The sequence below is a fragment of the Streptomyces sp. NPDC051243 genome (assembly GCF_044455405.1).
Lineage (GTDB): Bacteria > Actinomycetota > Actinomycetes > Streptomycetales > Streptomycetaceae > Streptomyces.
In genome coordinates, this window is the sequence record NZ_JBITES010000010.1 from 348,044 (window position 1) to 403,530 (window position 55,487).

Genomic DNA, 55,487 nt, shown 5'->3' on the forward strand with positions numbered 1-55,487 from the left:
CGATGCCGTCAGCGGCGGGCATATTCACGGAAGCCGCGGCCCGTCTTGCGGCCGAGGCAGCCCGCGGCCACCAGGTGCTCCAGGAGCGGCGCGGGAGCGAGGCCCGGGTCGCGGAACTCGCGGTGCAGGACCTTCTCGATCGCGAGGGAGACGTCGAGTCCGACGACGTCGAGCAGTTCGAACGGGCCCATCGGGTAGCCGCCGCCCAGCTTCATCGCCGCGTCGATGTCGTCGAGCGACGCGTAGTGCTCCTGCACCATCTTGATCGCGTTGTTCAGGTACGGGAACAGCAGCGCGTTGACGATGAATCCGGCCCGGTCACCGCAGTCCACGGCGTGCTTCTTGATCTTGCCGCAGACCTCGCGGACGGTCGCGTGGACGTCGTCGGCCGTCAGCACCGTACGGACGACCTCGACCAGCTTCATCGCCGGGGCCGGGTTGAAGAAGTGCATGCCGATCACGTCCTGCGGACGCGAGGTGGCGCGGGCACAGGCGACGACGGGCAGTGAGGAGGTGGTGGTGGCCAGGACCGCGCCCGGCTTGCAGACCTTGTCCAGCGTCGTGAACAGCTGCCGCTTGATCTCCAGGTCCTCGGCGACGGCCTCGACGGCCAGGTCGACGTCGGCGAACGCGTCGTAGGAACCCGCCGCGGTGATCAGGTCCAGGGTCCGCGCGGCCGCCTCGGCGGTCATCCGCCCCTTGTCGACGGAGCGGGAAAGCGACTTGCCGATACGGGCCTTCGCGGCCTGCGCCTTCTCCTCGCTGCGGGCGGCCAGCACGACCTCGTACCCGGCCTTCGCGAAGACCTCGGCGATGCCGGAGGCCATGGTGCCGGAGCCCGCGACACCGACGGAGCGCACCGTACGGCCGGGGACGGGCGCGGCACCCTCCAGCGGCGTCAGCGCGTCCCGCACCACGGTGGCGCTGCCCGGCGCCTCGTAGGTGTAGAAGCCACGGCCCGACTTACGGCCCGTCAGACCCGCCTCGCTGAGCTGCTTCAGGATCGGCGCGGGGGCGTGCAGCCGGTCACGGGACTCGGCGTACATGGCCTCCAGGACCGTGCGCGCGGTGTCGATGCCGATCAGGTCGAGCAGCGCCAGCGGCCCCATCGGGAGCCCGCAGCCCAGCCGCATCGCGGCGTCGATGTCCTCGCGGGAGGCGTACTTCGCCTCGTACATCGCGGCCGCCTGGTTGAGGTAGCCGAACAGCAGGCCGTCGGCGACGAACCCGGGCCGGTCGCCGACCGCGACGGGCTCCTTGCCGAGGTCCAGGGCGAGGTTGGTGACCGCGGAGACGGCCGTCGGCGCGGTCAGCACGGAGGAGACGACCTCGACCAGCCGCATGGCCGGCGCCGGGTTGAAGAAGTGCAGACCGAGAACGCGCTCGGGCCGGGCGGAGTCGGCGGCCAGGCGCGTGACCGACAGGGCGTTGGTGCCGGTCGCGAGGATGGTCTCGGGGCGCACGATCCCGTCCAGTTCCCGGAAGATCTGGTGCTTGATCTCGTACGACTCCGGAGCCACCTCGATGACCAGGTCCGCGTCGGCCGCGGCCCGCAGGTCGGTGGAGGTGCGGACCCGGGCCAGGGCCTCGGCGCGGTCCTCCTCGGTGAGCCGGCCGCGCTCCACGGCGCGGGCGGTCGAGGCCTCCAGGGCGGCGACGGACCGGGCGGTCGCGGCCTCGCTGATGTCGATGCCGATGACCTCGCGCCCGGCCTTGGCCAGGACCTCGGCGATACCGGTGCCCATGGTGCCGAGGCCGACCACGGCAACGGTCTTGAGCGGGGACAGAGGGGTGTCGGACAGGGGAGTGGCCATCGCGGGACTCCAGGAATGAGGGTGACGACTGGGAACACGCCCAGGTGCGCCGAAGGGGGCCCGACCGGAGTCGAAGCCGAACCATGAGCGCACCGGGTGCGGTGGAAAATGCGGGTGTTGCCGGGCTGCGAGCGCACACGCCCGGTGCCGTCGCTACGGACGTGCACACGTCCGAGGAGCGGTGATGACCGACCGGCCCTGTCCCGTGGCCGAGTCGTACTGCGGTACTCGATGTACCGAACCGACTGCTTCTCGCGGCGGCTGCGTCACCAGGCCGCCGTGAGCAGTTCGCGAGTGGGTGACTCGCTCGTATGAGCTTAACCAGTGGGTAACGAGCGCGCTAGTCCCCGAGTTTGTGATGTAGGTCCCGCTCGCCGACGGACCCCTCTACGCTCGCCCTCATGGACGAAGAGTTGCGATCACTCACGGAGCGCTTACGGCAGGAGTCCGGAGCGCCGGCCGCGTACGACCGCCTCGTCGCGACCGAGGACCCCGACGAACTGGCGGACCTGCTCACCGCTCCCGGGCAGCCACTGTGGGCCAGGGAACTGGCCGCGTTCCGGCTGGGCCTGGCCGGGGACCGCCGGGCCTTCGAGTCCCTCGTCCTGCTGCTGAACCACCGCGACCCGCAGCGCTGTGCCTCCGCCGCCCACGCCCTCGCCCGCCTCGGCGACCCGCGCACGGCCCGCGCGGCCGCCGCCCTCGCCACCAACGAACTCCGCGTCGCCTACGCCCTGCATCCGGTCCGCCTCCTCGTCGAGCTGCGCGCCCCCGAGGCCGTGCCCGCCCTGATCACCACCCTGGAACGCAGGCTCCGCCCGCACGACCCCTACCGCCGCGTGGCCCTCGCCTGTGTGGAGGGCCTCGGCGCGCTCGGTGACACCCGGGCCAGGCGTGTCCTGAACGAGGCGCTGGCCCACCCGGCCCTCGCGGAGGCGGCGGTGCGGGCGCTGGCGCGGATTCCTAGGCCTCGTTGAGCGTGCGTACGTACCGCACCTCGGGAACCGGGACGCCGTCCACCTCGAACGGCTCCTCGGCGCCGTTGGCCTCGAAGCCCGCCCGTTCGTAGAAGCGGCGGGCACGAGCGTTGCCCTCGACGACCCACAGGTACATGCGTTCGTGGCCGCGGGCCGTGCGGTTCCACAGGGCTTCCAGCAGCAGCTTGTGCCCGATGCCGGTGCCGTACCGCCGTGGGTCCACGTAGAGGGCGTACAACTCGGCTTCGTCGGTAAGGAATTCACCGTCCCGGTACGGCCCGTGACAAGCCCAGCCCGCGACCTCGCCGTCCCATTCCGCGACCAGGTTCACGACGCTGCCGTCTCCCTGTGCGAAGCGGGCGCGATGCCGCTCGGCGTCCCGCGCCACGCTCATCGCGTTGAGGTACGACTGCGGAATCAGACCCTGGTAGGCGCTCTGCCAGCCGCGCACACGGATCTCGGCCACGCGTTCGCAGTCTGCGAGGGTCATGGGGCGGATGAGAAGGCGATCGTCGTCCATGGTGGCACCCTAGGCACCGCCCGCCCACACAGCCTCCGAATTATCCGCCGACCACCGCGAACGCCTCCACCTCCATCAGGAACTCCGGCCGCACCAGCCCGGCGACCTGCACCGCCGACGCGGCCGGCAGCCGGTCGTCGGGTATGTGCTCGGCGCGGGCCGCGCGGACGGCGGGCAGGTGTGCCATGTCCGTGACGAAGTAGGTGAGTTTGACGACGTCGTCGAAGGTGGCCCCCGCCGCGGCCAGGCAGCGCCTCAGGTTCTCGAAGACCTGGCGGGCCTGGGCCGCCGGGTCGCCCTCGCCGACGAGCCCGCCGTCCTCGTCCAGAGCGAGCTGGCCCGACACGGCGACGAAACGGCCGGTGCCGAGCACGACATGCGTGTACTGGGCGGCGGGGGCGACGCCGTCGGGGGCGGGGATCCTGGTCAGCTCACTCATGGGTCCATGGTGGACCATGGGTCTGACAACGCCCCCGACGGACCGTCAGCAGGCTGCGGCCGGGTGGCCGGGTGGCCAGGTGGTCGGTGCTCAGGCGGTCAGGGCCGGAAGCCCAGGAGCTCGTGCAGCTCGGCGCCCCGCGACGACATCGATGTGACCTTGGACTTCAGCGGTTTCGGATCGGGCAGCGCCTCGCACACCGCGTCGACCTCGCCCGCGCCGCGCGGCACCGTGCCGTCGGCCAGGTAGGCCGCGAGGTGCTTGTCCAGGCAGCCGTTCCCGCCCAGCGTGATGGCGTGGTTGCCGCCGCCGCGCTCGACCACCAGGCTGGACCGGGCCAGCTTCCGGTGCACCGTGACGCCTCCCTCGTACGGGGTGGCCGCGTCGTCGGTCGCCTGGAACAGCAGCATCGGCGGCACCCTGCCGTTGTCGATGCTCACCGACGGGAGCGAGGCCGTCGGCCAGAAGGCGCACGGCGCGTTGTACCAGGCGTTGCTCCAGGTCATGAAGGGTGCCTTCGCGTGCACGGCCCAGTTGTCCGCCCGCCACCGCCGCCAGTCGCGCGACCAGGCGGCGTCCCGGCACTGCACCGAGGTGTAGACGCTGTAGCCGTTGTCGTCGGACGCTCCGGTGGCGGCGAACCTCTCGTACGCCTCGACCAGCGGATCGGCGTCCTTGTCTTTCGCGTACGCCGCGAACGCCTCGGCGAGGTAGGGCCAGTAGCCGTTGTAGTAGCCGCCGGGGATGAACGTGTCCTCCAGTTCGGCGGCGCCCACCTTCCCGCCGGCCGGCTTCTTGGCCAGGGCCGTCCGCATCGCGTACCACTTGGCCTCGACCTTCGACGGATCGGTACCGAGCTCGTACGTGCCGTCGTACCGCGCGACCCACGCCATGAAGGCGCGGTGGCGGTCGTTGAAGGCGTGGTCCTGCGCGAGGTTGACCTCGTACCAGACGCCGGTCGGGTCGACGACCGAGTCCAGGGCCGCGCGCCGCACGCGCTGCGGGAAGAGCTTGGCATAGACCGCGCCGAGGTAGGTGCCGTATGAGTAACCGAAGTAGGTGATCTGCTTCGCCCCGAGTGCCGCGCGGATCCGGTCCATGTCGCGCGCGGCGCTGATCGTGTTGATGTGCGGCAGCACGTCCGCGTATTTCTCGCCGCAGGCCCGCGCGAAGGACTTGGCGCGTTCGAGGTTGGCCCGCTCGATCCGGGATGTCGTCGGCACCGAGTCCGGGCGCACCGCGTCGAAGTGGCCGGGCCTGCAGTCGAGGGCGGGACTGCTCTTGCCCACGCCGCGCGGGTCGAAGCCGATGACGTCGTACTGTGCCGCCACCGCCTTGGGCAGCCCCGAGGCGACGAAACCGGCGAGGGTCAGGCCGCTGCCGCCGGGCCCGCCGGGGTTGACCAGCAGGGGGCCCTGGTACTTCTTCGCGGTGTGCGGGACGCGGGACAGCGCGAGTGTGATCTGCCGACCGTTCGGGCGGGCGTGGTCGAGCGGCACCTCGAGGGACGCGCACTGGAGCGTCGGGTAGTTCTTCGTGCCGCACTTCTTCCAGCTGAGCGGCGCGGCGTGAGCGGCTGCGGCGGTGTGCGGCGGGCGTGCCTCGGCGGGGACGGCCGTCACGGTCCCGGCCACGAGGGTGGCGGCCCCGCACAGCACGGCTGCGCGTCTTCGCATGGGGTCCTCCCAGGACGGCGGGTCGCGGACCGCGAGTCTCACGGTCCTGGCCGCATCGTCCCGGCGTGGGCATCCGGAAGAACCCGTTCTGTAAAGACTTGACCCGATTGGGTCGAGAGATGCGCTCGAATGCTCTCAGATGAGCGTAAGTTGGGTCGGTTCGGTCGCTGCGTGCCCCGTCGTCGCGTGCCCGGTCGGCTCGGGCTCGCGGATTCGCCGGGGCATGCCCGCGCGCGTGGGGCCGATGCCGTACTCCTGCGCCAAGTCGTGTACCTGACGGGTGATCCGGCGCTGGTACCACTTCGGCGCGTAGGCGCCGTCCGCGTACAGCCGCTCGTAACGGCGCACCAGCTGCGGGTGACTGCGGCCGAGCCAGGCCATGAACCACTCACGGGCCCCGGGCCGCAGATGCAGCACCAGCGGAGTGACCGAGGTCGCCCCGGAGGCGGCGATCGCCCGCACGGTGGCCCGCAGTTGGGCCGGGTGGTCGCTGAGGAACGGAATCACCGGCGCCATCAGCACCCCGCACCCGAGTCCGTGCTCGGTGAGGGTCCGTACGACGTCCAGGCGCCGCTCGGGCGCTGGGGTGCCCGGTTCCACGGTGCGCCACAGCTCGGCGTCGACGAAGCCGACCGAGACCGAGATGCCGACGTCCGTCACCTCGGACGACTGCTTCAGCAGATCGAGGTCGCGCAGGATCAGCGTGCCCTTGGTCAGGATCGAGTAGGGGTTGGCATGGTCGCGCAGGGCGGCGAGGATGCCCGGCATCAGGCGGTAGCGGCCCTCGGCGCGCTGGTAGCAGTCGACGTTCGTGCCCATCGCTATGTGATCGCCCAGCCAGCGGCGTGAGGACAGCTGGCGGCGCAGCAGTTCCGGCGCGTTCACCTTGACCACGATCTGGGAGTCGAAGCCTAGGCCCGTGTCGAGGTCCAGATAGCTGTGGGTCTTGCGGGCGAAGCAGTAGACGCACGCGTGCGTGCAGCCCCGATAGGGGTTGACCGTCCACTCGAAGGGCATGCGCGAGGCGCCCGGCACCCGGTTGATGATCGAGCGGGCCCGGATCTCGTGGAAGGTGATCCCGGCGAACTCCGGTGTGTCGAAGGTCCGGGTGACCACGGCGTCCGCGCCGAACAGCGCGGCGTCGGCCCGGCTGTGGTCGGACTCAAGGGTGAGGTTCTCCCAGCGCATGGTGCCTCCTCGGTAGCACTGCCCTCAGAATAGAACACATGTTCCCTTGATCGTGCGACCTCTCTCCCCCTTCCGATTTCGATCACTGTGCGATCGCTTCGGGAAGCTGATCGGGACCCCGATTTGGGTGGTCCGGGAGCGGGGTGGTTGGCTTGCTCCAACCCCCGAGCAATCAGGTCCTGGAGGAAGTCAATGGCGCAGGTCGAGGCCACTACGGAGCGGGTCGTCGCGGCGGACGCGGAGAAGGTGTTCGACGCCCTCGCCGACTACAGCGGCACCCGGCACAAGCTGCTGCCCGAGCACTTCAGCGAGTACGAGGTGCGCGAGGGCGGCGACGGCGAGGGCACCCTCGTGCACTGGAAGCTCCAGGCCACCAGCAAGCGCGTCCGCGACTGCCTCCTGGAGGTCAGCGAGCCCACCGACGGCGAGCTCGTCGAGAAGGACCGCAACTCCTCCATGGTCACCACCTGGCGGGTCACCCCGGCCGGCGAGGGCAAGTCCCGGGTCGTCGTCACCACCACCTGGCAGGGCGCCGGCGGCATCGGCGGCTTCTTCGAGAAGACCTTCGCGCCCAAGGGCCTCGGCCGGATCTACGACGCGCTGCTCGAGAAGCTCGCAGCCGAGGTCGAGAGTTAAGTCCCCGGTGTGCGGGGGCCCTTGGCCTCCTCACCGGATCGAGTGGATCCCCGTCGTGTCCGGGATGGTGCCGTAACTTGCCGTGCTTGCTCGTAGTTGTCGCCTAATGCGGGAATTGTGAGCAGGTGCGGTGAGGGGAGCGGTACGTGGGCGGCACGACTCTGGTGCAGGACGAGACCGTCACCGCACCTCCTCCACCGGTTCCACCCCAAGGCGCCGAGGCCCGACTGAGCCCGCGCCGGGTGCGGCTGGTCTTCTTCGCCCTGATGCTCGCGCTGCTGCTGGCCGCGCTGGAGCAGATGATCGTCGCCACCGCGCTGCCGAAGATCGTCGGTGAGCTGCACGGCCTGGACAGGATGTCCTGGGCGATCACCGCCTACCTGCTCACCGCCACCGTCGGCCTGCCGATCTACGGCAAGCTCGGCGATCTCCTCGGCCGCAAGGGCGTCTTCCAGTTCGCGATCGTCGTCTTCGTCGCCGGCTCCGCACTCGCCGGACGGGCCGAGACCATGGACCAGCTGATCGCCTACCGCGCCATCCAGGGCGTCGGCGCGGGCGGACTCATGATCGGCGTCCAGGCGATCATCGCCGACATCGTGCCGGCCCGGGAGCGCGGCCGCTTCATGGGCCTGATCGGCGCCGCGTTCGGCCTCGCCTCGGTCGCCGGACCCCTGCTGGGCGGCTACTTCACGGACCACCTGTCCTGGCGCTGGTGCTTCTACATCAACATCCCCTTCGGCCTCGTCACCCTGGCCGTCGTGGCCGTCGCACTGAAGCTGCCCAAGCCGCGGGGCAGGCGCCGGCTCGACATCCTCGGCTCCCTGCTGCTCGCCGCCGCCTCCACCTGCCTGGTCCTGCTGACCAGTTGGGGCGGCACCGAGCACGCCTGGAACTCGCGGGTCATCCTCGGCCTCGGCGCGGGAGCCGTGGTCTCCACCGTGCTGTTCCTCGTCGTCGAGCACTTCGCCGTCGAACCCCTCATCCCGCTGCGGCTGTTCAGGGACTCCGTCTTCAACATCACCGGCCTGGTCGGCCTCGTGATCGGCGTCGCCTTGTTCGGCGCGGCCAGCTATCTGCCGACCTTCCTGCAGATGGTCGACGGCGCCACGGCCACCGAGTCGGGGCTGCTCATGCTGCCGATGATGGGCGGCATCGTCGGCGCCTCGATCATCTCCGGCCAGCTCATCAGCCGCACCGGCCGCTACAAGCTCCACCCCGTGCTCGGCAGCGCCCTCTCGGTCGCCGGCATGTGGCTGCTGTCCCGCCTCGAAGCGGACACGCCCCGGCTGCACTACAGCGTCTGGACGGCCGTGCTCGGCGCCGGCATCGGCATGGTGATGCCGGTCCTGATCCTCGCCGTACAGAACTCCGTGCGCCCCGCCGACCTCGGCACCGCCACCAGCGCCAACAACTACTTCCGGCAGATCGGCGGCAGCGTCGGCGCCGCGGTCTTCGGCACCCTCTTCGCCGACCGGCTCGCCGACGCCCTCGCCGAACACCTGCCCACGCGCGCGGGCGCCGGGCTGCCCGACCCCGAGTCCATCACCCCGCAGCTCGTCCACGCCATGCCGCCGGACCTGCGCGACGGCTACATCCGGGCCTACGCCGAGGCCATGCCGCGCATCTTCCTCTACCTGGTGCCGGTGCTCGTCCTCGGCCTGCTGATCGCCCTCTTCCTCAAGGAGAAACCCCTGGTGTCCCATGACGTCCCGGCCCTGGAGACGGAACCGGCGCCGGTCAACCCCACGATCCCCCCGAGCCTCCCCCACCCTTCGGGCGGAAGGACCCCCATCTCGCTTCGCTCGCCGCGCACCGCCGACGTTCCCGTGCGCGGCACCGTGCAGCACCCCGACGGCACCGTCGTACCCCGCGCGGCGATCACACTCATCGACATCGCCGGGCAGCAGATCGGACGCGGCGCGACGGGCGAGAACGGACGGTACGCGCTGGTGACGCCGGGCCCGGGGGCGTACGTGCTGATCGCCGCCGCGGGCGGCCACCAGCCGCAGGCCGTCTCCGTGACCGTCGGCGAGCGCCCCGTCGACCTGGACATCGTCCTCGGCGGCGCCGGACGCCTCGCCGGACGGGTGCTCACCCCGGACGGCACGCCCGTGGACGCCACCGTGACACTCACCGACGTCCACGGCGAGGTCGTCGCCACCACCCGCAGCGACCGTGAGGGCGGCTACGTCATCACCGAGTTGGTCGCCGGCGAGTACACCCTCGCCGCCAGCTCGCCCGCCTTCCGTCCGGCCGCCGTTCCCGCCATTGTGAAGGCGGCCCGCGAGACCCGCCAGGACATCGAGCTCGCCGGCGGCGCCCTGCTGCGCGGCACCGTGCGGGCGGGCGGCGGGCGGCCCGTGGAGGACGCGCGCGTGACGCTGCTCGACGCGGCCGGCAACGTCATGGACACCCTCACCACCGGCCCGGACGGCACCTTCCGGTTCGTCGACCTCGCCACCGGCGAGTACACCGTCATCGCCACCGGTTACCCGCCGGTCGCCACCGTGCTCCAGGTCGTCGGCGGAGGCCGCACGGAACGCGACCTTCAGCTCGGACACGACGACTGAGCCGGGGACCGGGAGCCCGCGGCTGTCCTGTGAGGACGCGGAGCGCACCGCGTCCCCGCGTGCCCGCGCGCTCCCGGCTCACCAATTCCCGTATTGCCGCACATCGCCTCCGCCCGGAGCCGTACGGTGGAGTAGGCGGCAGATCTTGCGGAGCCGTGGGGAGAGAGGTCTGGGCCATGGACCGTGGCACCGAGAGGGACGGCGCGGTGACGGAGCACGCCGCGGCCGGCCGCATCCCGCTGGCCGTGGTCGTGGTCGACCGCGAGGGCCTCGTGTCCCACTGGAGCTCCGGCGCACGCCGTCTGTTCGGGGCCGACAAGGAAGAGGCGATCGGACGCCCGGCCGTCGATCTGCTGCCCGTCTCCGGAGCGCTGCCCGAGGACGAGGACATCTCGCCGTACGGGGCGTACTCGACGTACGACGGACTCGGCCACGACCTCGAATCGTCCCTCGACGGGCGGCTGTTCTACCCGGCCGCGGGCCGCGCCCGCCTCACCGTGCCCGAGCGGGGCGACACGGTGGCAGCCCCGCCCGAAGGACGGGGGAGCGAGCGCGTCGACGTCCTGTGGTGGGCGTACCCGCTCGTGGGCCCCGGACCGGAGCGGCTCCTCGTGCTCGGCGCGGACGTGGGCCGGCTCCAGCAGGACGACGGCGACGACGACCCCGGCTTCGACCGCGTCGCACCCGGCTTCGCCCTGCACACCGACTTCCCCGGAGCCGAGGAACTCGCCCGCCGCCTCCCCGAGATCCTGCCCAGCATGAGCGTCCAGGAAGGCGCCCGCATCGTCGGCCAGATTCTCGAACTCGGCTATCCCGTCCTGGAGTTCAGCCAGAACGACCGGGTGCCCGTCACCCCCGACTGGGGCGTGCCCCGGCGCGTGGAGCGCAAGGCCCGCCGTGAGCGCGCCGCCCGGGCCGCCGCCGAGGGCCTGCCGTTATCGCAGGAGCACGCCGACGACGGCGAGGACCTCGAATACGCCGCCGTACGCGAACGCCTGGAGTTCCTCAACGAGGTCAGCGGCCGCATCGGCACCTCCCTCGACCTGTCGCGGACCATCATCGAGGTCAGCAAGGCCGTCGTCCCGCGCTTCACCGACGTCGCCGGCACCTATCTGCGCGAGCAGGTCGTCGCGGGTGAGGGATTCCCCGACGGCGTGCCCGACACGACCACCATGTGGCACCGGGTCGCCGTCGAGCACACCGACGAACCCGGCCGCTGGGACGACGTCGTTCCGGTCGGCGAGGCCATGCCCTTTCCGGCGCACACGCCGTTCTTCCAGTGCATGACCAGCGGCGAGCCCGTCCTCGTGCCGCGCATCAGCGAGCAGATGGGCCACGCCATCGCCTCGCAGTTCGAGAAGCGTGACATCCGGCCACTGATCACCAACCGGTCGATGCTGGTCGTACCGCTGAAGGCGCGCAACGTCGTCCTCGGCTTCATGATCCTGCTGCGCCACCCCGAGCGGCCCGTCTTCAACGACATGGACCGCGTCACGGGCGCCGAACTCGCCGCCCGTGCGGGCCTCGTGCTCGACAACGCGCGCATGTACACCTACCAGGAGAGCGTCGCCGAGACCCTCCAGGACAGCATGCTGCCGCACATCCCGCCGCGCATGGCGGGCTGCGACATCGCCACCCGCTATCTGCCGGGTACCTTGCTGGGGCGCGTCGGCGGTGACTGGTTCGACTCGGTGAAACTGCCCGGCGCCCGCACCGCCCTCGTCGTCGGCGACGTCATGGGGCACGGCCTCAACTCCGCGGCCATGATGGGCCAGTTGCGTACGGCCGTACAGACCATGGCCGCCCTCGACCTGCCGCCCGCCCAACTGCTGCGCAACCTGGACGACCTCGCCCAGCGCCTCGGCGACACCTACCTCGCGACCTGCCTGTACGCCGTCTACGACCCCATCGCGAGCGAACTGCACATCGCCAACGCCGGTCACATCCCGCCCGTCCTGGTCCGCGCCGACGACGGACGCAGCGAGCTGCTCGACCTGCCCACGGGCGCGCCGATCGGCGTCGGCGGGGTGCCCTTCGAGGCGGTGCGCGTGCGCGTGGAGCCCGGCGACCGGATCGTGATGTGCACCGACGGACTGGTCGAGGTACGCGGCGAGGACATCGGTGTCGGCCTCGCGACCCTCTGCGAGTCCGCCGCCCACCCGGCCGCCTCCATGGACGACGCCTGCGACACCGTCATCCGCGCACTCAACACCCGTGGCGGCCGCAAGGACGACGTGGCTCTGCTGATGGCCCGCCTCAACGGCATCGAACCCGAGGACGTCGCCGAGTGGCGGATCGGCCTCGACCCGGTGGAGGTCGGCCGGGCCCGCGCCGTGGTCCGTGAGCAGCTCCACGACTGGGGCCTGCCACGCCTCGCCCACACCGCCGAGCTGCTGGTCAGCGAGCTCGTCACCAACGCCGTACGGCACTCCCACGGCCGCCCGGTCGAACTGCGCCTGGTGCGCGGCGACACGCTGCTGTGCGAGGTCGACGACGACGATCACGACCTGCCGACGCTGCTCAACGCCGGTTCCTTGGACGAGTCCGGGCGTGGGCTGCGCGTCGTGAGCACCCTGGCCCGAGAGTGGGGCACCAGCCGTACGAGCGCCGGAAAGACCGTCTGGTTCGAACTCACGCTCCCGCGCCGCTGATCCCTTCAGGCCCGCAGGGCGTACGACGGCGTATCGGCCTCGAATGCGGGGTGAAGGTATGCGCCACGAGCTTGTGGCCGAAACCAGGCCGCGATAAACCGTACTCGCCCGTCACTTCACGACGTGGCGTCGTCGCACCCTGGGGAGTCGGTCATGAGCGTGACGAGTCGGTACCGGGAGGCCTGGGAGGGCTTCTGGCGGGAAGCCCCCGAGGAACCGGGGGCGGTGTTCTGGGACGCGGAGCCGGCCCTGACCGCCGGACGCCATCTGGCCCTGTTCGAGGCTCACCTGGCCGATCCCGGCCTGCCGATGGTGGACCTGGGCTGCGGCAACGGCACCCAGACCCGGTTCCTCGCCGACCGCTTCCCGCGCGTCCTCGGCGCCGACCTGTCCGCCGCGGCCCTCGACCACGCCCGGCGCGCCGACCCCGCGGGGCAGGCGGCGTACCGGCTGTTCGACGCGGTGGAGAAGGCCGAGGCCGAGACGCTGCACGCCGAACTCGGCGACGCCAACGTCTATATGCGGGGCGTGCTGCACCAGGCCGAGCCCGACGACCGGCAGTCGATGGTGAACGGGATCGCCACGCTGGTCGGCGAGCGCGGCCGGGCCTTCCTCGTCGAACTGTCCGAGTCCGCCAAGCCCGTCCTCATGGGGCTCGCCCAGAGCCCGGCGGGGCCGCCGCCCAAGCTCGCGCCCGTCTTCCGGCACGGCATCGCCCCCGGCGAGGTGGCCGACGCCGCCGTGCCCGAGTATCTGCGCGCGGCCGGGCTCACCGTCCTCGCGAGCGGCGAACTGCCGCTGGTCACCACGGAGTCCGGGCCGGACGGCACGCGGATCGCGCTGCCGTCGAAGTGGGTGGTGGCGGGCCGGATGGTCTGACAACCGCTCGCCCTCCGGCGCGTGCGTGCGCGCCGGAGGGCGAATTCGTCGTGCGGACAGATCAGTTGACGGTACGGCCCCTGCGGTACGCCACCCAGCCGGTGGCCAGCAGCGCGGCCGCGAGCGCGGCGACGGAGAGCACGGTGACGCCGGTGGTGGCGAGGCCGCCGCCCGCCGTCGAGGTGCCGGTGCCGCCGGAACCGCCCGTTGTGGAGCCGGTATCCGTGCCGCCGGTGCTGCCGCCCGTCGTGCCGGTACCGGAGCCGCCGTTCCCGCCCGTGCCGCCGGTGTCGTCGTCCGTGTCCACCGGGTCCTGTCCGACGAAGCTGACCGGGACCTTGACGTCCTGGGAGCGGTCGCCGGAGAGGGTGTGGTCGTTGCGGGTGGCCAGGACGCACCTGGCCTTGAAGCAGTCGGTGTACTCGTCCTTGGCGGCGACGGTCAGCTCGACCTCGAAGGTGCCGCCGGCGCCGTACGGGACCGCCAGGTCCTCGCCGTAGTCCGGCGGGTTCGAGGAGATCCACGCCGAGGAGTGCGAGCCGCCGGTCATGTCGACGCCGCCGATGCACGGCGTGGGCAGTGCGCCGTCGCCGTTGTCGACGCAGAGGGCGACGTAGATGCCCTTCTTCGTGTCGTAGCCGGTGCCGGTGACCTTCAGGGTCTGGTCCTCGGTGGCGAGGTTGTTGACCGGGGTCACGGTGAGTCTCTGGCCGTTCGGGCCGGTGACGGTCCTGGAGCCGGACGGCTCCGTGCCGCCGTCACCGTGGTCTGAGCCGCCGTTGTCGCCGCCGTCACCGGGCGCGGTGACCGTGAGCGTGATGGGCGAAGTGCGGGTGGTACCGGCCGAATTGGTGAACTCGGCGCGGTAGCGGTAGCCGTCCTGGGCGGCCCGGGCGGTGAACGTGTACGCGTTGGCCGTGGCCCCCTCCACCGTGGACCACGTCTGGCCGCCGTCGGGGCTGACCTGCCAGCGCACGGTGGGCTCGGGAGCACCCTCGGCGGCCGCGACGAAGGTGACCTTGTCGCCGGGCGAGACGGACCGGTCGGTGGGGGACTGGACGATCTTCGGCGAGACGCGCCGGTCGAGCTTGACGACCTTGCTCTCGGCCTGGCTGGTGACATAGACGGACGTGGCGCCGGGGGCGACGGCGACGCCCGCGTAGGCGCCGGCGCGGTTGCCGGGCAGGGCGACGGGCTCGGCCGTCTGGCGGGCGGTGGCGCTGTCGTAGATCTCCAGGGCGCCGACGTTGTCCGCGCCGTCGTCGGCGGTGCCCCAGTCCTCGCGCAGGACGAAAGCCTCGCCGGTGGCCTTGTCGAAGGCCATGGCCGTGGCCCGGTCCTTGCCGGTCAGCTTGGCCAGCTGCTTGCCGTCCTTGTCGAAGACGAGCACGTCGTAGGAGCTGCCCACCCACACATTGCCGGTCGCCGGGTCCGTCTCGACGAAGTGGACGGACGCCGCCGGGAGTTCGACGGTGGCGGTGACCGCGAGGGAGCCGGTGTCGACGCGGTACAGCTTCCCGCCCGCCGCGCCTGCCGACCAGGCGGTGCCGCGTGCGGTGTCCACGCCGAGGATGCCGCCGCCTTCCAGGGTGGCGCTCTTCCTGACCGTGCCGGTGCCGGTCTCGACCTGGGACAGGACGGCGCCCTGGGCGACGAGTGCGGTGGACGCGTCGCTGCCGGGTCCGACGCCTGTGACCCTGCCGCCGGCCAGCCACACGCCCTTGGCGGCATGGTCGCCGTCCTTCGCGGTGCCCATGCCGCGCAGCGGGTAGTGGAAGACGACGCCGTCGCCGGCCAGCGGGGCGGCGATCCAGCGGACCACGCGCGGCGCGAGGGCGCCGGTCGCGCCGGGGGCCTGCTGGATGTGGCCGAGGAGTCCGCCGTCCTTCGGGTCGATGGCGTACAGGCCCTGTTCGGCGATGTCCGCGGTGTCGGGGATGTTGTCCGAACCGACATACAGCTTCCCGGAGTCGGGGTGCAGCAGCAGGTCCAGCGGGCGGCCCGCGGTGGTGAACTCGGCGGCCCGGACGTAGCCGACGGTGCCGGGCGGCACGTCCACGCCGTCACCGCCGCCCCCGTCCCCGGGGTCCTGGCCCTCGAAGGTGACCGGGATGCGGACGTCCTGCGAGCGGTCGCCGGGGTTGCGGTGGTCGACGCGGGTGACGACCGAGCAGCTGACCTTGGTGCAGTCGAGGCTGCTGTCCTCGGCCTTGACGCCGATCTCCACGTCGAAGGTGCCACCCGCGCCCCAGGCGACGGCCAGGTCGCCCGCGTACTCGTCGCCCTCGGGGACGATCCACTGCGAGGAGCTGCCGGTGCCGGTCTGGTCGGCGCCGCCGAGGCACGGGGTGGGGACGCGGTTGTCGCCGTTGTCCTTGCACAGGGCGACGTAGATGGCCTTGGCCGCGTCGTAGCCGGAGCCGCTGACGCGGAGGCTCTCGCCGTCGGGGTCGAGGTTCGCGGAAGCCGAGACGGTCAGCTTCTGGCCGTCCTTGCCGAGGGCCGTCTTCGGTGTGTCGGAGGCCTGGGCGGCCGAACCGACGGCCACGGAGGCGGCCACGAGCGCGGCGGCGCCCAGGAGCGCCGCCGGTCGTCTGTACTGCATGGGGGGTCCCTCCGGTTACTGGAAGGTGATCGGGACGTGCACGTCGTACTTGCGGTCCTCGCTGTCGAAGTGGTCCGCCCGCGTCACCACGGCGCACTCGACGTCCTGGCCGCAGACGCTGCCGTCGTCGAGGGTGGCCTTGACGTAGATCTGCACGCTGAAGGTGCCGCCCGTGCCGAACCTGGAGCTGTTGGCGAACAGGCCGCCGAAGGTGTTGTTGACCCAGTGGGAGGCGCCGGTGGAGCCGTCCTCGTCCTGGCCGCCCAGGCACGGCGTCGGCTTGTTGGCGCCCTGCGCCCCGTCGATCACGCACAGGCTGACGTAAATGCCCTGGCCGGTGTTGTAGCCGGAGCCGGAGACGGTGATGACCTGTCCGGCCGCGGCGGCCGTGGCGGGGGAGGTCAGCGACAGGTTGTAGGTCGTGCCGCCGTCGGTGACCGTGCGGGTCGAGGTGGCGGCGGAGGCCGAGCCGGCCAGACTCAGGGTCAGCGCGGAGGCGGCGACGGCGGTGAGGGCCGCGCGGGCAGCGGGGATGGCTCTCATGAGGGAGGACCTTTCTGGAAGGAACCCAAGGAATTGCTTAGGTGAGGCTAACCTAAGTTTCAGCTGGGACTGTTTGTCAATGGAGGGCAAAGGGATGCCAACGGGGATGCCATCGGCGTTTTCAGGAAGGCGAGTTGGAGCGCACGCCGAAGTCCACGACAGCCCTGCGCTCGCCGCTTACCGTGGTGAGCTCCACGGTGTGCGCGCCCTCGGTGGCCGTGCCGTACACCGGGAACGTGCGGGAGACCCGCCCCGCCTCGTCGGCCACCGCCTGGTACCGGGTGTCGTCGTCGATCGCGACGAGGACGACCTCGCCGGGCCCGAACCCGGTCCCGGTGACGGTCTGTTCGCCGCCGGGGGCGAGGGTGGTGTGGGTGACGGCGGCGGAAGGGGTCGTCGTCTGCCGGGTCGCCGCCTCCGGTTTCTCGCCGGAGGGGGCGGGTGCCGGCTGCGGTGTCGTCTTCGGTGCGGCTTCGGCTGGTTCGCCGGCGGTCGCCAGCGTCAGGTCCAGCGCCCCGTACGCGTCCCCTGCCGTGAACTCGGCTCCGCTCCACTCGGACAGCAGTGCCGCCCCGTCCTCCGTGAGTGACGCCTGGAGACCGGTCCAGGTCGGGCCGGTCGACCGTACGACGGGTTCGGTGCCGGAATCCACGTCGGCCAGGGCGAGTTCGCGGGCCCTGCCGTCGGCGACCGTACGGGCGTAGAGGGTGCCCTCCTCGCCGTCGAGCAGCAGCCGGAGGCCGCTGAGGGGCAGGGGTCGCGTGGCGGCGGGGGAGGTCAGCAGAGCCGAGCCGCCCAACTCGACCTCCAGTTCGCCGGTTCCGGGGTCGGTGCCGCCGCCGGTCGTCGGGAAGCCGACGCGGTCCGCGGATCCCCGTACGGCGGGTTCGGTGATGTCGAGCGAGAGGCCCTTGTCCCCGAGTCGGGCGGACGCCGTGTGCCAGCTCGCGTGGCCGCCCGAGACCTCGCGCGGGAACGCGGTCCCGTCCTGCGCCCACGCGCCGCCCGGGCAGAGCAGTGCGAGCAGGGCGCCGCCCGTCACGGTGGCGGCGCCTGGTCTCTGCGTCATCTTCGAGTCTCCTTTCACGGAACGAGGTTCGAGTGCGGGTCAGGCCGCGGCCGAGTCCGCGTTCGCCGCCCGCCGCCTGCGGGCCCACAGCCAGGCGCCGGTGCCGGCCGCGACCAGGCCCGCCGCCGTCGCTCCGGCCGTCAGGGCGAGGGAGCCGGTGTCGGCGAGCGGCCCGCCGGACGTCTTCTCGGTGCCGTCGCCCGAACTGCCCGCGCCGCCGCCGGTCGTGCTCGCGCCGGCCGTCGCGGTCGGTGTCGCGGAGTCGCCCGCGCCGCTCGACGTGCTCCCGTCGCTGCCGCCGAAGGTCACCGGGATCCGGACGGTCTGGCTCTGGTCGCCTCCCCGTGTGTGGTCGTTGCGGGTGATGACCGCGCATTTCACGCCGGACTTGGTGCAGTCGGTGTTCGCGTCCTCGGCCCGCACGGTGAGCCGCACACTGAACGAGCCCTGGTGGCCGCTGCCTTCGTACGGTTTCGCCAACCCCTCGCCGTAGGAGGGCGGGTTGGAGGAGACCCACGCGGACGCCCCGGACTCGCCGGACATGTCCACTCCGCCCACGCAGGGCGTGGGGGTCTTCCCGGCGCCGTTGTCCACGCAGAAGGCGACGTAGATGCCCTTCTCGGTGTTGTAGCCCGAGCCGGTCACGGTCACCGTCTCGCCGTTCGGATCGAGCCCCGAGGACTTGGAGACGGTGAGTTCCTGGCCCTCGGGGCCCTTCGCCGAGCCGCTCGCCGCCGAGGCCGGGCCGACGGCCGAAACCAGCAGGGCGGCCACCCCCGCGAATCCGAGAATCAATCCAACTCCCTTACGGTGCAGGCCACTTGGCCACGCCATGGAACACCCCCACCACGAGAAACTAAGGTAAGGCTAACCTAAGGTATTGCTCGGTGATGTGCCAGAAGAGACGAAAGGAAACCCATGCGTGTATCCCGGAGACGCCTCGCCGCTCTTGGTCTGACGCTCGCGTTGCTCACGGGCGCCTGCGGCGGCGGGGGGAGCACGTCGGACGGTTCCGCCCCGGGCGCGGACTCCGCGAGCGAACGCGCCGCCGCGGCCGGGAAGCAACTCGCGAAGAACACCCTCGTGCCGCTCGAAGGCGCCCCGCCCACACCGGAGTTGCCGGCCACCGTGGACTCCTCGGACGGCCGTGAGGTGACCGTCGAGGACGCCTCCCGCATCCTGCCGCTCAACGGCGGTGTCGCCGAGATCGTGTTCACGCTGGGCCTCGGCGACCGTGTCGTCGGCCGGGACATCACCGCCACCTTCGCCGAGGCGAAGAACCTCCCGCAGGTCACCAAGGCGCACGACGTGAGCGCGGAGAGCGTGCTGTCGCTGCGGCCGACTGTCGTGCTGGCCGACACCGACACCGGGCCCGAGGAGGCCATCGACCAGATCCGTGACGCCGGTGTCCCGGTCGTCGTACTCGACCCGGCCACCAGGCTGTCCGACGTCACCACGCGCACCACCCGCATCGCCGAGGCACTGGGGATCCCCGAGGCGGGCAAGGCCCTCAACAAGCGCATGAACGGTGAACTCGCCGCCGCCCGCGCCGCCGTGCCCAAGGGCAGCAAGCCCAAGGTCGCCTTCCTGTACCTGCGCGGCAGCGCGGCCGTCTATCTGATCGGCGGCAAGGGCTCGGGCGCCGACTCGCTGATCGAGGCCGCGGGGGCGGTGGACGCGGGCAAGGAGGGCGGCCTGGACAAACCGTTCACGCCGATCACCAGTGAGGCGCTGGTGCGTGCGCAGCCGGACGTGATCCTCATGATGACCAAGGGCCTGGAATCCGTCGGCGGCGTCGACGGACTGGTGAGGATTCCCGGGATCGGCCAGACGCCGGCCGGGATGAACCGGCGGGTGGTCGACATGGAGGACGGGGTACTGCTGGGGTACGGGCCGCGGACGCCGCTGGTGATCGACATCCTGGTGGATCGTCTCCACCGGACGTGAGAAGCGTTCGCAGTTGCCGTCGAGAACGACGGGTCGTGGTGCGCGCAGGCGTACTCAGGGTTCGGTGGGCACGCACAGCACCGGGGTGCGTGACAGATGCAGCAGTTTGTGGGGCGTGGAACCCAGCAGGGCACCGCGAAGAGGGCTCTCGCCCCAGCTGCCGACCACGATGAACCTGGCCGCATGGCGCGTCGCGGCGTCGATGAGCGCATCCGCCGGTTTCCGGTCGACGACCTCCACGGTCGTGCGCACGCCGGCCTCGTCGGCCACTTCGACCGCGTGCGCGAGCGCGGAACGCCCGGCCTCCTGGACGGCGTCGCGGTGCGCGGCGTACTCCTCGCCGAGGGCGCCCGGTGCCGCCGCGCCGTAGACCAGCACGAGGGGCTCCCCGAACGCGGCCGACACCTCGATGGCCACGCGCAGTGCGCGGACCGCGCCCGGGGACCCGTCGTATCCGACAACGACCGACATCTTCAGCGCTCCTTGCCGCCGTGGACCAGACCGGGGTCGGCCACCTTCGGGCGCTCCGACCAGAAGACGGGTGCCGTCAGCCGTCGCACGACCATCAGGACCACGCCCACCAGGGCGATGCCGATACCGATGACCAGCGGAGGGCCGAGCCCGAACCACGAGACGCCGCTGTAGGAGTTCGCGGCGTCGGACATGTCACCGACCGACTCGACCAGCAGCCAGAGCAGCAGTCCGGCGCCGACCAGGGGACCCAGGCCGATGAGGACGAAGTGGTGCAGGCTCTCGGTGAGATGGCGGCGGTAGTAGACCGCGCACGCGACGCCGGTGAGCGCGTAGTAGAACGCGATCAGCAGGGACAGCGCGGTCAGCGAGTCGAAGAGGGCGTTCTCGCTGATCCGGCGGACGGCCAGGTACCAGGCGATGGCGATGCCGGCGACCCACCACGTACTCACGTCGGGTGTGCGGAACCGGGGGTGGATGTGGGCGAAGTGGGCCGGCAGTGCGTGACGGCGTGCCATGGACAGCGCCGTACGGGACGCGGGGATGATCGTCGTCTGTGTCGACGCCAGTCCGGACGTCGAGACCGCCAGCAGCACGACCCAGTCCCAGCCGCCCATCGCCTCCCCGGCGAGCAGCGCGAAGACGAACTCCTCCTCCCCGGCGTTCTCGGCGAGGTACTCGGGTCCGGCGTAGGCCACGACCGCGTAGGCGACCGACACATACGTCACCAGCAGGACGACCGTCGACCACACGGCCGCCCTGCCGGGCGCGGTGGCGGAGTCCTCGACCTCCTCGGTGAGGTTGACCGCCGATTCCCAGCCCCAGTAGATGAACACGCCCAGCAGCAGACCCGCGGTCAGTTCGGCACCTCCGGCCCCGAACGGGTCCAGCCAGCTGACCGACGGGTCGACGGAGTCGAGCGTGCCGGTGCCGGCGTAGACCCGGTACAGCGCCACCACGGCGAAGGCGAGCAGGCAGGCGACCTGCGCCAGGATGAGGATGTCCTGTACCCGGGCCGACACCTCCGTGCCGATGACGCACACGGCCGTCATCACCAGGATGAGCAGCACCGTGAGCAGTTCACGCAGGAACTCGTTGTCGACCCAGCCGTCGAGACCGAAGGCCAGCAGGGCGAACGTCACCGCGACATCCGCCAGGGAACCGATCACCAGGACTCCGGTCATCGTGATGGCCCACCCGCCGAGCCATCCCGCCCACGGGCCCATCGCCCGGGTGACCCACGAGAAGGTCGTCCCGCAGTCCTGGTCGACCCTGTTGAGGTAGTAGAACGCGGACGCGATCAGCAGCATCGGGACGAACGACGCGAGCATGACGCCGGGTGCGTAGACGCCCACGAGGGCCACGACCGGGCCGATGGCCGCGGCCAGCGAGTACGCGGGCGAGGTGGCGTTCAGCCCGATGACGAGCGCGTCGACGAACCCGATCGCGTCGGCCTTCAGCCCGTCCGGCGGGCGGGTGTCCGTGGTGCCGTCGGCCATGCTCCCTCGCTTCGGTCGTGGGTGACCTCATCAAACAGGGAGCCGTCGGGTCGGCCGGGGCCCTGCCGCCCGGCCGCGGGGTGTATCACCCGTGTGCCCACCCCACGTCGGACGGACGGCCACACCCGCGCGCTCAGCCCGTAGCGGCGCCGAACCACCGGGGCAGCGCGCCGGCCAACTCCTCCTGGTCCGCACCGGCCCACGCCACATGGCCGTCCGGGCGCAGCAGCACCGCGGGCACGTCGAGCTCCTCGCTGACGTCGACGACGTGGTCCACCCGGTCCGCCCAGCCGGCCACCGAGAGCCGGCCCGTCCGGTCGAGCAGCAGTCCGCGGCCGCTGTGCGTCAGCGCGTAGAGGCGCCCGCGCTCGAGCTCCACGTCCCGCAGCCGCCGGCCGAGCAGTTGGTGTCCCTCACCGAAGTCGTAGCGCACCGCGATCGCCGTGATCTTCTCGATCAGGTACCGGTTCACCTCGTCGAAGTCCATCAGCTCCGACAGCAGTCGGCGCACCGCCTGGGGACCCGGCTCGGTGGACATCAGCTGCATCTGCGCGCGGGTGTTGTCCAGTACGTCCGCGGCCACCGGGTGCCGCTCGGTGTGGTAGCTGTCCAACAGCCCTTCCGGAGCCCAGCCGTTCACCTCTGCGGCGAGTTTCCAGCCGAGGTTGAACGCGTCCTGGATGCCCAGGTTGAGGCCCTGCCCGCCGGTCGGCGGGTGGATGTGCGCCGCGTCGCCGGCCAGCAGCACCCGGCCGACCCGGTAGCGCTCGGCCTGCCGCGTGGCGTCGCCGAAGCGGGACAGCCAGCGCGGCGAGTGCACGCCGAAGTCGGTGCCGGCCAGAGCCCGCAGCCGTTGCCTGACCTCGTCGAGGGTCGGCGCGAGCGTGCGGTCCTGCGCCACCCCCTCGGCGGGCACGACGACGCGGAACACCCCCTCCCCGAACGGCACGAGACCGAACCGCTTGTGGGTCTCGCGGACCTCGGCGACCACGGCGGCCACCGTCTCCGGCTCCGCGGTCACCTCCATCTCGCCGATCAGCGTCTCCACCCTGCTGGGCTCGCCGGGAAAGCCGACGCCGAGCAGCTTGCGCACCGTACTGCGGCCGCCGTCGCAGCCCACGAGGTGACGCGAGCGCAGCCGCGTACCGTCGGCCAGCTCGACACTCACCCCGTCGTCGTCCTGGCTCAGCCCGACCAGTTCACAGCCACGCCGGATCTCGGCCCCGAGCTCGGTGGCGCGCGCGGCGAGCAGCCGGTCGATGACGGGCTGCGGGATGCCGAGGACGTACGGGTGCGCGGTGTCCAGCCGGTCGGGCCACCCCTTGGTGATGCCGGCGAAGAACCCGCCCACCTGGAACTGCCGGCCATGCGCGAGGAATCGCTCCAGCAGACCGCGCTGGGCCATCACCTCGATACTGCGCACATGCAGACCGAGGGCGCGCACCACCTTGGTCGGCTCCGCGTCCCTCTCCAGCACGACCACGCGCACACCGTGCAGCCGAAGCTCGCAGGCCAGCATCAAACCGGTCGGTCCGCCACCGGCAACGATCACGTCGATCATCAGAACCCCCTGTCCTCGGCCGGAGATTCTGCGGTACGAAGGGGGCCTTGCCGCAAGGCCCCCAGTGCGCTATACGTTGAGAGTGGCAAGGAGTGAGTGACCTCCTTGCCTTTCCCTTTTTCCGCACGGCGCGGACACGGACGCGTCAGCCGTCCGCTGGCATCGCGGGAGCGGGAGCTGACTGCGCCGCCACAAGTGCCGCCAGTTCCTCCGCGTCGCGTGGACCTGCTGCCGTGTCGTCCAACAGGCCGTGCGCGCGGAGCAGTTGGGCGGCCGCGATGCCCCACGGCAACCGCAGCCCCGCCTGCCGCAGGAGTTCCGTGCGGGACAGCATCGCGGCCGCGGGACCGGTGCGCACGCCGGTCGGCGTGAGGAGGGCCGTCTCGTCGGCCCAGCGCAGGGCCAGGTCGACGTCGTGGGTGGCCATCACCACCGTGGTGCCGGACGCGCGCAGCCCGTCGAGGGTGGCGAGCAGGCGTTCCTGGCCGTCGGGGTCGAGCCCGGCGGTCGGCTCGTCCAGGATCAGCACGCGGGGGCGCATCGCGACGGCGCCCGCGATGGCCGTGCGCTTGCGCTGACCGTACGACAGCAGGTGCGTGGGCCGGTCGGCCAGCGCGGTGATGTCCAGCGCGGTGAGCGCCTCGTCGACCCGCGCCCGCACCTCGGCGTCGGGCAGACCGAGGTTCAGCGGGCCGAAGGAGACGTCCTGCGCGACGGATGCCGCGAAGAGCTGGTCGTCCGGATCCTGCACCACCAGCTGGACGGTCGTCCGCAGCCGGGTCAGCCCCTTGCGGTCGTAGGTGACCGGCTCACCCTCGACCGTCAACCGGCCGTCGTGCGGCCTGAGTCCGCCGCTGAGCAGCCGCATCAGCGTGGTCTTGCCGGTGCCGTTGCGGCCGAGCAGCGCCAGCGCGCGCCCCTCGTGCACATCGAAGTCGAGGTCGCGGAGGACGAGCGGGCCGTCCTCGTAGGCGTAGGACGCGCCCCGCAGGGCGACCAGGGCGGTGGGCTCGCTCATGGCAGGGCCTTCTCCAGTACGAGGGTGAGGGCGGCCAGCGCTGCGAGGAGCGCGCAACTCGCGGCCGTGAAGCGGACGGAGACCCGGGCCTCGGGCACCAGGACGCGCAGGGTGCCGTCGTAGCCGCGCCCGGCGAGCCCGGCCTGCAGCCGGGTGGCCCGGTCGAAGGCCCGCACGAACGCGGTGGCGCCCAGCCCGGCCAGCGAACGCCACTCCGCGGCCCGGCTGGTGTGCCCGAGCCGGGCGGCCTGGGCCTCCCGGATGCGGCGGACGGAGTCCAGCAGCAGGAAGCTCATGCGGTACGTCACCAGGGCGACGTCCACGACGGGCGCGGGCACGCCGGCCTTCACCAGGCGGGGCAGCAGGTCGGACATCGGGGTGGTGAAGGCGAACAGCAGCACCCCGAGGGAGGCGGCCGAGGTGCGCAGCAGCAGTTCCCCGGCCCGCAGCCCACCGTCGTCGGCGAGGGACACGAAGCCCTCGGGCCCGCCGACCTGGACGAGCAGGGTGAGCGCTCCGGTCACGCAGAAGCCCAGGGGCACACGGTAGGCACGCCACAGCCGCCGCGCGGGCACCCCCGCCGGGCCCAGCAGCACGGCGAGGGCGGTGACCAGGACCAGTGCGGCGCCCGGCCAGGGCGGCAGCGAGATCGCGAGCACGGTGAGGCCGAGCCCGAGCACCGCCTTGTCCACGGGATGGCGGCGGCGCCAGCGACTGCTGTGCGCCGCCGCGTCGATCGGCAGCACGCGCGGTCAGTCCTGTTCGGGGTGGGTCTTCCCGGCCGTGCCGCTGGGCACGCTCTCCCGCTCCCGCTCCAGCGCCCGCTGCTCACCCTGCCGCCGGCCGCGGTGCAGGCCGAAGTAGTAGGCGAGGACACCGGCGCCGAGGGCGGCCTGGAGGGAGAACAGGGCCGACTCGATCTCACCGGACGGCGGTTCGTACAGCGGGGTGAACCACGGTTCGTAGTCCGGCTCGAGCTCGGTGATGGCCGTCTCTGCCTCGCCGTCGGCGCCTGTGAACGGCTCCTTCTTGTGGTCGCCGAGGCCGAGCGCGAGCGGCAGCACGGCGAGCGCGGCCACCACGAGCAGCAGCAGGAGGTTGATCTTCGTGTTCTTCTTCATCGGGCCACCGCCTCGGTCTCGGTCCCGGACCGCTTCTTGGTCAGGAGCACGCCCAGCCGGGTCAGTTCACCCTTGCTGGACTGCACCAGCAGCCGCATCACGAGCACGGTGAGCAGCCCTTCGCTCACCGCGAGCGGGAGCTGGGTGACGGCGAAGATGGACCCGAACTTGCCGAGCGCGCCCAGGAATCCGCTGCTCGGGTCGGGGAAGGCGAGCGCCAGCTGGACGCTGGTGACGCAGTACGTGGACAGGTCGGCGACGAACGCCCCGAAGAACACGGCGACCATCAGCGGCACGTCGTACCGCCGCAGCAGTCTGTAGACCGCGTACCCGGCCCAGGGTCCGACGATCGCCATCGAGAAGACGTTGGCGCCGAGCGTGGTCAGGCCGCCGTGGGCGAGCAGCAGCGCCTGGAAGAGCAGGGTGATGGTGCCCAGGACCGCCATGATCGGCGGCCGGAACAGGATGGCGCCGAGGCCGGTGCCGGTGGGGTGCGAGCAACTGCCGGTGACGGAGGGCAGCTTCAGCGCGGACAGGACGAACGTGAAGGCTCCGGAGGCGCCGAGAAGCAGTGTGCTCTCGGGGTGCTCCCTGACCTCACGGGTGAGTGAACGGACTCCGTGGACGACGAACGGCGCGGACGCGACGCCCCAGGCGACGGCGTGCGCCGGAGGCAGGAAACCCTCGGCTATGTGCATGGCTCAGCAGACCCTCTCCAGCACCTCGTGGATGGTTGACGCGCCTTGGCCGGTCTCCTGGCTGACGGGTACCACCGCCCGTGCTCCGCCTTCCCGGGTCACAAGTACCCAGTGGCTGCCCGTCAAGGGCTGGAGCCGGACTTCCCGATTCACAGTGGCGAGGGCCGCACCGGCATCACACCGGATTTCCCGTTCACCAAGGCGTGGTGACAGTAGTGCCCGCACAGGGTGGCTGACAAGCGCGCCTCGGGGGCGTGAAAGTGGCGTTCGCGCGCCGTGCGCGCATCTCGTCGGCCGCCCTGGAGAGCCATGCGCGCGTCTCGTTGGTTGAGATTTCATATACTCTGTTAGATCAAGTAAGGCTTGCCTTATATGCTGATGCGGCCCCTTCGCTCCGGCGTGCAGGGGATTCAGAGCGTTTCCTCCCGCACGACAGGACCCCCCATGCGCACGACCTCCCGCGGCCTTCTCGCGGTGCTTGCCCTCAGCCCTCTTCTGGCCGGCTGTTTCGTGGCCGGCGAGGGAGGCCCGGGCACCAGTGCCGGAGGTGGATCGACACAACGGCTGAGGGTGGCGCTCGCCGTTCCGCCCGTGCAGGCCCTGTCGCCGTACAGCAACGACGCCACCGTGCTGAGCAAGCTGTCCGTCGCCGAAGGCCTCACCGCCCTGGACAAGAACGGCGCCGCAGCTCCCGCGCTGGCGAAGTCCTGGAAGCGGACCAACCCCACCACCTGGACCTTCGAACTGCGCAAGGCCACCTTCCAGGACGGCACGCAGGTCACCGCCGAGTCCGTCGTCAACGCGCTCGACCACGCGGACGCCGCAACGCCCAAGCCCCGCGTCCTCAGTGACGTCACCCTCACCGCGAAGGCCGAGGACACCGACACCGTCACCATCAGCACCAAGGCCGCCGACCCGGTGCTCCCGCTGCGGCTGGCCAGCCCCGCGCTGGCCGTCCTCTCCGCCAAGGCGTACGGCAAGGACGGCGCGGTCAGCCCGGTCGGCACCGGAACCGGCCCTTTCAAGGTCACGAAGCTCACCGGCAAGTCCAAGGCCGCACTGGACCGTTACGACGGCTACTGGGGCGGCAAGGCCAAGGCGCCCGGCATCGACGTCACCTGGATAGCCGACGGCACCGCCCGCGCCAACGCCCTGCGCTCCGGCGACGTCGACATCGCCGAGTGGATCCCCACGGCCCAGGCCAAGCTGCTGGACGACAAGACCCGTCACGAAGTGCCGTCCGTACGGACCGACAGCCTCGTCCTCAACACCGGCAGCGGCCTGTTCACCGATCCGTCGCTGCGCGCGGCAGCGCGTGAGGCCGTGGACGGTTCCGCGCTCGTCGACTCGGTCTTCGGCGGGTACGCCGACCCCGCGCAGGGCCTGTTCGGACCCGCCGTGTCCTGGGCGGCCGACAAGCGCGTCGACGTCACCGGCCGCGCCAAGCCCGCGACACCCGCACAGGTCAAGGAGGGGACGAAGGGCAAGACCCTGCGCCTGGCCACCTACACCAACCGCGCCGAACTCCCCGAGGCCGCCACCGTGCTGCAGCAGCAGCTGGAGAAGGCCGGGTTCACCGTCGAGCAGGACGTGCGCGAGTACACGCAGATGGAGGCCGACCTCCTCGCCGGCAAGTACGACGCGCTCGTCTTCTCCAGGGTGACGCTCCTCGACACCGGCGACGCCGTCGCCTACCTGGCTAGCGACTTCACGAGTGACGGTGTGTACAACATCGCCCGTCTGAAGGACGCCAGGGTGGACCAGGCCGTCAAGTCCGCCGCCGAGGAAGGCGACACGACGAAGCGACAGCAGAAGATCATGGCCGCCGAGGCGCAGATCCTGCGCACCGACGCCGTCGTGCCGCTAGTCCACGAGAAGGTCGTCCAGGGCATCGCCAGAGATGTCGAGGGTGTGCTCCTCGACCCTCGTGAGCGCTCCCTGATCGACGTCGACACCCACCTGAAGTAGCGGCCGATGAGCGTCACGTCGGTCGGCACCGAGACCGGTCCGTCCCGATGGCGGGCCGGCCTCGGCCGCCTCGCCGCCGGGGCCGCGCTGCTGACGGCCGTCGCCCTGCTGCCCTGGCTGTCCGGCAACGACCCCGCACTGACCGTCCTGCGCGCCCGCTCCGCCGACCAGAACCCCACGCCCGCCCAGCTGGCCGCCGTTCGGGAGCAACTGGGCCTGGACGAGGGGCCGTTCGCGCATCTCGCGCACTGGCTGGGCGGGCTGCCCCGGGGCGACGCCGGTACATCCTGGGTGTCGGGCGAAGCGGTCCTGCCCCAGGTGACGAGCGCCTTTGCGGTCTCCGTCACGCTGATGCTCGGCGCGCTTGTCGTCACCATCGCCGTCGCCGCGCTGGTCAGCGCCCGCACCCTGTACCTCGGCTCCCGGAGACGGCTGCACCGGGGGAGCGGCGCCATCGGTGTCGCCGTCCTCGCGGCGCTGCCCAAGTTCCTGCTCGCCTCACTTCTCGCCACCGTGTGCGGGGTGTGGCTGGGCTGGTTCCCCTCCAGCGGGTGGGAAGGGCCGCCGTCGATGGTGCTGCCCTCGCTCGCCCTCGGCGTGCCGTCCGGGGCGATGATCGGCGGTCTGCTCGACCAGTCGCTGCCCGCCGCCTTCAACGAACCGTGGGCCCGCACCTGGCACGCCTACGGATTCGCGCCCGGGCACGTCGCCCGGCACGCGCTGCGGCGCACGCTGGCCGGTGTGCTCCCGCAACTCCTGCCGACCGTCGTGGGGTTGGTCGGCGGTGCCGTCGCGGTGGAGAAGATCTTCAACATTCCGGGGCTCGGCCGCCTCGCCCTGGACGCCGCCATCGCCCAGGACCTCCCGCCCCTGCAGACCGCGACCCTGGTCCTGGTCCTGCTCGGCACCGCCGCCGGCCTGCTCATCCAGGCCCTGCGCCGCGCGCTGCTCGGCCCCGCCCTGCGGGACGGCGCCCTGCCCGCCCTGCATCCGCCGGCCCTCCCGCGAGGGCAATTCACCCGCTGGGCCGCCGGAGCCTGTGCCGCTGCCCTGCTCATCATGGTCGTCGCCGGACTGCTGAGGGATCCCCTGCACGTGGACACCGCGGCCCGACTGCTCCCGCCCTCGGCCGCGCACCCGCTGGGCACGGACGCGCTCGGCCGTGATCTGCTGGCCCGGTTGGGCCACGGGGCGCTGCGGACGGTGGGCGTGGCGCTCGCGGTGACCGCGGTCTGCACACTCACCGGGCTGCTGCTGGGCATGGCGGCACAGGTCGGGGCGGGCCTGACGGAAGTGGTCTCGACGATGCCGGCGGTCCTCGCCGGACTGCTGACCACCGCGGTGACCGGCCCGTCGGCCTGGGGTGCCGCGCTGGCGGTCTGCCTGGTCGGCTGGACCCCCTACGCCGCCCAGGCCGCGGCCCTGCTCGAACAGGAACGGGCCAGCGGCCACATGCTCGCGTCCCTCTCCTTCGGGGCCGGCCCGGGCTATCTGCTGCGCCACCACTTCCTGCCCGCCGTACTGCCCGGCGTCCTGCGCAACGCCCTCCTGCGCCTGCCCACCACCGTCCTCGTCCTCGCCTCCCTCGGCTTCCTCGGCCTGGGCGAGCAGCCGCCCACCGCGGAATGGGGTCGCCTGCTGTCGGAGAACCAGCCGTACGTGGAACTGGCGCCCTGGACCGTACTCGGCCCGGCCTGCGCACTCGTCCTGCTCTCCGTCCTCGCCATGTCCGGCACGGCATCGCGACGGAGCCGACCCACGGGTGACCGCCGGCGGGCGGGTCGGCGAGTCCTGAACAGGCCAAGCGCGCAGAAGCCGCCTGCTCTGCCTCTCTCCGCCTCGTAGGCGGAACCGCCGTGGTGCGTGTACTGGCCGGTGCCGGCGGATGGTGCGCGCCGTGAATAGCCGTTGATGCATCAATCTGGCTTGATGTACCTTCGGGGTGTGGGACACCGACCCTCGGATGCGGCCGTCGCGCCGCCGGAATTCCTCCGGCTGGCCGCGCATCCGCTGCGCTGGCGGCTGCTGACGGAGCTCGCCGACGGCGACTACCGGGTCCGTGAACTGGTGGAACGCGTCGGGGAGCCGCAGAACCTGGTCTCGTATCACTTGCGGCTGCTGCGTGACGGCGGTCTGGTCACGGCCAGACGCAGCAGCTTCGACGGTCGGGACAGTTACTACCACCTCGACCTGGCGCACTGCGCTGAGGCGCTGGCGGCCGCCGGTGCCGCCCTGCACCCGGCGTTGGGCCAGGACGCCTCACCGCCCAGTCGTCCGCTCGCCCGGGCGCGGTCCCACCGGGTCGCCGTGCTGTTCGTGTGCACCGGCAACAGCGCCCGCTCGCCGATCGCGGAAGCCCTGCTGCGCCACCACGCCGCCGGCCGCGTGACCGCGGCCAGTGCGGGCACCAGCCCCAAGCCGCGGCTGCATCCTCATGCCGTCCGGGTGCTGCGCGAGTCGTTCGGCATCGACCTCGCCGGTCGGCGTACCCAGCACGTGGACGACCTGGCCGGCCGCCGCTTCGACCACGTGATCACCTTGTGCGACAAGGCCCGCGAGGTCTGCCCGGAATTCGGCCCGCGGCGGGTCCACTGGAGCGTGGCCGACCCCGGCGCGGCCGGTGACACCGGCCAGGCCGACTACGCGGCCTTTCAGCGCGCGGCGGCAGACATAGACACCCGTATCAGGCACCTGATGCCGGTCCTGAACACCTCCGAGACCGTTGCGAGGTCCGAGCCATGACCACTCACGACGAATACGTCAGCGTCCGCTACCTCGTCGATGACGTGCAGGCCGCCACCGACTTCTACACCACCCACCTCGGGTTCACACTGCACTCCAGCGCCGCCCCGGCCTTCGCCGACGTGGTCCGTGGCCGGCTGCGGCTGCTGCTGTCGGGCCCGGCGAGCTCGGGCGCCCGCGCCACCCCGAAGGAGGCCGCCGTCGCCGGCGGCAACCGTATCCACCTCACCTTCGACGATCTCGACGCCGAGATCGCCAGGCTGCGCGGCGCCGGTCTCTCCTTCCGCAGTGAGGTCGTCTCCGGCCCCGGCGGACGCCAGATCCTGCTGGCCGACCCGGCGGGCAACCTCGTCGAGCTGTTCCAGCCCGCCCACCGGCCCACCGCGCCGGCCGGCCCCGACCGGGCGCTGCGCTGACCGCCCCCACCCACGCCGCCGCGGCGAGCTGCGGGCCCGCCGTGTGCTCGCGGTCCGCGACGGCGTGTCGTGGGTGTCACCCGTGTCGTCCGAAATCAGTGTCGTAGAGGCGTGCCGGGCACGTCGGCAAGGAGTCCGTGCATGACCAGCGAGGCGACGGCCGATGCCCCGGACGACGAGCGGGAGCCGGAGGCGCCGCCCCGGGTGGGACTGGGTGTGATCGCCCGGGAGTGGGGCCGGATCGGCTGTACCGGCTTCGGCGGGCCACCGACCCACATCGCACTGCTCCGGCAGCTGTGTGTCCAGCGCCGGGGATGGATATCGGCCTCGGAGTTCGAGGACGGGATCGCGGCGACGAATCTCCTGCCGGGGCCGGCCTCCACTCAGCTGGCGATCTTCACCGCGTGGCGGCTGCGCGGCACGCCCGGCGCGCTGATCGGCGGGCTGTGCTTCATCGTGCCGGGGCTGGTGCTGATCCTGGCGCTGGCCGCGCTGTTCCTGGCCGGCGATCCGCCGCTGTGGGTGCTCGGCGCGGCCGCCGGGGCAGGGGCCGCGGTGGCGGCGGTCGCGGTGCAGGCGGCGGTGGCTCTGGTGCCGGCCGGCTGGAAGCGGGCCGGCGATCGACCTGCGGCGCGGGCGAGGTGGGTCGGCTACGTGCTGGCAGGCGGCGCGGCGGCCGCGTCGGCGGGTCCGTGGCTGGTGCTGGTGCTGGTGGCCGCCGGACTGGTGGAGATGGGCGTGCGCGCCCGCCCCGCCGTGCCGCGCCCCGGGGGCAGGGCGGCGTGGCCGGTGCCGCTCGCCCTCGCGGTCCCGGCGGCGGGTGGGCTGGGGGCGCTGGCGTGGGTGGCGTTCAAGGTCGGGGCGCTGTCCTACGGCGGCGGCTTCGTGATCATCCCGCTGATGCAGGCCGACGCGGTGGACCGGTACCACTGGATGAGCGACGGGCAGTTCCTCAACGCGGTCGCCCTCGGTCAGATCACCCCTGGGCCGGTGGTGCAGACGGTGGCCGTGGTCGGCTACGCCGCCGCCGGGCTCGGTGGCGGGCTGCTGGCCGCCGCGGTGGCCTTCGCGCCGTCGTTCCTGATGGTGATCCGTGGCGGTCCCCGGTTCGATCAGCTGCGCGGCAGTGCGGCCGTGCAGGGCTTCTTCACCGGTGCCGGGCCGGCGGTGATCGGTGCGATCGCCGGATCCTCGATCCCTCTCGCCCTCGTGCTGCGGCATGGCTGGCAGTTCGGTGTGCTGGCCGCAGCGGCCGTCTGGCTGCTCGGGCTGAAGCGGGGCGTGGTGGGCGCCCTGCTGGGAGCCGGGGCGCTCGGGATCGTGGCCGCGTCGGCGGGCTGGCCGGTCACCTGACCCGTCCCGGCACCGCGAAGCCGGCGAGCGCTGACCGGCTGTCAGCTGTTGCGCGGGGTGACCAGGCCGGACTCGTAGGCGAGGACCACGAGTTGGGCCCGGTCGCGGGCGTGGAGTTTGGTCATGGCCCGGTTGATGTGGGTCTTCGCGGTCATCGGGCTGATCACCATGCGGTCGGCGATCTGGTCGTTGGACAGGCCCTGGGCGGCCAGCGCGACCGCCTCGCGTTCGCGGCCGGTCAGCTCCGTCAGTGCGGCGCCGGTGGTGGCGGGGAGGGGCGCGGTGACGTATCGGTGGATCAGCTTGCGGGTGATGGACGGGGCGAGCAGGGCGTCGCCGCGGGCGGCGACCCGTACGGCGTGCAGGAGGTCCTCCGGCACGATGTCCTTGACCAGGAACCCGGCGGCGCCCGCGCGCAGGGCTTCGAAGACGTACTCGTCCATGCCGTAGTTGGTCAGCATGACGACGTGCACGCCGCTCAGGGCGGGGTCCGCGGCGATGCGCCGGGTCGCCTCGATGCCGTCCATGACCGGCATCCGGATGTCGATGAGCGCGACGTCGGGCAGATGCTCCTCGGCGAGCGCCAGACCCTCTCGGCCGTCGGCGGCTTCCGCCACCACCTGGATGTCGTCTTCGAGGTCGAGCAGCGCGCGGAAGCCGCTGCGGATGAGCGGCTGGTCGTCGACCAGCAGGACACGGATCATGATGCTCGTTCCACGGGGAGTTCGGCCTGGACGGTGAAGCCGTGCTCGGCGCGTGGTTCGGCGCGCAGCCGGCCGCCGAGGGCGGTGACGCGTTCGCGCATGCCGAGCAGCCCGAGGCCCGGGGCCGGGGCGTCGTCGGGGGTGGCCTTGCCGTCGTCGTCGACCTGGACGGACAGCGCGTCGGGCCGGTGTTCGATCCGGACCGTCGCGGTGGTGGCACTGGCGTGCCGGGCGGTGTTGGTCAGCGCCTCCTGAACGATGCGGTAGGCGGTGCGGCCCACCGCGGCCGGCACGTCGCGCCGCTGCCCTTCGACCGTCAGCGTCGCGTCCAGGCCGATCGAACGGGCTCGCTCCACGAGTTCCGGTACGTGTTCGAGGCTCTGCGGCGGGGCCGTGTCGTCGTCGCGCAGGGCCTCCAGGGTCGCGCGCAGCTCCCGGGTCGCCTCCCGCCCGGCCGCCTGGATCGCCAGCAGCGTGTCGGGCACCTGCTCGCCGCGTCTGCGGGCCACGTGGACGGCGACCTCCGACTGCACCTTGATGACCGAGATCTGGTGGGTGAGGGAGTCGTGCAGCTCCCGCGCGATGTGCAGCCGCTCCTCGTCGGCTCGGCGCCGAGCGGTCTCCTCCCGGGTGCGTTCGGCTTCCTCCGCCCGCTGCTCGGCCTGCCGCAGCGCTTCCCCGGCGGCGAAGGCGGCGATCAGCCAGGCGATTTCGAGTACGTTCCGGGACTGCGCGAACGCCTCACGCGCCGGCCCGTCGCTGAAGACCAGGGCCGTGAGAGGGAGGGCGACGAGCAGCGACACCGATGCCGCGACCGTGAGGGCCCGGTGCCCGGCTCGCACGGCGCCGTACACCGCGACCAGGTACGAGACCGCGAGCACCTCGAAACCCGCCGCCTCGTACCCCACCGCGCACAGGCCGGTGACCACCAGCACGGCGAGCGGAGCCCTGCGCCGGGCGAGCAGCGCCAGACCGCCCGCCGCCAGCAGCACGGAGCCGAGCAGCTCGCGCTGTCCGCCCGGGTGCTGCCCGGACAGCCCGGCGCCCAGCAGCAGCGCCGCCACGCCGACGGCGATCGCCCAGTCCACGGCACCGGCCGGGACACGAAAACGCCCTGGGTCCATGCGCGCACCCTAGCCGGACGGGTGCCGCGGCGAGTCCCGCCCGCGCACGAGCGGCCGGCTACCGCGTCCGCGGTACTTGCCCGCGGCCTGCCGCGTCCGCAGCAGGCGGCTGCCACGTCGACGGCAGGCCGAAAAGACCGCACCCGCCGGACGACCGGCAGCGCGGTCGACAGGCACGCTCAAGGCACAGCGAAACCACGGAACTCGCCAGGTACGAAGGAGGAGAGCGGCATGAGCGCAGCAGAGGTTCTGACGGCGGCGGCCGAGGGCGGCGTCATCGGCGACGGGCGGACGGGGGCCAACCTGGCCCTCGGGGTGGGGCTGATCGGCGTGATCGTCGGCTGGCTGGCCCTGGCCCGCGTCGCCGGCCGAATCAGCACCGGCAACGTACGCGCCGGAGCAATGTCGGCGATGGCGGTGGGCCTGGTCGGCACAACCCTCGCGGCCCTCCATCTGGCCACCTCCAATGGTGGTCCCGGCACCGGCAACGGGATGGTGGGAGCCGTGGTGGCCATCCCGTTGGGGCTGACCGCCATGGCCCTCGGCCGGCGTGCTCTCACCCGCTGACTGCCGGGCCGCCGCCCCGCTCGGCTCGTTGCTCCTGCCGCATCCGCCATCCGTACCGGGTGATGCCACGTGGCTTGTAGACCGAGAGGGCCGTGGTGGTGAGCAGTACGGCCACTGCCGCCGCGGCGTCGACGACGAGCTGGACTCTCATGGCGCCGACGTCGGAGCCGGACAGCTCCGTCCGCGCGGCGGCGTCCGCCACCTGGTCGGCCACCCGCATGTGCAGCAGGAGGAGGAACGTGGCCAGGACTGTCAGGGCCAGCTTGACCAGCACCCAGTAGTGACGCAGCAGTCCCCATGTGGTGCCCAGTGACTGGACGAGACCGGTCGCCAGCGAGGCGAAGGCCAGCGGGACGATCACGTACCGGCCCAGCACCTCCAGGGCGAAGTACGTCCCGCTGACCCGCTGGGCGTCCGGTCCGGTCAGGCCGACGACCGCGAGTACCAGGAACGCGGCGACCGAGCCGAACCAGCCGACCGATGAAGCAACGTGCGCGGTCAGGGCGAGTTTGCGGACACCGGGCGCCATCGCCATCAGTGGCCGCCGTGCATACCGGGGCCCACGCCGCTGCCGGTGAGGTGCAGGACGAGGAACAGGACGACCACGGCGAGCGCCACGGCCCCGGAGACCTTCACCCAACGCGGTGCGCCCGGGGCCGTTGCGCGGTCGCGCGCCGCACCGGCGGTGGGCTCGGACGGTGAATCGGTCATGCGAATCCCCTCGCTCGGGCGGGTGCGGTCGGCGGGTTCCTCCGCGGCGGCAAACATTTATCGATACAGTGTGTCTACGTCAAGTCGGAATGTGTCGGATCCGTCGCCGCGTACACTGTTGCGGTGCCGAAGCTGTGGGACGAGACCATCGAGGAGCACCGCCGCGCGGTACGCGAGGCGGTGCTGCGGACCACGGCGGCGCTCGTGGCCGAGCAGGGGCTGCGCGGGGTGACGATGTCGCGGATCGCGCAGGAGAGCGGCATCGGGCGGGCCACGCTGTACAAGTACTTCCCGGACGTCGAATCGATCATGATGGCGTGGCACGAGCGCCGGATCGCCGGCCACCTCGAGGAACTCGCCGAACTCCGCGACCGCCCCGGCACCCCCGGCGAGCGGCTGGCGGCCGTGCTGGAGCGCTTCGCGTTCATCCAGCAGCAGCGGCACGGTCATGGGGGAGAGCTCTCGGCCGTCCTGCACCAGGGCGGCCACGTGGCACACGCCGAGCAGCAGCTGCGTCACTTCGTCCGGGGCCTGCTGGCCGAGGGAGTCCGGGCAGGCGAAGTCCGGGACGACGTCGCGCCGGACGAGCTGACCGGGTACTGCCTGCACGCGCTCTCCGGGGCCGGCGGCCTGTCCTCCGGGGCCGCGGTGCGCCGGCTCGTCGCGGTCACGCTGTCCGGGCTGCGTCCCTCCTCCTGAACCGGGTCCGCGTGCCCCCGAGGCCGGGGAGCGGGTTCGACCTCCTCGTGGTTCCATGGGAAGTTCCCTCGCCGACGCGTAACGTTGAGCACCATGAAGATCCTCATCAGCGCCGACATGGAGGGCGCCACCGGCGTGACCTGGCCGGGTGACGTGCTGCCGGGGACACCTCAGTGGGAGCGGTGCCGGGGGATGTTCACCTCGGACGTCAACGCCGCCGTGCTGGGCTTCCACGACGGCGGCGCCGACTCCGTCGTCGTCAACGAGGCCCACTGGAGCATGCGCAACCTGCTGCTCGAACGGCTCGACCAGCGGGCCGAGATGCTCACCGGCCGCCACAAGGCGCTCTCCATGGTCGAGGGCGTCCAGCACGGCGACGTGGACGGCATCGCCTTCGTCGGCTACCACACGGGCGCGGGCATGCCGGGCGTCCTCGCCCACACCTACCTCGCGAACCAGATCACCGGGGTGTGGCTGAACGACGTACGGGCGAGCGAGGGACTGCTCAACGCGCACGTCGTCGCCGAGTACGGCGTCCCCGTCGTCCTCGTCACCGGCGACGACGAGGCCTGCGAGGACGCGCTCGGGTACGCGCCGCAGGCGCTGAAGGTCGCCGTCAAGGACCACGTCTCGCGGTACGCCGCCGTGTGCCGCACGCCGGTCAGGACCGCCGCCGACATCCGCGCCGCGGCCAAGGAGGCGGCCGCGCTGGCGGTCCGTCACGAGCCCGTGAGCGGCGGACCGTTCACGATCGCGGTCGAGTTCGACGCCGAGCACCTCGCGATGGCCGCCACCGTCGTCCCCGGCGTCGAACGGATCGGTGAGCGAAAGGTGGCGTACACCAGCGAGCGCATGTACGAGGGAATCCGTACCTTCAAGGCGGTCACCACGATCGCCTCGGCCGCGGTGGAGGAGCAGTATGGCTGACGGGCAGGCACTGGACGAGGTCGTGACGTTCACCTCCGACCTCATCCGCATCGACACGACCAACCGGGGCGGCGGCGACTGCCAGGAGCGCCCGGCCGCCGAGTACACCGCCGCGCGGCTGGCCGAGGCGGGCCTGGAACCCACCCTTCTGGAGCGCACCAAGGGCCGGACGAACGTCGTCGCACGCATCGAGGGCACCGACCCGTCGGCGGACGCGCTGCTCGTCCACGGTCACCTGGACGTGGTGCCCGCGCAGGCCGACGAGTGGAGCGTGCACCCCTTCTCCGGGGAGATCCGCGACGGCGTCGTGTGGGGACGGGGCGCGGTCGACATGAAGAACATGGACGCGATGATCCTGGCCGTCGTCCGGGCCTGGGCCCGCGAGGGCGTACGGCCCCGCCGGGATGTCGTGATCGCGTTCACCGCCGACGAGGAGGCCAGCGCCGAGGACGGCTCCGGATTCCTCGCCGACCGGCATGCCGGACTGTTCGAGGGCTGCACCGAGGGCATCAGCGAGTCCGGCGCGTTCACCGTCCACGACGGCGGCGGGCGGCAGATCTACCCCCTCGCGGCCGGGGAGCGCGGCACCGGCTGGCTCAAGCTCACCGCACGCGGGAGGGCCGCGCACGGCTCCCGGCCCAACCGGGAGAACGCGGTGACCCGCCTCGCCGCGGCCGTCACCCGCATCGGCGCCCACGAGTGGCCGCTGCGACTGACCCCGACGGTCCGCGCCGCCCTCACCGAACTCGCCGCGCTGTACGGCCTCGACGCCGACCTGGACGACGTCGACGGCCTGCTGGAGAAGCTCGGCCCGGCGGCCAGGCTCGTGGAGGCGACCGTCCGCAACAGCGCCAACCCGACCATGCTGGAAGCCGGGTACAAGCTCAACGTCATCCCCGGCGAGGCCGTGGCATACGTCGACGGCCGCTATCTCCCCGGCTTCGAGGACGAGTTCCGCGCGACCGTCGACGAACTCACCGGGCCGGACGTGGAGTGGGAGTTCCACCACCACGAGGTGGCCCTCCAGTCGCCCGTGGACTCGCCGACGTACGCCCGGATGCGCGCCGCCGTCGAGGAGTTCGCGCCCGAGGGGCACGTGGTGCCGTACTGCATGCCCGGGGGCACGGACGCCAAGCAGTTCTCCCGGCTCGGCATCACCGGCTACGGCTTCTCACCGCTGAAGCTGCCGGAGGGCTACGACTACGGTGCCATGTTCCACGGCGTCGACGAACGCGTGCCGGTGGAGGCGCTGCACTTCGGCGTCCGCGTCCTCGACCGCTTCCTGCGCACGGCCTAGGAGAGTTGGGGGAGACGGTGCGGACGCTGGCGTACGGTTCCTGGCCCTCGCCCATCGACGCGGCCCTCGCCGCAGCGCACGAGGGGCGCCCCGAGTACGTGGGCTTCGTCGGCGACGAGGCGTGGTGGACCGAGCCCCGGCCCACGCAGGGCGGGCGGCGGACCCTGGTGCGGCGGCGGGCCGACGGCCACGAGGAGTCGGTACTGCCGGCGCCGTGGAACGTGCGCAGCCGGGTCGTCGAGTACGGCGGGCAGCCCTGGGCCGGAGCGATGGTCGACGGCCGGTGGCTCGTCGTCTTCGTCCACTTCGCCGACCAGCGGCTCTACCGGTACGAGGAGGGCGGCGAGCCGCGTCCGCTCACTCCGGTGTCCGCGGTGGGCGGTGGGCTGCGCTGGGCTGAGCCGCAGGTGCGGCTCGGGCTCGGTGAAGTCTGGTGCGTCCTCGAGGAGTTCACGGGGGACGGGCCCACTGATGTGCGGCGCGTCCTGGCCGCCGTACCGCTGGACGGCTCGGCGGCCGAGGACCGGGACGCCGTACGCGAACTCACCGACGACCGGCACCGGTTCGTCACCGGCCCGCGGATCTCGCCGGACGGGCGGCGCGCGGCGTGGCTCGCCTGGGATCATCCGCGGATGCCGTGGGACGGTACCGAGTTGCTGGTCGCCGATGTCGGCGCCGACGGCACCCTCGGGATCCCGTATACAGCCGCCGGTGGACCGGAGGAGTCGATCGCCCAGGTTGACTGGTCGACGGACAACCGTCTTCTGTATACAGCCGACCGTACGGGCTGGTGGAACCTCTACCGCGACGGCGAACCGCTCTGCCGGCGTGAGGAGGAGTTCGGCGGACCGCTGTGGAAGCTCGGCCTGCGCTGGTTCGCCCCGCTGGAGAGCGGACTGATCGCCGTCGTGCACGGGCGTGGGTCGGCCGTCCTCGGGATACTGGATCCCGAATCCGGCGAACTCGTCGACGTGTCCGGCCCCTGGACCGAGTTCGCGCCCACGCTCGCCGTGAGCGGGGACCGGGTCGTGGCCGTCGGTGCCAGTCCGCGCAGCGCCTACGAGGTCGTCGAGCTGGACACCCTCCCCCAAGTTCTCGGCTCCGCTCGAACCGGGGGGACCCCCATCGGCCGGGCCCGGGTGATCGGAGCCGCGCACGAGGACGCCGTGGACCCCGCCCACTACCCCGAGCCCCAGATCCGCACCTTCACCGGCCCCGCCGGACAGGACGTCCACGCGCACATCTACCCGCCCCACAACCCCGGCTGCACGGCCCCCGACGACACACCGCCGCCGTACGTCGTGTGGGCGCACGGCGGCCCCACCGACCGGGCGCCGCTCGTGCTCGACCTGGCCATCGCCTACTTCACCTCGCGCGGCATCGGAGTCGCCGAGGTCAACTACGGCGGCTCCAGCGGCTACGGGCGGGAGTACCGCAACCGGCTGCGCGAGCAGTGGGGCGTGGTCGACGTCGAGGACTGCGCCGCCGTCGCGCTCGCCCTCGCCGACGAGGGCACCGCCGACCGCGACCGGCTCGCCATCAGGGGCGGAAGCGCGGGCGGCTGGACCACGGCCGCGTCGCTCACCACGACCGACGTCTACGCCTGCGGCACGATCCTCTACCCGATCCTCGACCTGGAGGCCTGGGGCACCGGAGAAACGCACGACTTCGAGTCCCGGTACCTGGAGACCCTCGTCGGCCCCCTCGCCGAGGTACCCGGACGGTACGCGCGGCGCTCGCCCACCACCCAAGCCGACCGCGTCACCGTGCCCTTCCTGCTGCTCCAGGGCCTGGACGACGTGATCTGCCCGCCCGCTCAGTGCGAGCGGTTCCTGGCCCGTACGGCGGGGCGCGGGGTGCCGCACGCCTACCTCGCCTTCGAGGGGGAGGGTCACGGGTTCCGGCGGGCGGAGACGGTGATCCGCGTCCTTGAGGCCGAACTCTCCCTTTACGCCCAGGTCTTCGGGCTGAACCCGCCCGGGATCCCGAAACTGGAGCTCGCCGAGTGACACAACCCGTACGGCCGCTCGTGCGACCGGCCCGACTCGCCCCTGGCGCCCGCGTGGCCGTCGTCGCGCCCAGCGGACCCGTGCCCGAGGAGCGGCTCCAGGCCGGCCTCGACGTGCTGCGCGGCTGGGATCTCGACCCGGTGGTGGCACCCCATGTGCTGAACCGGCACCCGGAGTTCGACTACCTCGCAGGAACGGACGCCGACCGTGCCGCCGATCTCCAGGGCGCCTGGTGCGATGCGTCCGTGGACGCCGTGCTGTGCGCCCGGGGTGGGTACGGGACGCAGCGGATCGTCGACCTGCTCGACTGGGACGCGATGCGCGCGGCCGGACCGAAGGTGTTCGTCGGCTTCAGCGACATCACCGTGCTGCACGAGGCGTTCGCCACCCGGCTTGGCCTGGCCACGCTCCACGGGCCGATGGCGGCGGGCATCGACTTCATCAAGAACACGCGGGCACAGGAACATCTGCGGGCCACCCTGTTCGAGCCGGAGTCGGTGCGCACGATCACCTCCACCGGCTCCGCCCTGGTCCCGGGCCGGGCACGGGGCGTCACGCTCGGCGGCTGTCTCTGCCTGCTCGCCGCCGAGCGGGGCACCCCGCACGCCCGGCCCTCCGCGCGCGGCGGCCTGCTGTGCCTGGAGGACGTGGGCGAGGAGACCTACCGGCTCGACCGCTACCTGACCCAACTCCTGCGCGCCGGCTTTCTCGACGGCGTGCGGGGCGTGCTGCTCGGCTCGTGGCAGGAGTGCGAGCCGTACGAGCCGGTGCGTGCGCTGCTCCGCGACCGGCTGAGTGGCCTCCGTGTGCCCGTTGTGGAGGAGTTCGGCTTCGGGCACTGTGAAGGAGCGCTGACGATCCCCTTCGGGGTGAGCGCCGTGCTCGACGCCGACGCGGGGACGTTGACCCTCGACGAGCCCGCGCTGGCCTGACCGCTCTTCACTGAATCTCCGTCAACAACCTTCAGTATGCGGATTGACCTGGTCTGACACGTGTCACACCATGACAACCGGCCAGTCCTTACTGGTCGGTAAGCAGGGCTGTCCTCAGTGTGGAGGTCTCCGTGTCCCGTCGTGTGCCCAGATCCCGAGCACCACTCGCTCTCGTCCTCGGCGCCACGCTCACCGCACCCCTCACCCTCACCGCCCCGACCGCCGCCGCGGCCGGCCAGTACACCGTCTCGGCACTGAAGTTCACCGTCCAGGCAGGCGGCCGCACCTGCACCGTGGACGCCGACCTGTACCGCCCGGCCGGCGTCGACCGCGCCCAACCGGCACCCGCCGTCCTCGCCACCAACGGCTTCGGCGGCAGCAAGTCCGACGGCTCGACCGACGCCATCGGCAAGGCCTTCGCCCAGCGCGGCTATGTCTCGCTCGTCTACTCCGGGCTCGGCTTCGGCAGGTCCGGCTGCCTGATATCGCTCGACGACCCCACCATCGACGGCGTCGCCGCCTCACGACTGATCGACTTCCTGGGCGGTGGGCGCGCCGCCGACGACGGCACGAAGGCCGACTTCGTCAGCCTCGACGCGCCCGGCGACCCGCGTGTCGGCATGGCGGGCGGCTCCTACGGCGGCGCCATCCAGCTGGCCACCGCGGCCGTCGACCAGCGTGTCGACGCGCTGGTCCCGATGATCACCTGGCACGACCTCGCCTACTCCCTCGACCCGAACAACGTCGTCGGCAGTGGCAGCGTGCCCGGCGCCTTCAAGTGGCAGTGGGCCAACGGGTTCTACCTCATGGGCGAGGGCCAGCCCCTGCTGGAGCCGAACCTCGACCCGTCCCGCATCAACTCCATCGCCTGCCTGCACTTCGTCACCAAGGCCTGCGACACGATCCGCACCCTCAACTCCGGCCGCTATCCCGCGAAGCGGACGGCCGAACTGCTCGACTACGCGCACAGCGTCTCCCCGGTGTCGTACCTGAACCGTGTCAAGGCACCGACCCTCCTCGTCCAGGGCCAGGCCGACAGCCTCTTCAACCTCAACGAGGCTACGGCGACGTACAAGACGCTCAAGGCCCAGGGAACGCCGACGAAGATGATCTGGCAGTCCTGGGGCCACAGCGGCGGCCTCACCGACCCGGCCGCCGGCGAACTCAACCTCGGCCAGGGCAACTTGGAGACCAGCTACGTGGGCCGGCGCATCCTCGCCTGGTTCGACCGGTACCTGTGGAAGCGGAACGTCGACACCGGGCCGGCCTTCGCCTACTACCGCGACTGGATCACCGACCCGGGCGGCACCTACGCGACCGCCGACCGCGTCCCCGGACCCACCCGGACGCTCTACCTCTCCGGCGACGGCAAACTCGTCGACAACCGGGGGAAGGTGGCGCGCGGCAGCCGTACCTACACCAACTGGCTCGTCCCGACGAGCCATTCGGAGAGCTCGCTGGCCGGGGCCATCGGGTTGCCCGACCCCGCCCCCTACGACACCAAGGGCACCCACCTCGGCTGGACCAGCGAGCCGCTCCCACGCACCACCGACGTGGTGGGGGCGCCCCGGGCCACACTGAAGGTCGTCTCCCCGACGGCCGAGCGGACCCAGCACTCCGGGGACGCCGCCGACAAGCTCGTGCTGTTCGCCAAGCTGTACGACGTCGCGCCCGACGGCACGCAGACGCTGGTGCACCGGCTGGTCGCGCCGGTGCGCGTGCCCGACGTCAGGAAGAGCTTCACCCTTACCCTGCCGGGGATCGTGCACCGGTACGAGAAGGGGCACCGGCTGCGGTTCGTGATCGCGGCGAGTGACGACGCGTACTTCGGGAACCGTGGGATCAAGCCGGTGACCGTGGTCAGCGCGCCCGAGGACACGGGGGTGCTGCGGCTGCCGGTGATCGACTGACCGGCCGGAGGGTGCTCACCGTGCGTGATCGCGGCTTCGGGCGCATCCTTGTCATATGACCGCGAAGACGTCACAGAGCGGCAGGAAGGCCGGCGGGCGCCGGGGCAGCCTGGGCGAGTGGCTGACCCCGGCGCGGACCACCGTGCTGGTGCTCGTCGTCCTCTCCCTGGTCTTCATCTTCGAGAACACCCGCACGACCGAGATCCGGCTGCTGATCCCCGAGGTGACGATGCCGCTGTGGCTGGCGCTGCTCGGCATGGGCGTCATCGGTGCCCTCTGCGGGGCGTTCTTCCTGAGCCGGCGCCGCTAGGCCGTGTCCGCAAAGTCCCGTCGTCCGCCCGGAGGGCAGGCGGGACTTTGCGGACACGGCCTAGGGGCTTCAGGAGCCGACGCCGCCAGGGAGTCGTAGGCTGGCGCAATGCCGCACCCCCCGTCCCGCTATCTCGCCGAAGGCCCTCGCGTGGGCATACGTCACTTCACCTACGAGGACGGCGCCGAGTTCGCCGCACGTGCCCGGGAGAGCAAGGATCTGCACCATCCCTGGCTGTTCCCGCCGGACAGCGCCGGGGCGTACGCCGCCTACGCGGGGCGGCTGATCGAGGATCCGAGCAAGGCGGGGTTCCTGGTCTGCGCCAAGGACGACGATGGGGGCATCGCGGGGTTCATCAACATCAACAACATCGTCGAGGGCGCCTTCCAGAGCGGCGCCCTCGGCTACGGTGCCTTCGCCCACGCGGCCGGGCGCGGCCTGATGCGGGAGGGCCTCGACCTGGTGATCGGCCATGCCTTCGGGCCGATGCGGCTGCACCGGCTCGAGATCAACGTCCAGCCCGGCAACACCGCCTCGATCGGCCTGGCCCGCGCCTGCGGGTTCCGGCTCGAGGGCTTCTCGCCGGGCATGCTCTTCATCGACGGGGCCTGGCGCGATCACGAGCGATGGGCCATCACCGCCGAGATGCGGACTTCCGGTTGATCTTCATCGTGTCCAGGTCGGTGACCGTCGACCGCAGATCGCGGTAGCCGTAGCCCAGCCCCCGGAGCGCGGTCTCGGCCCGGTCCTCCGCGATCGCGCCGGCCATCTCCTCGCCGTCCGCCGCGTCCGAGACCACCACATAGCGCATCGAGAAGTGCTTGAGCGGTGAGGGCTCGTAGGAGAGCGACCCCTCCTCGGTGAACCGCATGCTGGTCATGCCGTGCCCTGGCGCCTCGGCGAGCAGTCGCGACCGCGCCTCGTCGGTGAGGCCGTCCCAGGTTCCCCGGACGATCACCCGGTACGTGTGCTGCTCGCTCATGCTCCCGCTCCCTCGAATTGGCGTTGAGGGCCGACTCTACGTCGGCGAGGATGGCTCGCATGCGGAATTTCGTCGTGCTCGACGCCCCGTCCAATCTGGGCCTGCGCCCGCCCGCCCCCGGCACCGTGCCCGGCTGCTACAAGCTCGCCGGCGCGCTGCGAGAGCAGCGGATCGTCCAGCGGCTGCGGGCGCTGGAGGGAGGGGTTGTGGTGCCGCCGCGCTACGACCGGGGTGACTGGCGGGAGGGCGACGGTGTCTTCAACGCGGCCGCCCTCGCCGCCTACACCCGCAAGCTCGCCGACCGCATCGAGCACCATGTGCGCGCCGGGGACTTCCCGGTGGTGCTGGGCGGCGACTGCTCGATCAACCTCGGTGCCGCCCTCGCCCTGCGCCGCATCGGCCGGTACGGGCTGGCCGTCGTGGACGCCTCGCCCGACTTCCGCCACCCGGGCAACTCCGAGCGGGTGGGCGCGGCGGGCGGCGAGGAGGTCGCCCTGGCCACCGGGCGCGGGCAGGAGGACCTGACGAACCTGGAGGGGCTGAAGCCCTATCTGCAGGACGAGGACGTGCGGTACTTCGGCATCCGGGACTGCTTCGAGGAGGACCGGGCCGAGCTCGCCGACCTGAAGATTCCCGTGGTGACCGTCGGGGACCTGCGGGAATGGGGCGCCGAGGCGCTCGCGTCCGTCACCCGGCAGGCCTTCGAGGTCCCGCAACTGGACGGCTTCTGGGTGCACCTGGACGCCGACGTCCTCGACCCCTCCGTCATGCCCGCGGTCGACAGCCCGGACCCGGACGGCCTCACACCGGACGAACTCGTCGCGCTGCTCCGGCCGTTGCTCGCCTCCGGCCACTGCGTCGGGCTCAACATCACGATCTACGACCCCGATCTGGACCCGGAGGGCACGGCGGGGGCGTTGCTCACGGACATCGTGGTGTCCGCCCTGGATCAGGCCTGACGGTCCACGTACTCGTAGATCGCCCCGTCCGGGTGCATCGCGATCAGATTGCGGCCCACCGGCGTCGGCACCGGACCCGCGATGATGTGCGCGCCCAGCTCGCTGAGCACCTGGTGGGTCTCCTCGACGTCCTTGACCGCGATCGTCGCCGCGACCTTGCGGAGCACCTCCAGCTCCGACTCGGGTCCGCTCATCAGCAGGAAGCAGCCGACGGCGGCCACCTGCACGCCCCCGCGTTCGAAGCGGAGGGCTGTGCCGCCCGCGAGGCGTTCGTAGAAGGGGACCGCGGTTTCCAAGTCGTCGACGCAGACGCGCAGCGTGGCTCCCAGAATGTCCATGCGGAGAGCCTAGTTGGATGCGCCGGGGCACGGAGATCGTTCACGCGATCCCCTCACTCCCCGTTACGTGCACCCCTGTACGGGTACTCGGCGGCCATGGAGCGCTTGGATCACCTTGAGCATCTGGACAAGCAACTGGTCGACGAGCTGGCGCAGGTGGCGCGCGAGACGGTGCGCGACGAACTGCGCGAGCAGACGCGCAGGCAGCGCCGCCGGGCCATGCTGTACGCCGGGTCGGGCGCCGTCGCCCTCTACGCGGGCGCGGCTCTCGCGCTCGCCCTCGGGCTGGGCCTGGCGGCCGGGCTGCCGGACTGGGCGGCCGCGCTGATCACCGCGGTGATCCTGGGCGCGGTGGCGTACGCGCTGCGCAGCGCGGCACGCCCGTCGGCCTCCCGCCCGACGCCGGAGCGTCAGGCCGAGGCCGCCGCCGCCCACGGACGCACAGTCGGCGGTACGGCACCGGCCGCCCCGCCGGGCGGGCTCGGTCTGCCGTACCCGCCGATGCCGCCCGGCCCGCCCGGGACGGCAGCGCCGGGCGCGGCGGCACCGGGCACGCCCGAGGCACGGCCACCGCACCCGGACGACATCGACCCCGAGCAGCCGCACCATCGTGCGTGAGCTGTGCCCGAGCAGCCGCACCATCGTGCGTGAGCTGTGTGAGCCGCGTGCGTGACGCCGTCGGCCGGACGTAGCGTCACGCCACCCGGTAGTCCTGCACCTCCTCGGCCCGCAGGGCCAGACCGTGGCCGATGCCCTGCGTCGGGGCCACTGTGCCGCCCGTCGGGTCCAGGGCGCCGTCGAAGAACATGTCCTCCAGGCGGACGTGGTCGTGGAACCACTCGATGTGCCGGAGGTTGGGGATCGCGGCGGACGCGGCGGCGTGGGCGTGCGGGGCGCAGTGGGCCGAGACGTCCAGGCCGTGCGCCTGGGCGAGGGCGGCGGCGCGGAGGAACTCCGTCAGGCCGCCGCAGCGCGTGGCGTCGATCTGGAGGCAGTCGACCGCGCCCGCGGCGATCATGCGGGCGAAGTAGGGGAGGTCGTAGCCGTATTCGCCGGCCGCGACGTCGCACGGCAGGGTGTCCCGGACCAGGCGCAGGCCGGTGAGGTCGTCCGAGGACACCGGCTCCTCGAACCAGCCGACGCCGTGCTCAGCGAGGGCCCGGCCGACGCGGACCGCCTGCTTGCGGCTGTAGGCGCCGTTGGCGTCCACGTACAACTCGGCCTCCGGGCCGATCACTTGGCGGGCCGCCCGCACACGGGCCATGTCGCGCAGGACCGCCCCGCCCCGGTCCTCACCGATCTTGATCTTCACGCGCGGGATGTGCTGACCGTGCACCCAGCCGTTCAACTGCGCCTCCAGATGGGTGTCGTGGTACGTCGTGAAGCCGCCGCTGCCGTACACGGGAACGTGTTCGCGGCAGGCGCCCAGCAGCCGGGCGAGGGGCAGTTCCAGCAGGCGTGCCTTGAGGTCCCACAGAGCGATGTCGAGCGCCGAGATCGCGCACGCGGCGACACCGGGCCGGCCGGCGTTGCGCACGGCGCGGGACATCGCCTCGTGCACGGCGGGAATGTCCAGGGCGTTGCGCTGCTCCACCAGGGGCGCGAGGTGGTCGCGCAGGAAGTCGCCGATCGCCGCCGGCCCGTATGTCCAGCCCGTCCCGGTCGCGTCGCCCGCCGTCACCTCGGCGATCACCACGGTGGTGGAGCTCCAGGCCAGCGTGCCGTCGGCCTCGGGGGCGTCGGTGGGCACCGTGTAGACGGAGACGACGGGGAGATGCAGCTTCATCGCGCGGGACCGCCCCTCGCCACGGTCGTGGCGCGCCGATCGGCGGCCGCACGAGGGAAGGAGCCGTACTGGGGCATGGGGGGACACCTCCGGGACTGCCGCGTCGGCGGGGGCGGGTCGCCGTTCCGGGTACCCGGAGGTCCGGCCGGAAACCCGGTCCGGGCCGGTTGACGGGCGAGGAAACCGCGGGCCGCCCGGATGGACGTTTGGCACTCCGCGCCAGGGGGACGCGGAAGTCTCCCGAGGTACGCGACAGCGAGTGAGCCGGCGGGCCGCGCCGGTGTCGGGAGCCCGTTCGTGCTCAGCCCTTCGGGCCTCCGCGCGTTCTGATTCCCGACACCGGCTGAGGACGCCCGGAGGCGCACGAGCCAACAAAGACGCCGGAGGCCAACCGTGAGTCGACCCCGCATCGTGATCGTCGGCGCCGGATTCGCCGGGTACCGCGCGGCCCGCGCCCTGTCCCGGCTGACCCGGCACCGGGCCGACGTCACCGTGCTGAACCCGACCGACTACTTTCTGTACCTGCCCCTGCTGCCCCAGGTCGCCGCCGGCATCCTCGAACCGCGCCGGGTGACCGTGTCGCTCTCCGGCACCCTGCCCGACGTACGGCTGGTGCTGGGTGAGGCCGACGCCATCGACCTCGACGGGCACGCCGTGCACTACACCGGGCCCGAGGGCGACGAGGGAACCCTGCCCTACGACCGGCTGATCCTCGCCGCGGGCAGCGTCAACAAGCTGCTGCCCATCCCGGGCGTCGCCGAGCACGCGCACGGCTTCCGGGGTCTGCCCGAGGCGCTGTATCTGCGGGACCATGTGACCCGGCAGATGGAACTGGCGGCCTCTGCCGACGATCCCGAGAACTGCTCGGCGCGGTGCACCTTCGTCGTGGTCGGCGCCGGATACACCGGCACCGAGGTCGCCGCGCAGGGCAAGCTCTTCACCGACTCCCAGGTGCGCAAACACCCCCTGCGGGCCGGAATGCGGCCGCGCTGGCTGCTGCTCGACATCGCCGAACGCCCCCTGCCCGAGCTGGACGAGCGGCTGTCGCGCACCGCCGACCGGGTGCTGCGGCAGCGGGGCGTGGAGGTGCGGATGGGCACGTCCGTGAAGGAGGCGACGCACCGGGGGGTCCTGCTGACCGACGGCGAGTTCGTCGACACCCGCACGCTGGTGTGGTGCGTCGCCGTACGGCCCGATCCGCTCGCCGAGTCCCTGGGGCTGCCGCTGGAGCGGGGCCGTCTCCTGGTCGACCCGTATCTCCAAGTGCCGGGCCGTTCGGAGCTGTTCGCCGCCGGGGACGGCGCCGCGGTGCCCGACCTGGAGAAGCCCGGCCAGTACACGCCCATGACGGCGCAGCACGCCTGGCGGCAGGGCAAGGCCGTGGCCCGCAACGTCGCCGCGTCCCTGGGCATCGGTGAGCGGCGTCCCTACCGCCACCGGGATATGGGCTTCGTCGTGGACCTGGGCGGCGTCAAGGCGGCCGCCAACCCGCTCGGCGTCCCGCTGTCCGGGGTGGCCGCGGGCGCGGTCACCCGCGGCTACCACCTCGCCGCGATGCCCGGCAACCGCGTCCGCGTCGCCGCCGACTGGCTCCTGGACGCCGTACTGCCGCGCCAGGCGGTGCAGTTGGGGCTCGTACGGTCGTGGTCGGTGCCGCTGGACACCGCGTCGCCTGAGCTGGCCCGGGTGCCGGGCGGGCCGGAGAAAGGGGCGGCGGCAACGGGCGAGAGGACACGGGAGCGGGGTCCGCAGAAGGCAGGGGAGAGGCGGTCGCAGGCCGGTCGGGGAGCCGACGGGCCGGTGGAGGCCGGGGAGACCGAGGAGTCCGACAGAAGCCGGCCGGCTGGTGAGCCCGCGAGGAACCGACCCGGTGGCCGCCCCGCCAAGGGCACGGGGTCGGGGTTCGGGGAGCACCCTGATGCCACGGAGGCCCAGGACAGCAAGCGCTTCGGCGCGCCCGCTTCCGCTCGGCACGTCGGCGCCGGCAGGAGCGCCGAACCGCCCGACCCCGTCCAGGACCCCGACGCCGCCAGGCATCCCGAACCACCCGGCCCCGTGACGCGCTCCGATCTCCGAGCCGCCCAGGAACCGCCCGCCGACGCCCCCGCGGTCCACAAGCCGCACCCCGAGGACGCCGCCGCACCCGAGCGGCGCCCCGAAGACCCGGCCGCGCACGAGCCGCACCCCGCCACCCCCGGGCGCCACTCCCACCACCCCCCGGAAGGAGCCTCATGAACACCGCCGAACTCGTCGAGCTGGCCCAGCAGTTGCGGGTGGACAGTGTGCGGGCCTCCGCCGCCGCGGGGTCGGGGCATCCGACGTCGTCGATGTCCGCCGCCGATCTCACGGCCGTCCTCCTCGCCAACCACCTGCGCTACGACTTCGACCGGCCCGAACACCCCGGCAACGACCGCTTCGTCCTCTCCAAGGGACACGCCTCGCCCCTGCTGTACGCCGCCTACAAGGCGGTCGGCGCCATCGAGGACGGTGAGCTGCTGACCTTCCGCAAGCTCGGCAGCCGACTCGAAGGGCACCCCACGCCGCGCCAGGTGCCGTGGGTGGAGACCGCGACCGGTTCGCTCGGGCAGGGGCTGCCGATCGGGGTGGGGATCGCGCTGGCCGGGAAGCGGCTGGACCGGGCCGGGTACCGGGTGTGGGTGCTGTGCGGGGACAGCGAGCTCGCGGAAGGGTCCGTGTGGGAGGCCGCCGAGCACGCGGCGTACGAGCATCTGGACAACCTCACCGCGATCGTCGACGTGAACCGGCTGGGCCAGCGCGGCCCGACCCGGCACGGTCACGACCTCGACGCCTACGCCCGCCGCTTCCAGGCCTTCGGCTGGCACACCGTCGAGGTGGACGGGCACGACGTGGACGCCGTCGACCGGGCGTACGGGGAGGCCAGGTCCACCGTCGGGCAGCCCACCGTGATCCTCGCCCGCACCCTCAAGGGCAAGGGCGTCGAAGCCGTCCAGGACCGGGAGGGACTGCACGGAAAGCCGCTGCCGGACGCCGAAGAGGCCGTCGCCGAACTCGGCGGGCAGCGTGACCTGCGCATCCATGTCCACGAGCCACCCGCCGCCCGCGTGCTGCACGCCGTGCAGACCGGGCAGCTCGAACTGCCCCGCTGGGAGAAGGGGGAGGAGGTCGCCACGCGCAACGCCTACGGTGAGGCGCTCGCCGCCCTCGGCACGGCTCGCGGGGACGTCGTCGCTCTCGACGGCGAGGTCGGCGACTCGACCCGCGCGGAGCTCTTCGCCAAGGAACACCCGGACCGCTACTTCGAGTGCTACATCGCCGAGCAGCAGATGGTCGCCGCCGCGGTGGGGCTCGCCACGCGCGGCTGGGTGCCGTACGCCGCCACCTTCGCCGCCTTCCTCACTCGCGCCCACGATTTCGTGCGCATGGCGTCGGTCAGCGGTGCCGACATCAACCTCGTCGGCTCGCATGCCGGCGTCGCGATCGGGCAGGACGGGCCGAGCCAGATGGGCCTGGAGGACCTGGCGATGATGCGGGCCGTGCACGGCTCGACGGTGCTGTACCCCTGCGACGCCAACCAGACCGCGAAGCTCGTCGCCGCCATGGCCGAGCTGCGCGGCATCCGCTATCTGCGCACCTCCCGCGGCGCCGCCCCGGTCGTCTACGGCCCCGACGAGGAGTTCCCCGTCGGCGGCAGCAAGGTGCTGCGCGCCAGTGACCGGGACCGGCTGACCGTCGTGGCGGCCGGTGTCACCGTGCACGAGGCGCTCGCCGCCGCCGACGCGCTGGACCACGAGGGCATCCAGGTGCGGGTCATCGATCTCTACTCCGTCAAGCCCGTCGACCGGTCCACCCTGCGCCGGGCCGCCGAGGACACCGGCTGTCTGCTCACCGTGGAGGACCATCACGAGGAGGGCGGCATCGGCGACGCCGTCGTCGACGCGTTCCTCGACGGGCGCCCGGTGCCCCGCCTGGTGCGTCTGGCCGTCCGCCGGATGCCGGGCTCCGCCTCTCCGGACCAGCAGTTGCACACCGCGGGCATCGACGCGGTGTCCATCGCCGCCGCGGGCAAGCTGCTCGTGGAGGAGGCGGTCGTACGGTGACCGACGACGACACGAAGAAGGTGCGGGCGGGACGCCGTACCGTCGAGGTCAAACGCCCCGGCAAGGTGCTCTTTCCCGGAGGCGGGGGTGCGAAGGAGTACACCAAGGGCGACCTCGTCGACTACTACCGGTCCGTCGCCGCCTTCATGCTGCCGCATCTGCGCGGCCGCCCGCTGATGCTGGAGCGTTACCCGGACGGTCTCGACGGCCCCCGGTTCATGCAGAAGAACACGCCGGACCACTACCCGGACTGGATCACCCGCTTCGAGGTGCCCAAGGAGGACGGCACCGTCTGCCACACCGTCTGCGACGACACCGCCACCCTCGTCTTCCTCACCGACCAGGCCTGCCTCACGGTGCACCGCTGGCTCTCCCGCACCAACCGCATCGACCGTCCCGACCGGCTGGTCTTCGACCTCGATCCGGCCGAGGACTCCTTCGCGCAGGTCAGGTACGCGGCCGAGCTGCTCGGCGAACTGCTCGACGAACTGAGGCTGCCCTCGGCCCCGATGACCACCGGCTCGCGCGGGCTGCACATCGTCGTACCGCTGGACGGGCACCACGACTTCGACGAGGTCCGCGAGTTCGCCAGGGACGTCGCCGGGGTGCTCGAGTCGGCACATCCGGACCGGTTCACCACCGCCGCCCGCAAGAAGGACCGCGGTGACCGGCTCTACCTCGACGTGCAGCGCAACGCCTATGCCCAGACCGCCGTCGTGCCCTACACCGTCCGCGCCCGGCCCGGCGCTCCCGTCGCCACGCCGCTGACCTGGGCCGAACTGGACGACCCGGAGCTGGACGCCCGCCGCTGGAGCATCGCCGACGCCGCGGAGCAGGCCCGCACCGACCCGTGGGCCGGACTGATGAGCCGTGGCCGCGCCCTGGGGCCGGCCAGGCGCAGGCTGAACGCCCTGCGTGACTGAAACCGCCTCGCGGGTTTGACCGGCGCCTTCCAGGTCACTCGGCGCGGGAGGCGCCCATGAATGATTCACAGAACACACCCAAGTCATCCAGACGACAGACGGGCGGGGCGGACGGACAGCCGACCCCGATGGAGGTCCTGCGTCAGGCACGGAGCCAGCTCGCCGAACTCACCGGCATGAACGTGGAGACAGTGACGTCCTTCGAGCACTCGGAGGACGGCTGGACGCTCGAGATCGAGGTCCTGGAACTGACCCGCGTCCCCGACACGATGAGCCTGATGGCGAGTTACCAGGTCGATCTCGACCCCGAAGGACAGCTCACGGGGTACCGGCGCGTGCGCCGCTACGAACGTGGGCGCTCCGACGCACACAGGCCCGGCGGCCGGTAGGTCGCCCGCCAGCGCCCGGCACAACGTCCTGAGACAAGGAGGAACGGTCGGCATGACCGTTGTCCCGGCACAGCAGACCGGCGGCGGAGGCGGCAGCAGCGGCCTCTACGACGTACTCGAGCTCGTACTCGACCGGGGACTCGTCATCGACGCGTTCGTACGGGTCTCCCTGGTCGGCATCGAGATCCTGAAGATCGACGTCCGTGTCGTCGTGGCCAGCGTCGACACCTATCTGCGCTTCGCCGAGGCGTGCAACCGACTCGACCTGGAGGCCGGGCCGCGCAAGTCCCCCGGCCTGCCCGACATGGTCGGCGAGATCACCGAGTCCGGCGCGCGCGGCAAGTCCAAGGGGGCGCTGTCCGGCGCCGCCGAGACCATCTCCGACGCCTTCAAGCAGGCACGTGACGAAGGTGAGGAGCGGCAGGGCGAGGAGCGGCCCAGGCGCGCCCGCAAGTCCACCACGACGCGCAGGAAGGAGGAGCAGGAGTGAGCACGTACGTGTACGGCATCACCGCGAGTTCACATCCCGCGCTTTCGGAGGACCTCGGCGGCGTGGGCGAGCCGCCGCGCCCGGTGCGCGTCCTGAAGGAGGGGGCGCTCGCCGCCCTGGTCAGCGACGCCCCCGAGGACCTGCGTCCCAAGCGCAGGGAACTGCTCGCCCACTCGAACGTGCTCGCCGAGGCCGGTTCGGCCGGCTGCGTGCTGCCCATGCGGTTCGGCAGCGTCGCCCCCGACGACGACGCGGTCACCTCGGTCCTCGCCGAGCGTGCCGAGCACTACAAGGAGCGGCTCACGGCCCTCGACGGCAAGGTCGAGTACAACGTGAAGGCCACCCATGCCGAGGAGGCCGTGCTGCACCGGGTGCTGGCCGCGAACCCGGAGATCCGGGCCATGACGGAGGCCAACCGGCAGGCCGGCGGCGGTTCCTACGAGGAGCGCCTCCGGCTCGGCGAGATGGTGGTCGCCGCGGTCAAGGCCCAGGAGGCCGACGACGCGGTCGATGTGCGGCACACCCTGGAACCGGCCGCGGACGCGGTCAGTGCCGGGCCCGACTCCACCGGCTGGCTCGCCAACGTGTCGTTCCTGGTCGGCCGCGACGCCGTCGAGCCGTTCCTGGCCGCCGTCGAGCAGCTCCGCGAGGGCCATCCGCACCTCGAGCTGCGCGTCACCGGCCCACTGCCGCCGTACAGCTTCGTCGAGCCCGGCCCCGCCGAGCCCGCGGAGAGCGTGGCCGGCGGCGACACGGCGAAGGAGTGAGTGCCGTGGGACTGATCGGAGAGGTGCTGCTGCTGCCGTTCGCCCCGGTGCGCGGCAGCGCATGGGTGATCGAGCAGGTGCTGCGTGAGGCGGAACGCCTCTACTACGACCCTGCCGCGGTGCGGGCCGAACTGGCGCGCCTGGAGGAGGAGCTGACCGCGGGCGAGATCAGCGAGGAGGAGTTCGACCGCCGTGAGGACGAACTCCTCGACCGGTTGGAGATCGGCCTGCGCGCAGGGACAGGGAACAGCGACGGGACAGCATGATGAACCGAGTGGGCATGGGCCTCGCGATAGGGGCCGGATACTTCCTCGGGCGGACGAGGAAACTGAAGATGGCGCTGGCCGTCGGCAGCCTCGTGGCCGGCAAGCGGATGCACCTGAGCCCGCGGGCCGTCACGGACATGGTTTCCCAACAGCTCCTGAAGAACCCCCAGTTCAAGGAGATCGGGGACCAGCTGCGCGAGGATCTGCGCGGCGTCGGCGACGCGGCGTCCGGCGCCCTGGTCGAGCGCCAGCTCGACACGCTCGCCGACCGGCTGCACGGACGTACCACCAAGGTGCGCGAGCAACTGTCGGGCGCGGTCCCGAAGCCGGACCTCGGCGGGGACGGCGAGGAGACCGACGAGGAGACCGAGAACGAGGAACCGCGCGCGCAGGACGACGACCGCGACGACGCGGAGGAGCCCGAGGGACGCGAGGAAGCCGAGGAAACCGGGGACGCCGGGGAAGCCGAGGCCGAGGAGCCGTCCGGGAAGGCGGCGGGGAAGCGGTCCTCGGCGAAGCAGTCCGGCAAGAAGCCGGCGAAGAAGGCGTCCGCCAAGAAGACGGCGGCGAAGAAGACAGCCGCCGGGAGGACAGCGCCCAGGAAGACCGCGGCGAAGCGGAGCGGCGCCGGCAAGCCGGCCGCCCGGAAGACGGCCGGGACCGCCGGGTCCGCCGGCGGCGGCCGGGCGCGCCAGTCGAAGGGCGGTGAGGGGCGATGACCGAGACGCTCGGATCCGCGAGCTCCGCGGCCCGCGGAGCGGCGAAGCAACCACTCGCCGGGGTGGCCCAGAGCGCGGCCGCCGACCGGTTCAAGGCCGAGCTGCAGGAGTACCTCGCCGCGCAGACCCAGCGGCTGCTGGTCGGCGCGGGACGAAAGCTCGGCGAGGCCACGCTCAAGCTGAACGACATCGCCGAGGGCCGCAGCCCCGGCCTGGGCAAGCTCGCCCTCGACGGCGG

Annotated in this window: 54 protein-coding genes and 1 riboswitch (1 of these 55 cut by a window edge); of the genes, 31 read left to right on the plus strand and 23 right to left on the minus strand. The window is 72.1% G+C overall.

The genetic code is table 11. The features are described from left to right. Nucleotides 1-8: 8 nt before the first annotated feature. Nucleotides 9-1,814: a 3-hydroxyacyl-CoA dehydrogenase family protein gene (locus tag ACIBAG_RS26675; RefSeq protein WP_399108163.1), complete on the minus strand. Its 1,806-nt coding sequence runs from the start codon at nt 1,812-1,814 to the stop codon at nt 9-11. A gap of 401 nt (nt 1,815-2,215) precedes the next feature. Here ACIBAG_RS26675 and ACIBAG_RS26680 point away from each other — a divergent pair, with 401 nt between their 5' ends. Continuing rightward, nucleotides 2,216-2,791 (plus strand): adenylosuccinate lyase, encoded by a 576-nt coding sequence (locus ACIBAG_RS26680; protein ID WP_399108165.1) that lies wholly within the window; start codon nt 2,216-2,218, stop codon nt 2,789-2,791. On the opposite strand, the gene ACIBAG_RS26685 is transcribed toward ACIBAG_RS26680, so the two are convergent. The 4 genes from ACIBAG_RS26685 to ACIBAG_RS26700 form a co-directional block, all read right to left on the minus strand. Further along, the gene (locus ACIBAG_RS26685; RefSeq protein ID WP_399108167.1) at nt 2,778-3,311 is read right to left on the minus strand and encodes a GNAT family N-acetyltransferase; all 534 of its coding nucleotides are present in this window, start codon (nt 3,309-3,311) and stop codon (nt 2,778-2,780) included. The two genes, ACIBAG_RS26680 and ACIBAG_RS26685, sit on opposite strands and share 14 nt — an antisense overlap. A 40-nt stretch (nt 3,312-3,351) precedes the next feature. Beyond that, nucleotides 3,352-3,750 (minus strand): RidA family protein, encoded by a 399-nt coding sequence (locus ACIBAG_RS26690; RefSeq protein WP_399108168.1) that lies wholly within the window; start codon nt 3,748-3,750, stop codon nt 3,352-3,354. A 98-nt stretch (nt 3,751-3,848) separates the two neighbouring features. Then, nucleotides 3,849-5,426: an alpha/beta hydrolase gene (locus ACIBAG_RS26695; RefSeq protein ID WP_399108169.1), complete on the minus strand. Its 1,578-nt coding sequence runs from the start codon at nt 5,424-5,426 to the stop codon at nt 3,849-3,851. A gap of 135 nt (nt 5,427-5,561) precedes the next feature. Then, nucleotides 5,562-6,614, minus strand: a complete 1,053-nt coding sequence (locus tag ACIBAG_RS26700; RefSeq protein ID WP_399108171.1) for an Rv2578c family radical SAM protein — start codon at nt 6,612-6,614, stop codon at nt 5,562-5,564. 192 nt (nt 6,615-6,806) lie between these two features. On the opposite strand from ACIBAG_RS26700, the gene ACIBAG_RS26705 reads away from it, so the two are divergent. The 4 genes from ACIBAG_RS26705 to ACIBAG_RS26720 all read left to right on the plus strand — a co-directional run bounded on the left by ACIBAG_RS26705 (nt 6,807) and on the right by ACIBAG_RS26720 (nt 13,350). Next, complete coding sequence (locus ACIBAG_RS26705) at nt 6,807-7,250, plus strand: SRPBCC family protein (RefSeq protein ID WP_399108172.1); 444 nt, start codon at nt 6,807-6,809, stop codon at nt 7,248-7,250. Between the two features lie 146 nt (nt 7,251-7,396). Then, nucleotides 7,397-9,820: an MFS transporter gene (locus ACIBAG_RS26710; RefSeq protein WP_399108174.1), complete on the plus strand. Its 2,424-nt coding sequence runs from the start codon at nt 7,397-7,399 to the stop codon at nt 9,818-9,820. Between the two features lie 176 nt (nt 9,821-9,996). Beyond that, nucleotides 9,997-12,471: a SpoIIE family protein phosphatase gene (locus ACIBAG_RS26715; protein WP_399108176.1), complete on the plus strand. Its 2,475-nt coding sequence runs from the start codon at nt 9,997-9,999 to the stop codon at nt 12,469-12,471. Between the two features lie 153 nt (nt 12,472-12,624). After that, complete coding sequence (locus tag ACIBAG_RS26720; protein WP_399108177.1) at nt 12,625-13,350, plus strand: class I SAM-dependent methyltransferase; 726 nt, start codon at nt 12,625-12,627, stop codon at nt 13,348-13,350. A 61-nt stretch (nt 13,351-13,411) separates the two neighbouring features. Here the strand turns inward: ACIBAG_RS26720 and ACIBAG_RS26725 are convergent, their stop codons facing one another. The 4 genes from ACIBAG_RS26725 to ACIBAG_RS26740 form a co-directional block, all read right to left on the minus strand. Further along, nucleotides 13,412-15,955 carry an immunoglobulin I-set domain protein gene (locus ACIBAG_RS26725; RefSeq protein WP_399108179.1) on the minus strand — a complete coding sequence of 848 codons (2,544 nt, stop codon included), beginning with the start codon at nt 15,953-15,955 and terminating at the stop codon, nt 13,412-13,414. Between the two features lie 15 nt (nt 15,956-15,970). After that, entirely contained in the window at nt 15,971-16,498 is a 528-nt protein-coding gene (locus tag ACIBAG_RS26730; protein ID WP_399108181.1) for a hypothetical protein, read from the minus strand. 121 nt (nt 16,499-16,619) lie between these two features. Next, nucleotides 16,620-17,567, minus strand: a complete 948-nt coding sequence (locus ACIBAG_RS26735; protein ID WP_399108183.1) for an HtaA domain-containing protein — start codon at nt 17,565-17,567, stop codon at nt 16,620-16,622. Nucleotides 17,568-17,606: 39 nt separating this feature from the next. Beyond that, nucleotides 17,607-18,362, minus strand: coding sequence for a hypothetical protein (locus ACIBAG_RS26740; RefSeq protein WP_399108185.1), 756 nt, complete (start codon nt 18,360-18,362; stop codon nt 17,607-17,609). Nucleotides 18,363-18,485: 123 nt separating this feature from the next. On the opposite strand from ACIBAG_RS26740, the gene ACIBAG_RS26745 reads away from it, so the two are divergent. After that, a complete protein-coding gene (locus ACIBAG_RS26745) occupies nt 18,486-19,514 on the plus strand; it encodes a hemin ABC transporter substrate-binding protein (RefSeq protein ID WP_399108187.1) in 1,029 nt (342 codons plus the stop codon). Between the two features lie 54 nt (nt 19,515-19,568). Here the strand turns inward: ACIBAG_RS26745 and ACIBAG_RS26750 are convergent, their stop codons facing one another. The 7 genes from ACIBAG_RS26750 to ACIBAG_RS26780 form a co-directional block, all read right to left on the minus strand. Beyond that, complete coding sequence (locus ACIBAG_RS26750) at nt 19,569-19,985, minus strand: universal stress protein (RefSeq protein WP_399108189.1); 417 nt, start codon at nt 19,983-19,985, stop codon at nt 19,569-19,571. Between the two features lie 2 nt (nt 19,986-19,987). Further along, complete coding sequence (locus tag ACIBAG_RS26755) at nt 19,988-21,484, minus strand: APC family permease (protein WP_399108190.1); 1,497 nt, start codon at nt 21,482-21,484, stop codon at nt 19,988-19,990. 133 nt (nt 21,485-21,617) lie between these two features. Then, nucleotides 21,618-23,045 carry a rifampin monooxygenase gene (gene rox / locus ACIBAG_RS26760; RefSeq protein WP_399108192.1) on the minus strand — a complete coding sequence of 476 codons (1,428 nt, stop codon included), beginning with the start codon at nt 23,043-23,045 and terminating at the stop codon, nt 21,618-21,620. 145 nt (nt 23,046-23,190) lie between these two features. Next, nucleotides 23,191-24,063, minus strand: a complete 873-nt coding sequence (locus tag ACIBAG_RS26765; RefSeq protein ID WP_399108194.1) for an ATP-binding cassette domain-containing protein — start codon at nt 24,061-24,063, stop codon at nt 23,191-23,193. Continuing rightward, nucleotides 24,060-24,809 carry a cobalt ECF transporter T component CbiQ gene (gene cbiQ, locus ACIBAG_RS26770; RefSeq protein ID WP_399108196.1) on the minus strand — a complete coding sequence of 250 codons (750 nt, stop codon included), beginning with the start codon at nt 24,807-24,809 and terminating at the stop codon, nt 24,060-24,062. Before cbiQ ends, ACIBAG_RS26765 begins: the two co-directional genes overlap by 4 nt. Before the next feature lie 6 nt (nt 24,810-24,815). After that, on the minus strand, nt 24,816-25,184 hold the full coding sequence (locus ACIBAG_RS26775; RefSeq protein ID WP_399108198.1) for an energy-coupling factor ABC transporter substrate-binding protein: 369 nt from the start codon (nt 25,182-25,184) through the stop codon (nt 24,816-24,818). Then, nucleotides 25,181-25,882, minus strand: coding sequence for an energy-coupling factor ABC transporter permease (locus ACIBAG_RS26780; RefSeq protein ID WP_399108200.1), 702 nt, complete (start codon nt 25,880-25,882; stop codon nt 25,181-25,183). The genes ACIBAG_RS26775 and ACIBAG_RS26780 overlap by 4 nt, the downstream gene beginning before the upstream one ends. A 29-nt stretch (nt 25,883-25,911) precedes the next feature. Then, nucleotides 25,912-26,098: riboswitch (cobalamin riboswitch) on the minus strand. 228 nt (nt 26,099-26,326) lie between these two features. Here ACIBAG_RS26780 and ACIBAG_RS26785 point away from each other — a divergent pair. The 5 genes from ACIBAG_RS26785 to chrA all read left to right on the plus strand — a co-directional run bounded on the left by ACIBAG_RS26785 (nt 26,327) and on the right by chrA (nt 32,361). Next, nucleotides 26,327-27,850, plus strand: a complete 1,524-nt coding sequence (locus ACIBAG_RS26785) for an ABC transporter substrate-binding protein (RefSeq protein WP_399108201.1) — start codon at nt 26,327-26,329, stop codon at nt 27,848-27,850. A 6-nt stretch (nt 27,851-27,856) separates the two neighbouring features. Next, nucleotides 27,857-29,695, plus strand: a complete 1,839-nt coding sequence (locus ACIBAG_RS26790) for an ABC transporter permease subunit (protein WP_399108203.1) — start codon at nt 27,857-27,859, stop codon at nt 29,693-29,695. A 99-nt stretch (nt 29,696-29,794) separates the two neighbouring features. After that, nucleotides 29,795-30,592, plus strand: a complete 798-nt coding sequence (locus tag ACIBAG_RS26795) for a metalloregulator ArsR/SmtB family transcription factor (RefSeq protein WP_399108205.1) — start codon at nt 29,795-29,797, stop codon at nt 30,590-30,592. Next, entirely contained in the window at nt 30,589-31,008 is a 420-nt protein-coding gene (locus ACIBAG_RS26800; RefSeq protein ID WP_399108206.1) for a VOC family protein, read from the plus strand. The genes ACIBAG_RS26795 and ACIBAG_RS26800 overlap by 4 nt, the downstream gene beginning before the upstream one ends. Before the next feature lie 141 nt (nt 31,009-31,149). Next, nucleotides 31,150-32,361 (plus strand): chromate efflux transporter, encoded by a 1,212-nt coding sequence (gene chrA / locus ACIBAG_RS26805; protein WP_399108207.1) that lies wholly within the window; start codon nt 31,150-31,152, stop codon nt 32,359-32,361. A gap of 41 nt (nt 32,362-32,402) precedes the next feature. Here chrA and ACIBAG_RS26810 read toward each other — a convergent pair whose 3' ends face one another. Then, nucleotides 32,403-33,065: a response regulator gene (locus tag ACIBAG_RS26810; protein ID WP_399108208.1), complete on the minus strand. Its 663-nt coding sequence runs from the start codon at nt 33,063-33,065 to the stop codon at nt 32,403-32,405. Further along, the gene (locus ACIBAG_RS26815; RefSeq protein WP_399108210.1) at nt 33,062-34,189 is read right to left on the minus strand and encodes a sensor histidine kinase; all 1,128 of its coding nucleotides are present in this window, start codon (nt 34,187-34,189) and stop codon (nt 33,062-33,064) included. Before ACIBAG_RS26815 ends, ACIBAG_RS26810 begins: the two co-directional genes overlap by 4 nt. Before the next feature lie 231 nt (nt 34,190-34,420). Between ACIBAG_RS26815 and ACIBAG_RS26820 the strand changes: the two genes are divergently transcribed. After that, on the plus strand, nt 34,421-34,756 hold the full coding sequence (locus ACIBAG_RS26820) for a DUF6223 family protein (protein WP_399108211.1): 336 nt from the start codon (nt 34,421-34,423) through the stop codon (nt 34,754-34,756). On the opposite strand, the gene ACIBAG_RS26825 is transcribed toward ACIBAG_RS26820, so the two are convergent. After that, entirely contained in the window at nt 34,746-35,291 is a 546-nt protein-coding gene (locus ACIBAG_RS26825) for a hypothetical protein (protein WP_399108212.1), read from the minus strand. The genes ACIBAG_RS26820 and ACIBAG_RS26825 overlap by 11 nt on opposite strands. Continuing rightward, nucleotides 35,291-35,467 carry a hypothetical protein gene (locus ACIBAG_RS26830; protein ID WP_399108214.1) on the minus strand — a complete coding sequence of 59 codons (177 nt, stop codon included), beginning with the start codon at nt 35,465-35,467 and terminating at the stop codon, nt 35,291-35,293. Before ACIBAG_RS26830 ends, ACIBAG_RS26825 begins: the two co-directional genes overlap by 1 nt. Before the next feature lie 123 nt (nt 35,468-35,590). On the opposite strand from ACIBAG_RS26830, the gene ACIBAG_RS26835 reads away from it, so the two are divergent. From ACIBAG_RS26835 to ACIBAG_RS26870, 8 genes are all read left to right on the plus strand, one after another. Beyond that, nucleotides 35,591-36,166, plus strand: a complete 576-nt coding sequence (locus ACIBAG_RS26835; protein WP_399108216.1) for a TetR/AcrR family transcriptional regulator — start codon at nt 35,591-35,593, stop codon at nt 36,164-36,166. Nucleotides 36,167-36,259: 93 nt separating this feature from the next. Further along, the gene (locus ACIBAG_RS26840) at nt 36,260-37,093 is read left to right on the plus strand and encodes a M55 family metallopeptidase (RefSeq protein ID WP_399108218.1); all 834 of its coding nucleotides are present in this window, start codon (nt 36,260-36,262) and stop codon (nt 37,091-37,093) included. Then, nucleotides 37,086-38,390 (plus strand): M20/M25/M40 family metallo-hydrolase, encoded by a 1,305-nt coding sequence (locus tag ACIBAG_RS26845; RefSeq protein ID WP_399108219.1) that lies wholly within the window; start codon nt 37,086-37,088, stop codon nt 38,388-38,390. The genes ACIBAG_RS26840 and ACIBAG_RS26845 overlap by 8 nt, the downstream gene beginning before the upstream one ends. A gap of 5 nt (nt 38,391-38,395) precedes the next feature. Further along, nucleotides 38,396-40,399, plus strand: coding sequence for a prolyl oligopeptidase family serine peptidase (locus tag ACIBAG_RS26850; RefSeq protein WP_399108220.1), 2,004 nt, complete (start codon nt 38,396-38,398; stop codon nt 40,397-40,399). Further along, nucleotides 40,396-41,331: an LD-carboxypeptidase gene (locus tag ACIBAG_RS26855; protein WP_399108221.1), complete on the plus strand. Its 936-nt coding sequence runs from the start codon at nt 40,396-40,398 to the stop codon at nt 41,329-41,331. The genes ACIBAG_RS26850 and ACIBAG_RS26855 overlap by 4 nt, the downstream gene beginning before the upstream one ends. Nucleotides 41,332-41,462: 131 nt before the next feature. Next, complete coding sequence (locus ACIBAG_RS26860; RefSeq protein WP_399108222.1) at nt 41,463-43,241, plus strand: CocE/NonD family hydrolase; 1,779 nt, start codon at nt 41,463-41,465, stop codon at nt 43,239-43,241. Nucleotides 43,242-43,296: 55 nt separating this feature from the next. Then, on the plus strand, nt 43,297-43,551 hold the full coding sequence (locus ACIBAG_RS26865; RefSeq protein ID WP_399108223.1) for a DUF1049 domain-containing protein: 255 nt from the start codon (nt 43,297-43,299) through the stop codon (nt 43,549-43,551). A gap of 108 nt (nt 43,552-43,659) precedes the next feature. Next, nucleotides 43,660-44,214, plus strand: coding sequence for a GNAT family N-acetyltransferase (locus tag ACIBAG_RS26870; protein ID WP_399108225.1), 555 nt, complete (start codon nt 43,660-43,662; stop codon nt 44,212-44,214). Here the strand turns inward: ACIBAG_RS26870 and ACIBAG_RS26875 are convergent. Continuing rightward, nucleotides 44,186-44,533, minus strand: coding sequence for a DUF6204 family protein (locus ACIBAG_RS26875; RefSeq protein ID WP_399108228.1), 348 nt, complete (start codon nt 44,531-44,533; stop codon nt 44,186-44,188). The two genes, ACIBAG_RS26870 and ACIBAG_RS26875, sit on opposite strands and share 29 nt — an antisense overlap. A gap of 59 nt (nt 44,534-44,592) precedes the next feature. Between ACIBAG_RS26875 and ACIBAG_RS26880 the strand changes: the two genes are divergently transcribed. Beyond that, nucleotides 44,593-45,492 carry an arginase family protein gene (locus ACIBAG_RS26880; protein WP_399108230.1) on the plus strand — a complete coding sequence of 300 codons (900 nt, stop codon included), beginning with the start codon at nt 44,593-44,595 and terminating at the stop codon, nt 45,490-45,492. On the opposite strand, the gene ACIBAG_RS26885 is transcribed toward ACIBAG_RS26880, so the two are convergent. After that, complete coding sequence (locus ACIBAG_RS26885) at nt 45,483-45,830, minus strand: VOC family protein (protein WP_399108232.1); 348 nt, start codon at nt 45,828-45,830, stop codon at nt 45,483-45,485. The two genes, ACIBAG_RS26880 and ACIBAG_RS26885, sit on opposite strands and share 10 nt — an antisense overlap. A 96-nt stretch (nt 45,831-45,926) precedes the next feature. On the opposite strand from ACIBAG_RS26885, the gene ACIBAG_RS26890 reads away from it, so the two are divergent. Next, nucleotides 45,927-46,448: a phage holin family protein gene (locus tag ACIBAG_RS26890; RefSeq protein ID WP_399108234.1), complete on the plus strand. Its 522-nt coding sequence runs from the start codon at nt 45,927-45,929 to the stop codon at nt 46,446-46,448. Nucleotides 46,449-46,524: 76 nt separating this feature from the next. Here the strand turns inward: ACIBAG_RS26890 and ACIBAG_RS26895 are convergent, their stop codons facing one another. Then, a complete protein-coding gene (locus ACIBAG_RS26895) occupies nt 46,525-47,616 on the minus strand; it encodes an enolase C-terminal domain-like protein (RefSeq protein ID WP_399108236.1) in 1,092 nt (363 codons plus the stop codon). 393 nt (nt 47,617-48,009) lie between these two features. On the opposite strand from ACIBAG_RS26895, the gene ACIBAG_RS26900 reads away from it, so the two are divergent. The 9 genes in view from ACIBAG_RS26900 to ACIBAG_RS26940 are tightly spaced (at most 56 nt apart) and all read left to right on the plus strand, a layout consistent with a single transcriptional unit that may run on beyond the window. Further along, complete coding sequence (locus ACIBAG_RS26900; protein WP_399108238.1) at nt 48,010-49,851, plus strand: FAD-dependent oxidoreductase; 1,842 nt, start codon at nt 48,010-48,012, stop codon at nt 49,849-49,851. Further along, nucleotides 49,848-51,695, plus strand: coding sequence for a transketolase (locus ACIBAG_RS26905; RefSeq protein WP_399108240.1), 1,848 nt, complete (start codon nt 49,848-49,850; stop codon nt 51,693-51,695). Before ACIBAG_RS26900 ends, ACIBAG_RS26905 begins: the two co-directional genes overlap by 4 nt. Continuing rightward, nucleotides 51,692-52,618 carry a non-homologous end-joining DNA ligase gene (ligD, locus tag ACIBAG_RS26910; RefSeq protein ID WP_399108242.1) on the plus strand — a complete coding sequence of 309 codons (927 nt, stop codon included), beginning with the start codon at nt 51,692-51,694 and terminating at the stop codon, nt 52,616-52,618. The genes ACIBAG_RS26905 and ligD overlap by 4 nt, the downstream gene beginning before the upstream one ends. 56 nt (nt 52,619-52,674) lie before the next feature. Then, nucleotides 52,675-53,007, plus strand: a complete 333-nt coding sequence (locus tag ACIBAG_RS26915) for a gas vesicle protein (RefSeq protein ID WP_399108243.1) — start codon at nt 52,675-52,677, stop codon at nt 53,005-53,007. A 52-nt stretch (nt 53,008-53,059) separates the two neighbouring features. Beyond that, nucleotides 53,060-53,497, plus strand: a complete 438-nt coding sequence (locus ACIBAG_RS26920; RefSeq protein ID WP_399108245.1) for a gas vesicle structural protein GvpA — start codon at nt 53,060-53,062, stop codon at nt 53,495-53,497. Next, entirely contained in the window at nt 53,494-54,264 is a 771-nt protein-coding gene (locus ACIBAG_RS26925) for a GvpL/GvpF family gas vesicle protein (protein WP_399108247.1), read from the plus strand. The genes ACIBAG_RS26920 and ACIBAG_RS26925 overlap by 4 nt, the downstream gene beginning before the upstream one ends. A gap of 5 nt (nt 54,265-54,269) precedes the next feature. Next, on the plus strand, nt 54,270-54,530 hold the full coding sequence (locus tag ACIBAG_RS26930) for a gas vesicle protein GvpG (RefSeq protein WP_399108249.1): 261 nt from the start codon (nt 54,270-54,272) through the stop codon (nt 54,528-54,530). Next, on the plus strand, nt 54,530-55,249 hold the full coding sequence (locus ACIBAG_RS26935; protein WP_399108327.1) for a DNA primase: 720 nt from the start codon (nt 54,530-54,532) through the stop codon (nt 55,247-55,249). The genes ACIBAG_RS26930 and ACIBAG_RS26935 overlap by 1 nt, the downstream gene beginning before the upstream one ends. After that, on the plus strand, nt 55,246-55,487 hold the start of the coding sequence (locus ACIBAG_RS26940; RefSeq protein ID WP_399108251.1) for an SRPBCC family protein. Its footprint extends 880 nt past the window's final position; only the first 242 of its 1,122 coding nucleotides appear in the window; the start codon lies at nt 55,246-55,248; the stop codon falls past the right edge of the window. Before ACIBAG_RS26935 ends, ACIBAG_RS26940 begins: the two co-directional genes overlap by 4 nt.

Coding starts and splice junctions, on each gene's coding strand:
- ACIBAG_RS26725 (WP_399108179.1), bottom strand. CDS start 15,955: ATGCAGTACAGACGACCGGCGGCGCTCCTGGGCGCCGCCGCGCTCGTG.
- ACIBAG_RS26935 (WP_399108327.1), top strand. CDS start 54,530: ATGAACCGAGTGGGCATGGGCCTCGCGATAGGGGCCGGATACTTCCTC.
- ACIBAG_RS26735 (WP_399108183.1), bottom strand. CDS start 17,567: ATGACGCAGAGACCAGGCGCCGCCACCGTGACGGGCGGCGCCCTGCTC.
- ACIBAG_RS26780 (WP_399108200.1), bottom strand. CDS start 25,882: ATGCACATAGCCGAGGGTTTCCTGCCTCCGGCGCACGCCGTCGCCTGG.
- ACIBAG_RS26685 (WP_399108167.1), bottom strand. CDS start 3,311: ATGGACGACGATCGCCTTCTCATCCGCCCCATGACCCTCGCAGACTGC.
- ACIBAG_RS26700 (WP_399108171.1), bottom strand. CDS start 6,614: ATGCGCTGGGAGAACCTCACCCTTGAGTCCGACCACAGCCGGGCCGAC.
- ACIBAG_RS26775 (WP_399108198.1), bottom strand. CDS start 25,184: ATGAAGAAGAACACGAAGATCAACCTCCTGCTGCTGCTCGTGGTGGCC.
- ACIBAG_RS26840 (WP_399108218.1), top strand. CDS start 36,260: ATGAAGATCCTCATCAGCGCCGACATGGAGGGCGCCACCGGCGTGACC.
- ACIBAG_RS26825 (WP_399108212.1), bottom strand. CDS start 35,291: ATGGCGATGGCGCCCGGTGTCCGCAAACTCGCCCTGACCGCGCACGTT.
- ACIBAG_RS26690 (WP_399108168.1), bottom strand. CDS start 3,750: ATGAGTGAGCTGACCAGGATCCCCGCCCCCGACGGCGTCGCCCCCGCC.
- ACIBAG_RS26695 (WP_399108169.1), bottom strand. CDS start 5,426: ATGCGAAGACGCGCAGCCGTGCTGTGCGGGGCCGCCACCCTCGTGGCC.
- ACIBAG_RS26820 (WP_399108211.1), top strand. CDS start 34,421: ATGAGCGCAGCAGAGGTTCTGACGGCGGCGGCCGAGGGCGGCGTCATC.
- ACIBAG_RS26715 (WP_399108176.1), top strand. CDS start 9,997: ATGGACCGTGGCACCGAGAGGGACGGCGCGGTGACGGAGCACGCCGCG.
- ACIBAG_RS26845 (WP_399108219.1), top strand. CDS start 37,086: ATGGCTGACGGGCAGGCACTGGACGAGGTCGTGACGTTCACCTCCGAC.
- ACIBAG_RS26730 (WP_399108181.1), bottom strand. CDS start 16,498: ATGAGAGCCATCCCCGCTGCCCGCGCGGCCCTCACCGCCGTCGCCGCC.
- ACIBAG_RS26680 (WP_399108165.1), top strand. CDS start 2,216: ATGGACGAAGAGTTGCGATCACTCACGGAGCGCTTACGGCAGGAGTCC.
- ACIBAG_RS26765 (WP_399108194.1), bottom strand. CDS start 24,063: ATGAGCGAGCCCACCGCCCTGGTCGCCCTGCGGGGCGCGTCCTACGCC.
- ACIBAG_RS26895 (WP_399108236.1), bottom strand. CDS start 47,616: ATGAAGCTGCATCTCCCCGTCGTCTCCGTCTACACGGTGCCCACCGAC.
- rox (WP_399108192.1), bottom strand. CDS start 23,045: ATGATCGACGTGATCGTTGCCGGTGGCGGACCGACCGGTTTGATGCTG.
- ACIBAG_RS26790 (WP_399108203.1), top strand. CDS start 27,857: ATGAGCGTCACGTCGGTCGGCACCGAGACCGGTCCGTCCCGATGGCGG.
- ACIBAG_RS26705 (WP_399108172.1), top strand. CDS start 6,807: ATGGCGCAGGTCGAGGCCACTACGGAGCGGGTCGTCGCGGCGGACGCG.
- ACIBAG_RS26830 (WP_399108214.1), bottom strand. CDS start 35,467: ATGACCGATTCACCGTCCGAGCCCACCGCCGGTGCGGCGCGCGACCGC.
- ACIBAG_RS26870 (WP_399108225.1), top strand. CDS start 43,660: ATGCCGCACCCCCCGTCCCGCTATCTCGCCGAAGGCCCTCGCGTGGGC.
- ACIBAG_RS26755 (WP_399108190.1), bottom strand. CDS start 21,484: ATGGCCGACGGCACCACGGACACCCGCCCGCCGGACGGGCTGAAGGCC.
- ACIBAG_RS26875 (WP_399108228.1), bottom strand. CDS start 44,533: ATGAGCGAGCAGCACACGTACCGGGTGATCGTCCGGGGAACCTGGGAC.
- ACIBAG_RS26750 (WP_399108189.1), bottom strand. CDS start 19,985: ATGTCGGTCGTTGTCGGATACGACGGGTCCCCGGGCGCGGTCCGCGCA.
- ACIBAG_RS26810 (WP_399108208.1), bottom strand. CDS start 33,065: ATGATCCGTGTCCTGCTGGTCGACGACCAGCCGCTCATCCGCAGCGGC.
- ACIBAG_RS26785 (WP_399108201.1), top strand. CDS start 26,327: ATGCGCACGACCTCCCGCGGCCTTCTCGCGGTGCTTGCCCTCAGCCCT.
- ACIBAG_RS26720 (WP_399108177.1), top strand. CDS start 12,625: ATGAGCGTGACGAGTCGGTACCGGGAGGCCTGGGAGGGCTTCTGGCGG.
- chrA (WP_399108207.1), top strand. CDS start 31,150: ATGACCAGCGAGGCGACGGCCGATGCCCCGGACGACGAGCGGGAGCCG.
- ACIBAG_RS26880 (WP_399108230.1), top strand. CDS start 44,593: ATGCGGAATTTCGTCGTGCTCGACGCCCCGTCCAATCTGGGCCTGCGC.
- ACIBAG_RS26815 (WP_399108210.1), bottom strand. CDS start 34,189: ATGGACCCAGGGCGTTTTCGTGTCCCGGCCGGTGCCGTGGACTGGGCG.
- ACIBAG_RS26885 (WP_399108232.1), bottom strand. CDS start 45,830: ATGGACATTCTGGGAGCCACGCTGCGCGTCTGCGTCGACGACTTGGAA.
- ACIBAG_RS26890 (WP_399108234.1), top strand. CDS start 45,927: ATGGAGCGCTTGGATCACCTTGAGCATCTGGACAAGCAACTGGTCGAC.
- ACIBAG_RS26905 (WP_399108240.1), top strand. CDS start 49,848: ATGAACACCGCCGAACTCGTCGAGCTGGCCCAGCAGTTGCGGGTGGAC.
- ACIBAG_RS26745 (WP_399108187.1), top strand. CDS start 18,486: ATGCGTGTATCCCGGAGACGCCTCGCCGCTCTTGGTCTGACGCTCGCG.
- ACIBAG_RS26865 (WP_399108223.1), top strand. CDS start 43,297: ATGACCGCGAAGACGTCACAGAGCGGCAGGAAGGCCGGCGGGCGCCGG.
- ACIBAG_RS26800 (WP_399108206.1), top strand. CDS start 30,589: ATGACCACTCACGACGAATACGTCAGCGTCCGCTACCTCGTCGATGAC.
- ACIBAG_RS26920 (WP_399108245.1), top strand. CDS start 53,060: ATGACCGTTGTCCCGGCACAGCAGACCGGCGGCGGAGGCGGCAGCAGC.
- ACIBAG_RS26675 (WP_399108163.1), bottom strand. CDS start 1,814: ATGGCCACTCCCCTGTCCGACACCCCTCTGTCCCCGCTCAAGACCGTT.
- ACIBAG_RS26915 (WP_399108243.1), top strand. CDS start 52,675: ATGAATGATTCACAGAACACACCCAAGTCATCCAGACGACAGACGGGC.